Genomic DNA, 55,007 nt, shown 5'->3' with positions numbered 1-55,007 from the left:
GATGTTGAGCGACCCCTGGACGAGCAGCGGGGCCGCGCAGTTGGGCAGCACCTCGCTGAAGACGATGCGGGTGTCGGACTCGCCGCGCGCGACGGCGGCCTCGACGTACGCCTCGTTGCGCTCGGTCAGCGCCGCGCTCCGGGCGACCCTGGCGATGTACGGGGTGTAGACGAACGCCAGCGCCAGGATGACGTTCCGGAGTTCCGGGCCGAGTACCACCATCAGCGTCAGCGCCAGTAACACCGGCGGGAACGCCATGGCGGCGTCCATCACTCGCATCAGGACCTCGTCGGTCAACCCGCCGAAGTAGCCCGCGACCACCCCGATGAGCGTCCCGACTGCGAGCGCCGCGGCGATGGAACCGAAGCCCACGTACAGCGAGATGCGACTCCCCATCACCACCCGACTGAAGATGTCGCGGCCGAGTTCGTCGGTCCCGAACGGGTGTTCGAGCGACGGCGCCTCGGTCCGCTCGCTGATGTCGGTCTCCGAGATGGAGTAGGGCGCGATTATCGGGGCGAAGACGGCGACCACGATCAGCGCCACGACGATGACGAGGCCGACCATCGCCTTGGTGTTGTTGCGGAACTTCCGGACGAACGTCGAGGCCCGCTCGCGCTGGGCGTCCGACATGGACAGTCGGGCGCGGAGCGTGTCGCCGGGTTCGGCCGACATCACTCCTCACCCCCGTAGCGGATGCGCGGGTCGAAGTAGGCGTACAGCAGGTCGGCGGCGAAGTTCGAGGCCATGTATATCAGCGCGACGACGATGATGCAGCCCTGTATCAGGGGGATGTCGCGGCTCTGGATTGCGGTCAGCGTCAACTGGCCGATGCCCGGCCAGTAGAACACCTTCTCGAGGACGACGACCCCCCCGAAGGCGTAGCTGAACTGGAACGCGACGACCGTGATGACCGGGATGATGGCGTTGCGGAGGGCGTGACGCAGCACGACGACCCGCTGGGTCATCCCCTTCGCGCGGGCCAGTTTGACGTACTCCTCGCTGAGTACTTCGAGCATCGACGACCGGGTCATCCGCATGATGTACGCCGTCAGCGCGAACCCCATCGACGCCGCCGGCAGCGCGAGGTGCTTCAGCGCGCCGACGGGCGACTTCATCGGCGAGACGTAGCCGCCGGTCGGCAGGACGTCGAGCCAGACGGCGAACACCAGAATCGACAGTAGTCCCCAGAGGAAGATGGGGAGCGAGATGCCGACGAACGCGAACAGCGAGGTGGCCACGTCCGAGGGTTCGTTCTGGTGGACCGCCGAGTAGACCCCGAGCGGAATCGACAGCGAGACCGCGACGAACGTCGCGGCGAACGCCAGCAGGAGCGACCGGGGGAGCTTCTCCATGATGAGCGAGACGACCGGCTTCTCGTACCGCAGCGACGTTCCCATGTCGCCCTGGAGGAGTCCGAGGACCCAGTCGACGTACTGGAGATAGAGCGGTTGGTTGAGACCCATCTGTGCTTTCAGCGCCTGTATCGACTCGGGGGAGGCGTTCGGTCCCAGGATGAGCAGCGCGACGTTCCCGGGCAGGATGTTGGTGACGCCGAACGCGATGAGCGTCACCAGGAACAGCGTCACCGCCATGAACGCCACCCGCCGAGCCACGTAGTTGTACATCGACATTGGTAGGAGAGAGACCGCCGACTGTCAGTTCTCGAGCCAGTTGTCCTGGAAGCGGAGCGTCGACCCGTCGGGCGCGCCGATGTCGCCCTTGTACTGGTTCTTCGCGCCGTAGAGGTTCCCCTGCCACCAGAGGAAGAGGTGACCGGCCCGCTCGCGGTGGAGGATTTCGGTCGCCTTGTGGTACTTCTCGGCGCGCTTCTGCTGGTCGTACATGTGACGGGCCTCCTCGACCAGCTTGTTGTACTCCTCGTTCTTCCAGCCCGTGAAGAAGAACGCGCCGTCGGGGTGGAGGAACTTGTAGAACGAGACGTCGGGGTACCACAGCGCGAGGTACGAACTCGTCGTCGCTTGGAAGTTCTGCTTGGAGTAGACGTCCGAGAGCCAGCTGTTCCAGGTTATCTTCTGGATGTCGAGTTCGATGCCCACCTCGCTGGCCTGGTCGGAAATGACCTTCGCGGCCTGGACCTGTGCCGGGTACGACTGGGGAATCTTGAACGACGCCGAGTAACCGTCGGCCATGCCCGCCTGCTCCAAGTGCTTCTTGGCCTTCTGCTTGTCACGGGGGCGCGGCTTGACGTCCTTGTTGACCCACGGGCTCCCGGGCGTCGCGGGGGTCGCAGTCGTCTTGCCCGTGCCGTAGAGCGCGGCCTCGGCTATCTTCTGCTTGTCGAGCGCGAAGTCGAGCGCCAGACGGGCGTGCTTGTCGTCGAACGGCTTCTGGTTGCAGTTCATGCCGAGGTAGACCAGCGACTTCGGGAACTGCTTCTCGAAGCGGGTCTGAGGCATGTTCTTGACCGTTTCGACGTCCTTGGGCGCGACACCGTTGATGAAGTCGTACTCGCCCGCTTGGAACGACTGGAGGCGGACGCTCGGGTCGGTAATCTCGCTCTTGACGATTTTGTCCATGTACGGGCCGCCGCTCTTGCTGTCCCAGTAGTCGTCGAACTTCGTCATCGTGAACGACGACTCGATTTCGCGGCTCTCGAACTGGTAGGGGCCCGTACCGACGGGATTTCCGATCTTCTTTTTCTGAGCCTCCTTCTTGGGCATGATGGCGAGTTCGGCGGTCGCCATCTTCGCGATGAACGGCGCGAACGGCTCCTTCAGTTTGATCTGGAACTTGTACTTGCTCGGAGCCTTCATGTTCTCGACGAAGTCGAAGAAGCCGCTGGCGAGGTAGTCGCCGTTGGCGACCCGCTGGTAACTCGCCAGCACGTCCTCGGAAGTCATCTCCGTACCGTCGTGGAACTTGACCCCCTGCTGGAGGTCCATCGACAGGAGCGTGTTGTTCTCCTGCTTCTTCAGGTTCTTCGCCAGATGTGGCTTCAGCGAGTAGTCGGACTGGAGTTGGACGAGTTCCTCGTAGATGTTCTCGAGAACCCGCTTGGACGCGGCCGAACTGTCGAGGTGCGGGTCGAGGCCCTGCACCGGGACCGCGCCGCCCCACTGAAGCGTTCCGCCGGACTTGGGCGACCCGCCGCTGCCGCCGCTCGTCTGAGACGTGCCGCCGCTACCGGTCGTGGTCGCGTCCTGTCCCCCTTCGGATTCGCCGCCGCTCGTACACCCAGCGAGCACCAGCGGAACCGACGTCCCGACCGCGCCGACGAACTGCCGCCGGTCGAGCGAGACGCCCGAGTCGCTCCCGTCACTCTCATTGCTATCGCTTGGCATAGGCCGTGATTCAGGGTTATACGCCATAAAACTTCTGGAGTTTAACTTATCTTCGGTCTAATCAATCGTCTTTTTCCAAAACTCTATGGTAAGTAAACGTTTGTCGAAATGTGAACGGGAGGGCGCCCTTCCGACCCCTGTATTCGGGGACGACCTTACTCCGCCATAAGAACTACGCTTCTCCACGCGCCACGCGTGCCGAATTCGGCCGTCTCGGGCGTTCGTCGAGAATGGAAATACCGTTTGTGAGAAACAATCAAGTAGCGGTCGGTGAAACGAGGCGTACCGACCATGGACGTACGGACATCGCGGCTCCGGGACGACATCGAGGCCAACGCCGAGTTCGGGGCTGTGCCGGTCGAGGAGGGTAGGGGACGGACTGTACTGACCGGAACGACTGCCGACCGTAAGGCCCGCGAGTACCTCGTCGCGCGACTCCGCGACGCGGGCCTCGACGTGCGCGTCGACGCGGTGGGCAACGTCGCGGGCCGGTGGACGCCGGACAGCGCCGACCCCGACGCGGACCCGGTTGCGGCCGGGAGCCACCTCGACTCGGTTCCCGAGGGCGGCATCTTCGACGGTCCGCTCGGCGTCTACGCGGCCCTCGAAGCGGTCCGGGCGATGCGAGACGCCGACCTCGACCCCGCCCGGCCGGTCGAGGTGGTCTCGTTCACCGAGGAGGAGGGTCAGCGGTTCGACGGTGGCCTCGTCGGGTCGAGCGTTGCGGCCGGCGACATCCCCGTCGAGGAGGCGCTGGCCTTCGAGGACGACGGCGTCACGCTGGCGGCCGCGCTCGACGACATCGGCGCTCGGGGTGAGGGCCTGCTCGACGCGAGCGACTGGCACGCGTGGTTCGAACTCCACATCGAACAGGCCGAGCGACTCGAACGGGCGGGGGTCCCGGCGGGCGTCGTGACGACCATCACCGGCATCTCGCGGTGCGACGTCGAGATTCGGGGCGAGGCCAACCACGCCGGGTCGACCGGGATGGACGAGCGCTGCGACCCGCTGGCGGCCGCCAGCGAGTTCGTGCTCGACGTGGAGTCGGCCGCGAACGACGTCGTCGCCGACGAGAGCGACACCGCGGTCGCTACGGTCGGCAAACTCGACGTCCGGCCGAACGCGCCCAACGTCATCGCCGACGCGGTCGAATTGACCGTCGACGTCCGGGACGTCCGCCACGACTCGGTCCACCGCATCGTCGACGAGGCCCGCGCCAGCCTCGACCGCCTCGAAGCCGAGCGCGGCGTCGAGACGAGTCTCGACCGACCGTGGGACCGCGCGCCGGTCCCCATGAGCGAGCGCTGCCGCGACGCGCTCCACGAAGCGGGAGCGAGCGCGGGCATCGAGACGCTCGACCTCCATTCGGGGGCGGCCCACGACACGATGCACGTGGCGAACGCGACCGACGCAGCGTTGCTGTTCGCGCCCTCCGAGGACGGCATCTCGCACAACCCCCGGGAGTGGACCGACTGGGAGGACTGCGCGGCCGCGACCCGGGTGCTCGCCGGCGCGATGGCGCGACTGGCCGCGGAGTAGCCCCGACGGTCCGGTCCGACTGGCCGCGAAGGAGGCCCGATTCGTGGCGCGACCGTCGGTTCACGAAATGGAAACACGGCCGGTTTCTCGCGGGAACACTGGCGTATTTTCAGAAAATCGGCTATAAGAAGGGGTATAGACGCCGATCTACCGCGGAAAATTCGAGCGGTGTTCTCTCGCAGTAGTGAGTCTCTCGGCCGCATGCGGTCATCCACCGGGCTCAGACTGCCGTTCGGTGCGTTCACGATACGAGAACACCTATGAACCTCCAGCGGATACAGACAGTCATGACCGAGGAGAACTCGGGGGAGTCGCCGCGGATTCTGCAGACGGTTTCGCGCGCACTCCAAGTCGTCCGCGCGCTGGAGGAACTCGACGGGGCCACCGTCACCGAGGTGGCCGACCACCTCGATATCTCCAAGAGCGCAGCGTACAACTATCTCATGACCCTCGAGGACCAGCGACTCGTGGTCAAGGAGGGCAACACCTACACGCTGTCGCTGCAGTTCCTGATGCTCGGCGAGTACGTCCGCAACCAGAACACCCTCTACGAGACCGGCAAGGACGAGATAGAGCGACTCGCCGAGGAGACCGGCGAGTACGCCCACCTCGCGACCGTCCAGCACGGCCTCAGCGTCAACCTCTACAAGGTGAAAGGCGAGAAGGCTGTCGGGAGCAACTACCAGACCAGCAAGCTCCAGAAGCCCGACTACCTCCACTTCTCCGCGACCGGGAAGTCGATGCTCGCGCACATGCCCCGCGAACGCGTCGAGGAAATCGTCGACCGCTACGGACTCGCCCGGAAGACCGAGAACACCATCACCGACCGCGAAGAACTGTTCGCGGAACTGGAGGAGGTCCGCGACCGGGGCTACGCCTACAACGACGAGGAGGAGATAGAGGGCCTGCAGGCCATCGGCGCGCCCATCCGCGACCGCGGGGGCGACGTCCTCGGGGCGCTCAGCGTCTCCGGCCCGCTCCGGCGGATGAACGACCCGGACTACCACGACACCATCGTCGAGAAGGTGACCAACGCCGCCAACGTCATCGAGGTCAACATCAACATGGCCGAGACCGACGACGACCTCCCGGACTTCGCGTGAGTGCCCCGACTCAGACCCCGACGCGCGGTGCGTCTTCGTCTGCGTCGAGCGAGTCGGCGAGTTCCTCGCGTGCGAGGACGTTCGCTTCGGGTGCGCCGACCGCATCGTAATTTCGGGGGACGGACGCGATTCGGAGAGTTCGAGCGCCGGTAGGCGTGACGTTCGGCCGCTACCAACGCCCTTTTCGCCGCGACTCGTCTACGACTCGCCGATGACTGCCGCTATCGAAGTCGAGGACCTTCGCAAGCAGTACGAGGGCGTGCAGGCGCTCGACGGCGTCTCGCTGTCGGTGCCCGAGGGGAGCTTCTTCGGTCTGCTCGGCCCCAACGGCGCGGGCAAGACCACCTTCATCAACATCCTCGTGGGACTCGTCCGGCGGTCGGGCGGCCGCGCCGAGGTGTTCGGCCACGACGTGGAGGACGACTACCGCGAGGCCCGCGACGCCATCGGCCTCGCGCCTCAAGAGTTCAACGTGGACCACTTCTTCCCGGTTCGTGAGGTTCTGGAGCACAAGGCGGGATACCACGGTATTCCGGCCGACGAGGCCCGCGAGCGCGCCGACGAGGTGCTGAAGCAGGTCGGCATCTACGACAAGCGCGACACCCGGTTCAACTGGCTCTCGGGCGGGATGAAGCGCCGGTTCATGCTGGCGCGGGCGCTCATCACCGACCCCGACTTGCTGATTCTGGACGAACCGACCGCGGGCGTGGACGTGCAGTTGCGCCACGACCTCTGGGACCTCATCACCGAACTCAACGAGTCGGGCACCACGATTCTGCTCACCACCCACTACATCGAGGAGGCCGAACGGCTCTGCGACGAGGTGGCGATTCTGGACTCGGGCAACCTGCTGACCGTGGCGACGCCGGAGGAACTGATGGACCGCGGCCCGGACAAGATTCGGGTCACGCTCCGGAACGCGCCGGCGAGCGCGCCCGACCTGCCGGCGCTCGCGGCGGGCGAGCGAGAGGGCCGCGTCGAGAGCGTCGAACTCGACGGCGACCAGTTGGTCGTCACGGCGACGCAGGGCGGACTGGTCGCGCCCGACCTCGTGCGGGCGCTCGACCGCGCCGGCCTCGAAATCGTGGACTTCGGCATCTCCCGGACCTCGCTCGAAGAGGTGTTCGTGGACATGACCCGCGAGGGCGGGAGCGACCAGCAGTCGGCCGAGACCGTCGCGGCGGACGGCGGCCGCGGTGGGACCGTCGGCGACGACGGGGGTGTCTCGGAATGAACCTCTCGGGGTTCACGGGGTTCAAGACCCTCGCGCGCCGCGAAATCCTCCGGTTCCTCCGGCGGCCCCGCAACACCTTCGTCCCGCCGTTCATCACCAACGTCCTCTACTTCTCGGTGTTCGGAGTCATCCTCGGGGACCGCGTTGGCAGAATCGCGCTGGACGGCGGCGACCCGATTCCGTACATCCTGTTCATCCTGCCCGGACTCGTGGTCCTCGGGGCCATCTCGAACGCCTTCGAGAACGCCTCGTTCTCCATCTTCCACGGACGCTGGAACGACTACATCGAGGAGACGCTCACGTCGCCGATGTCCTACTCGCGGATGGTCGTCGCCTACATCGTCGCGGGCGCGACCCGCGGCCTGCTCGTCGGGTCGCTCATCGCGGTCATCGGCGCGTTCTTCACCTCGGTCGGGGTCGCCAAGCCGTTCTACCTCGCGGCGTTCGGACTGGTCGTCAGCCTGCTGTTCGCCAGTTTCGGCGTCGTGGTCGGTCTCTGGGCCGACGACTGGGACAACCTCACCATGATGAACCAGTTCATCGTCCGACCGCTCGTCTTCTTCGGCGGCGTGTTCTACGCGATTCGGGAACTCCCCTCGCCGTATCAGGAACTCTCGATGCTCAACCCGATGGTGTACATGGTCAACGGCGTCCGGTACGGCTTCCTCGGCGTCTCGGAAGTGGACCCCAATTGGTCGCTGGCGGTCCTCTCGGCGCTTACCGCGGCAGTCCTCGCGCTCGACATTGCGCTGTTCAAGCGCGGGTACGGACTGACCGACTGAGAGATACTCTAAGAAACCGGCGAGACGACGACTTTCGGCCTACTCCTCCCACGGTTCGCCGCCCTGCTGGTCGCCGAACAGTTCCCGCATCAGGGTCACGATGCTCTCGGGCGGGAACTGGCCGCGTTCGGTCACGATGGCGTCCACGTAGCGCGGCGGGGTCACGTCGAACGCGGGGTTCTCGACCGCGAAGCCCTCGCCGTCGGCGTCGCCGTTGATTTCGGCCTCCTCGTCTTCGGTCAGCACCTCGCGCTCGTCGCGCATCTCGATTTCTACCGTGTGGCCCGTCATCGTGTCGGGGTGGAGTTTGAGCGTCTGTGCCGCGACCATGATGGGGACGCCCCGCTCGCGGGCGTTCACGGCGAGACCGGAGGTCCCGACCTTGTTGATGACCGACCCGTCGGCCGCGATGGAGTCCGCGCCGACGAGGACGTGGTCGACTTCGTCCAGATACCGGCGTGCGGCGTTGTCCACGACGAGGGTGACCGGCACGTCCCACTCCCGGAGTTGGCGGGCGGTGATGTGGCCCTGCTTGCGCGGCCGGGTCTCCTTGACGATGGCGCTGATGTCCTTGCCCTGTTCGAGGGCCTTCTCGACGCACGAGAGCGCGTCGGTCGAGTGGCAGTGGGTCATCACGGTGTCGCCGTCCCGGAGGCGGTTCGCGCCGATACGCCCCAGATTCTCCTGCGCTTGGTCGAGTTCGCGCCGGAACTCGCGGGCGCTCTCGACGACGGACTCCCGGAGTTCGGGCACCGTCTCGCCGTCCATCCCGCGGAGGACGTACCGCAGCGAGTTCGGCAGACTGACCGCGGTCGGTCTGGTCTCGCGGAGTCTCCGGGCCGCCGCGCGCATCTCCGCACGGAACTCGTCGGGGTCGTCGGCGTCGCTGTCCTCGGCCTGCGCCGCGAGCGCCTCGGCCGCGGCGTCGGCGATGGTCGCCGCGCCTCGGATTTCCATGCTGGCGATGTCGGCGGCGGCCCCCTCCACGCTCTCGTGCAGTTCGGGGTCGGTTCGGCTCATGCCCGCGGGTACGGGCCAAGGAGGGAAAAACGACGGGGTCGGCGAAGAAACCCGAGGCGCGACTCGCTCGTCACCGCGCCTGCTCGGGCAACTCGATTTCGTCGGGCGCCGGCATCCAGAAGATTTCGAGCGACACCGCCAGCGCGAACGGAATCGCCCAGACCAGCATCAGCGCGGTGGTCCTGTCCTCCACGCCGCTCCCGCCGAATCCGACGAATCCCGAGAGCAGGATGGTCGTGACGACGTACAGTAGCGGGACGAAGACGACGGTGTACACCACCGCGCCCCACTGGGTGGAGAGGCGGAGGCGGAAAAACCGGATGGCGACCGCCGCGAGGACGGTGTTGACGACCATGATGAGCAGGAACCCGATGGCTGTGGCGGCCGAGACCATTGCTACGTCCGTCTTGGGACCGCTCGCTTTTGTGGCTACCGGATGCGTGACGGTCGGAGTCCCGTCGCGCTACCGGCCGAGGTCCTCGTGGGCGCTCGACAGGTGGCGTGAGGCGAGCGCCGCGAGCAGCGAGAGTTCCCCGGCGAGCGCGCCCACGGCGATGATTTCGGCGAGCGCGTCGGCGTTGCTTCCGGCGGGGTCACCCCCGCCACGGAGGCCGAGTACGTCCAGCGCCTCCGACTGAGTCTGGAGTTTCGTGCCGCCGCCGACGGTGCCGACCTCCAGACTGGCGAGGCTCACGCTGGCGTAGAGCGCGTCATCACGGGCCTCGACGGTCGTGATGGCGTTGGCCCCTTCTACGACCTGCGCGGCGTCCTGTCCGGTGGCGAGGAACGCCGCGGCGACCACGTTCGCGGCGTGGGCGTTGAACCCGAGGCTCCCGGCCTTCGCGGACCCGACGAGGTTCTTCCGGGTGTTGGCCTCCTCGATGGCCTCCGGCGTGGTGTGGAGGCGGTCCTCGACCGTCTCGCGCGGGATTTCCACGTCCGCGGTGACGCTCCGGCCCCGGCCCTCGACGGCGTTGATGGCGGCGGGTTTCTTGTCGGAGCAGAGGTTGCCCGAGAGCGCGACCAGCGAGGCGGGTGTCTCGTCCTCGACTACTTCGGCGGCCTCGCGCGTGGCGATGGTCGCCATGTTCATCCCCATCGCGTCCTTGGTGTCGTAGACGAACCGCAGGTAGACCGAGTCGCCGACGACGTAGGTGTCCACGTCGAGGAGTTCGCCGTGGCTGGTGGTCGATTCGGCGGCCTCGCGCAGGCGCTCTGCGTTCTCGCCGACCCACGAGACGACTTCCTCGGCCTCGGCGACGCCGGACACCCGGAAGACCGGCGCGCGGGTCATCCCCGACTTGGTGACGCGGGCGTCCGCGCCGCCGGCGGTGGCGATGGTCGAGCAACCCCGGTTGACGCTGGCGACCAGCGCCCCTTCGGTCGTCGCCAGCGGCAGGTAGTACTCGCCGTCGGCCGCGCCGCCCGCGACCTGCACCGGGCCGACGACGCCCATCGGAATCTGGGCCGCGCCGACCATGTTCTCGACGTTCGCGTCGGCGGCCTGCTCGGCGTCGAGCGCGTAGTCGCCGACGGCGTCGAGGTCGGCGTCGGTCTCGGCCTCCAGCAGGCGTCGCCGGGCCGCCGCGGCGGTCTCGGCGTCGGTGCGGTCGTCGAGTTCGTGGAGTCGCAGTTCGCCCTCCCGGACTCGCTCGGCCAGCGCGTCCGGGTCGTCCGCGGCAGAGTCGTCGGTCATGTCCGGGCGATGGCGGGCGCGGCCCCTAACAGTTCTCATTCGGGTCGGGTCGCTCCGGGCCGAGTCGCTCCGGGCCAAGCTACTCCGGACCGAGTCATTCCGGGCCGGACCGCCTCGCCGCCCGGCCCGCGACCACTTTTACTTTCACTCCGCGCGTGGCTGAGGTTTATGGCCGTCTCGCCCGTAGCGTCGAGTGGTCCCCGGAGTGGCCGACCGGAGCGAGTCCACGCACGCAGCGGCCCGGCGGGGCGCGGACCCAGCAAGTTCGATTCGGTCTCCACCGACTCCTGTCATCCCCTACCCCCATCGCACCGCGCCCCGTCCGCCACCGCGGGACCGTCGTCACGACCGCGCTTCTCTCGACGGACTTCCCTCAGAGCAACCGATACCGACCGCGACTCTCGCTGACCTCGCCGCGTCGGACCAGTTTCTCCAGCGCGTCGCGGGCGTAGTCGGCCGGAACGCCTTCCTCGTCCGCGAACGCGACCACCTCGTCCTCGGTCGGCCGGTCGAGTTCCCGCAGAGCCGCCAGCACGGTGTCCTTCCGAGAGGTCCCGCGCGTGCTGGCCGACCGGTTCTCGACGCGTTCGGCGGCCGCTTCGACCTCGTCGGTGTCGATGCCCGAGGCTTCGAGGTACTCCTCGTCGGAGACGCCCGCGTTCTCGACTTGCGACTCCATCTCGGTGAACGAGTCGAGTTCCGCGAACGCCTCGCCCTCGCCCTGCCGGTTGGCGAGCATCGACGACCGGACCTCGCGGGCGTGGTCCTCGTCGTCGGTCTCCACGAACTTCTTCAACCTCTCGAACTTCCGGCGCTTGCCGCAGCGCGGACACTGGGTGGTCTCGGGCCGCCCCTCCACGATTTTGAGCGCCTGACACTCGCTACACCCCACGACGGCGTACATACTCACCGGTCGGGCTCTTTCCTACGTGAATGTTCGGTCTCGGGCCGGTGTCGGCGTCTTTCAGGTGCCTATTCCTATCTCTAAGAACCATCAATATGTCTTTGGCAACGCTGTAGTTATCCCACGACCAGCGTCACGGTCCGCTACCCTGTCCGACGACGGTGAGGCGGCCGAGTTCGCCCTCCACCCAGACGACGACGCCGATAACGCTGAAACGGCGTCGCGGTTCGAAGACGTACTCGTCGGTCGTTCCGTCCGGCAGGGCCGCCTCGATTCGGTACCGACCGAGTTCCGTAATCGCGTCGTCCAGCGCGACGGTGGTACCCGCCTCGACTCGGACCCGGTCGGTGAACACGGGCGTCTCGTCCGTCGCGTCGAAGACCGTTACCTCGACGCAGTGGGGCGAACCGCCGTCGTTCTCGACGCGGACGGGGAGCGAGTGCGACACCGACAGGACGCGCCAGACCGGGAGATACGCGGCGAGTCCTCGGCCGACGAGCGCCAGAAAGACCGCTCCGACCGCCAGATTCCGGAGCGCGACGACCGGCGGTGGCCCGCCGCTCGCGACCACCAGCGACCCGTACTCCGCGCCGCCGAGGAGCAGGAGTACCGGGACGTATATGACCCAGAGGAGCAACGCCGGCGGCCCCTGCACGTCGCCGACGAAGGGGTCAGCGACGAACACCAGGTAGTCGAACGCGAGGACGGCCAGCGGGAGAATCGCGCCGAATCGAACGAACAGCGCCGCCGCGACCGTTCCGACGAACCAGAGGCCGCCGAACGCGTACGCGAGACCCCGGAGGTCGCCGAGCGAGGACAGCCACTGCTCTCGAACGGAGAACGACGGGTACACCGCCCGCATCGTCCCGACGACGAGCGAGAGGTACGCCGCGCCGGCGAGCGCCCCGAGACCGACCGCTCGAACGGTCGCCTGCGAGACGAGTGGGAGAGGGCCGGTAGCCATCACCGGGCCTTCGAATGTCAGGCTCAAAACTGTTCGCTCCCGGCGTCTCGCTCACCGGTCGGTCGCTTCGGGGGCGACGACCTCCACCTTGATTCGCTCGGGGTCCTCGACGTAGACGGCGTAGTGGTCCGGCCCGCCCGCGTGCGGATGGTCGTCCTCGTAGAGAATCGTCGCGCCCCGCTCCCGGAGTTTCCGCGTCAGTTCGTCCACCTGCGAACGCGACGCGGCGTGAAACGCCAGGTGGTTCAGGCCCGGACGGCGACGGTGGTACGCCTCGTCGGCGTAGTCCTCCGGCGCGCGCACGAGGACGATATACGTCGGGCCGCGCTTCCACGACCGGCCGTCGGGCCACCGCTGGTACTCCTCGTAGCCGAGTTCCCCGAGGAACCACTCCCAGAACGAGACCGACGCCTCGAAGTCCGAGGCGTACAGTTCGACGTGGTGGAGCAGTCCCGCGGCACCGTCGTCCGGCACCGGCGGCGACTGGGCGTCCGCGATTCGGTCGGGCGTCTCGGCGGGCGTCCCCTCGCCCGCGTTCGTCGGCGCCTCGTCGTCCATACGCCGGAATCGAAAGCCGCGGCCAAAAGCGTTCTCCGGACCGACGCCGGTAAGACCGTCCGCCGGTCGAACCTTTAGGTGCCCGGCCGTCCTCGATACGGCCGACCATGGAAGTCGTACCCAAAGACGCGGAGGAGTCCACCGAGGCCGTCGAGGGCGTCCACCTCTCGCTGCTCGCCGGCGCCGAGGAGATGAACGTCCAGCACTTCTTCATCGAACCCGGCGCGGAGGTGCCCGAACACAGCCACGACAACGAGCAGACCGGGTACATCACGCAGGGGACGCTGACGTTCCTCGTGGACGGCGAGGAACTCGACGTGAGCGAGGGCGACTCCTACGCCATCCCCGGCGACGAACCCCACGCCGCCGAGAACCGCGGCGACGTGCCGGTCGAGGGCGTTGACATCTTCAGTCCGCCGCGTGAGAACCCGGACTGGAAGGACTGAGGACCGGTTCTCCTGCGGCAATCGGCTCAACGTTGGTCGTGGTGGTAATCGAGTCGAAGGCAGTGACCCGAGTAGAAATCGAGTCGGAGCTAGCTACTGCCGACGCCTATCAGACCGCACCGCACAGCGCCGCACCAGCCTCTACCTCCCCAACCGCCTGCGTTGCTCACTTCGCTGCGCTACTCGTCCCTCGCGCGCTTGAGCGCGCCACGACGGCGCGCTCGCACGCGCCGGGTGGATTATCCGGAACGCGTCGAACTCGAGGAACCCGGACCTTGCGCTCGCGCCGTTTCAGTCCAACCGTTCGAGGAACTGTCCGAACACCTCGCCCTCCACGTCCCGGAGTTCAGCGCCCTCGTTCGGTCCGACGCCGGTCTTCAGGTCCGCCGGGTCGGCGTCCGTCTCGCAGTCGCGGAGGCGCTCGAACAGCGCGGTCGCAGGTTCGGAGAGTTTCTCGCGGTGGTCCGCCACGAAGTCGAGAGTCGCTTCGCGGTCCACACTGCGGCCCGTCAGTTCCGCGTGAGCGACCCGGCCGACGCCCGCCGCGAGGACGACCCGGAACTGGCCGACCTGCTCGCGCACCACGTCGCGGCGCTCCCACGCGGCGTCCAGCAGGTCTGCACCGGTCGCGTCCTCGCTCGCCAGCAGGCGCGTGAGCGCGAACCCGTAGAGGCGTCCGGCGCTGTCCTCGCTGTGAATCCGGTCGGCGTAGCGTCGAATCAGTTCGTCGCGGCGCGCGGCCGGAATCTCGCCGGGGTCGGCCCTCCCGAGAATCGCCAGCGCGTGACCCCACCACCGGGAGCGTTCGTCCTCCGCGCCCGCCGCCTCCAGAACGTCGAGTATCGGTTCGAGCGCGTCGAGCGCCTCGCGGGCGTTCTCCCGGCGGGCGTGGAGTTCGACCACGCGCTCGTAGTGGGTTCGGGCCGTAGCGTGGTCGTCCCGTTCGCGGGCGAGGTCGGCCAGTCGCAGGCCGAGGTCGATGGCTCGCTCGGAGTCGCCGAGGCGACCCCGGACGCCGATGGCCTCGTCGTAGTGGTCGCGGGCGGTCTCGTAGTCGCCCGCGAGTTCGGCGCGCTTCTCGTGGTAGAGCGCCTCGGCGCGGCGCTTCCACGGGAGCAACTGCGCGAGGTTCTGCTCCAACCACCTGTCGAGACGGCCGCGAGTTCTCGGGACCTCCTACGTACTCATGCGGGAGTCTCTCTCGCGAAATTTTATAAATCTCTCCCCGGAGAATTTACGAATATATCGAGGCAACGAAACCGCCGAATCGTTACCGGAGTTCCGGCGCGAAAAAGAGGCCGAATCGAAACGCGGCTCTACGCGAGGTCTTCGATCTTGTCGCAGATGGCCTCGGCGTACTCGGTGGTGCCGACCTTCTCGGCGTCCTCGCGCTGGCGGGCGAGGTCGTACGTGACCGTGCCCGAGGAGATGGTCTCCTCGACGGCGTCGCGGATGAGTTCGCCGGTGTCGTCCCAGCCGAGGTACTCGAACAGGAGGCGACCCGAGAGGATGAGCGCGGTCGGGTTGGCCATGTCCTGTCCGGCGCGCTTGGGCGCCGACCCGTGGACCGGTTCGGCGAGACAGCGGTTGTCACCGAAGTTCGCGCCGGGCGCGATGCCGAGGCCGCCGATCTGGGCGCCCGCGGCGTCGCTGAGGTAGTCGCCGTTGAGGTTCGGCATGGCGAGCACGTCGAACTCGTCGGTGCGAAGCTGCATCCACTGGAGCATCGCGTCGGCGAGGCGCTCCTCGACCATGACGGCGTCCTCCGGGATGTCCACTTCGTCCTGCTCCTCCCAGAGCGAGTCGGGCGCGGCGAAGACCTCGTCGTCGGGGTACTCCTCGTCGGCGACCTCCATGCCCCAGTCGCCGAACTGGCCCTCGGTGAACTTCATGATGTTGCCCTTGTGGACCAGCGTGACCTTGTCGCGGTCGTTCTCGATGGCGTAGTCGATGGCCTCGCGGACGAGGCGCTTGCTGCCCTTCTCGGAGATGGGCTTGAGACCGAGACCGATCGGTCCCTCGTGCATGACGTCGTCGAAGTCCATCTCGTCCTCGACGAAGTCTCGGACCTTCTCGGCCTCGTCGGTACCGGCTTCCCACTCGATGCCGGCGTACACGTCCTCGGTGTTCTCCCGGAACGTGACCATGTCCATCTCCTCGGGCGCTTTCATCGGGGAGGGAACACCGTCGAGATAGTAGGTCGGTCGGACGTTCGCGTAGAGGTCGAGCGTCTGGCGGAGCGCGACGTTCAGCGACCGGAAACCGGCGCCGACCGGGGTCGTGAGCGGCCCCTTGATGGCGACGCGGTGTTCGCGGATGGCGTCGACTGTCTCGTCGGGCAGGTTCTCGTCGTACTTCTCTCGGGCGCTCTCACCGGCGTAGAGGCGCATCCAGTTGACATCGCGGCCCGTCTCCTCTGCGGCCTTGCTGAGGACCTTCTGGGCGGCCGGACCGACGTCCTGTCCGATGCCGTCCCCGTGAATGATGGGGATAATCGGATTATCGGGTACTTCGAGTCCGTCCTCGCCTTCCTCCGCGACGGTAATCTTCTCCCCGCTCTCGGGGACTTCCACCTTGTCGTAGCTCATGACACTCGAATCTGCGGGAGAGAGGGATAAAAGGGCTACCGTTTAGTCCCGCGGGTGCCATATACGTCCTTAAATTCCTAGTTTGAGGACGTGACTCATTCCCCGAATCGGGTCGCCCTTCGACTCCGCTCGGTTGCGAGTGGCCCGATTTTAAGGCGGATGGCGAACCACCCCATCGCATGAAGGTCATCGTTCACGGCGGGGCCGGAAGCGCCCCGGACGAACCCGAACCCAGACAGGCAGTGTTGGACGAGGCGGCCGAGACCGGCGCGGCCGAATCCTCGGTCGTAGACGCGGTCGAATCCGCGGTCCACGTCCTCGAATCGTCGCCCCGGTTCAACGCGGGCGTCGGCGGCGCGGTCCAGAGCGACGGCGCGATTCGGACCGACGCCGGCCTGATGACCAGCGACCGCGAGGCGGGAGCGGCCTGCTCGATGCCCGGCGTCGAACACGCCGTGAGCGCCGCCAGAGTCGTCATGGAGGAGACGCCCCACGTCCTCGTCTCGGGCGACCACGCGGTCGACCTCGCCGCGGACTTCGGGGTCGAGACCGGCGCGGACCTCTGGTCCGAGGAGACCCGCGAGAAGTGGGCCGACCTAGACGACGTGCCGGACGGCACCCCCAGCGAACACCTCGACTGGCTCGCCGAGAAGTTCGGCGGGAGTCCGGAGAGCGCCGACGACGGCGAGGAGGCGGACCGGAACCCGAAGGACCACGACACCGTGGGCGCAGTCGCGTACGACGGCGAGACCGACGAGTTCGCGGCGGCGACTTCGACCGGCGGCCGGTGGCTCGCGCTCGCGGGCCGAGTCGGCGACGTACCCCAGATAGGGAGCGGCTTCTTCGCGGCCCCCGCGGGCGGGGCCAGCGCGACCGGTGCGGGCGAAGACATCGCTAAAGCCACGCTGACCCGCCGGGCGGTCCGCCACCTCGAATCGGGCTACGAGGCGCAGGCCGCGGCCGACCGCGCCGTCGAAGAGTTCGCCGAACTCACCGGGTCGTCGGCGGGCGTCATCGTCCTCGACGGCGACGGGAACGCCGGGAGCGCGTTCAACTCCGAGGCGATGCAGACCGCGGTCAGCGACCGCTCCGCGACCGAGTGAGTCCGGAAAAAGAATCGAGACCGGTAGACGGCGTTAGACTTCCGCGGTGGTCGTCTGCTCGCCGGCTTCAGTCGTCGCCTGCTCGTCTTCGGTCGTCGTCTGTTCGCCGGCCTCGGTCGTCGTCTGCTGGCCGCCTTCGGTCGTGGTCTCCTGATCGACGTTTATCTGACCGCCGTCGGTTTCGTTACTTTCGGTGACGTCCAACTGCGCGGTCGAACGCGCCGTGTCGGTGTAGACGCCGTGGGTGTAGGTCCCGGCCGGGAACGCGCCGATGGTGGCGTTGAACGTCACGGTCGCGGACCCGCCGGCGGGCACCTGCACGAGTTCGGACTCGATGACGTTGCCCGCGATGCGGTACGAGACCTGTTTCGCGATCATGTCGTTACCGACGTTGACCAGCACCGCTTCGACGGTGTACGACTCGCCCTGCTGGACCGAACTGGGCGCGTTCAGGTTCTGGATGGAGATGAGCGCGATCTGTCCGCTCCCGAGGTCGACCGAGCTAGCCGCGACCGACCCGACGACCGCTCGCTGGACGCTCACGCTCTCGGCCGAGACGCTGCTGATGGTCGTGCCACCCGCTTGGTCGGCCGTACCGGCGGCTTCCTCGGTCGTGGTCTCCGCTGCGGCTTCGTCCGCTGCGGTGGTCTCTTCCCCTTCAGTCGTGGTTTCCTCCTCGACGGAGGTCTCCTGACCCGCCGCCGTGGTGGTCTCCTCTTGGAGCGCCGCTTCTTGGGTGGTCGTCTCCTCGCCGGCCATGGTCGTCTCTTCGCCCGCCGCGGTGGTCTCTGCTTCGGTGGTCGTCTCCTCGGCCGCCGCGGTCGTGGTTTCTTCCGCCGCCGTCGTCGTCTCTTGCGTCGTTACCTGCGCGGCTTGGGCGCCGATGTCCATGAGGACCAGCGTCTGGATGGTCATCTGGTCCACTTGGAGGTTCTCGATGGTCGCGCTATCGACCGTGACGTTTCCGAGTTGGCTCTGGCCCTCCGCGGCGGTCGTGGTCTGCTGACCCGCCGCCGTGGTGGTCTCCTCCTGTTCGGCGGTGGTCTCGGCCTCCTCCTCGGTGGTGGTGGTCTCCTCTTGGAGCGCGGCCTCCTCGGTGGTGGTCTCGCCGCCCTGCGTCGCCGCGCCGCTCTGCTGGCCGCTCTCGACGCGGACGTTCTGGACGATTAACTGCGAGAGGTTCATCTGCTCGATGGTCAGGTCCTGCACCGTGACCGACTGGACCGAGGTGTTACCGCTCAGCGCCTGTGCGAGAGTCTGGTCTTGGGTCTGGAGGTTCTGGACCGAGACGTTCTGGACCGCCAGACTCCGTAGCCTGACGTTCTGGAGCGTCGCGTTATCGAGTGTCTTGTTCTGCCCGACGACTTCGACCGTGTCTACCTGCAGGGTCTGAATCGTCGCGTTTTCGACTGTGACGTTCGCTAACTGTAACTGTTCGACTGTGACGTTCTGCAGGGTGACGTTCTCCGATTGCGCGGCAGGCGACGACGACGTCCCTCCGAGAGCCGCCAGCGGGACGCTGGCGAGAACGAGGGCCGTCACCATCAGCACTGCGCCTGTTTCTCGTTGCATATGCAGGCAATCATATCGCCAGAGTCGCCAATAAACGGGGCCAACCGTTCCGAACCGTTTGGCGTTTTGACGGGCTATTACTGCCGTTACCGCCGAGTTATCCCGCTGGTACGACGGCCCTAACGGCTTCGGACGTGCAGGCCGACGAATCCCGGTCTGTCACCGCTGGAAAACGTCCGACCTCCCTCTCGTCTGGGCTGGCCTCGCCTCCGACCGGGGCGGCGCGACCTTCGGTTCGCCGTCGCGCGAGACGGAAACTCTTTCCGGGGCTCAGAACAACGTCAAGGCATGAGCGAAACCGAGGTGGACCTCGAAGCCGAGAAGTACGAGAAGCACCGCGAGGCCGGCGAAATCCTCGCACAGGTCCGCGAGGAGGCCGCCGACCGCGTCGCGGTCGGAACGACCCAGTTGGAGGTCGCCGAGTACGCCGAGGAGCGCATCCGCGAACTCGGCGGCGAACCCGCGTTCCCGGTCAACATCAGCGTGGACGAGGAAGCCGCCCACGCGACGCCGAGCGCGGACGACGACACCGAGTTCGGCGAGGAGATGGTCAACCTCGACATCGGCGTCCACATCGACGGCTGGATAGCCGACACCGCGATTACGGTGGACCTGTCCGGCAATCCCGAACTCGAAGAGGCCAGCGAGGAGGCCCTCGACGCGGCGCTCGACATGGTCGAACCCGGCGTCGAGACCGGCGACATCGGCGCGGAAATCGAGTCGGTCATCGACGGCTACGGCTACAACCCGGTGGTCAACCTCACCGGCCACGGTCTCGACCAGTACCAGCAGCACGTCTCGCCGAACATCCCCAATCGAGCGGTCTCGCAGGGCGTGGAACTGGAGGTCGGCGACGTGGTCGCCATCGAACCGTTCGCCACCGACGGCACCGGCAAAGTGACCGAGGGCAACGACGAGGAGATATTCGCGCTCGAACGCGAGGGGTCGGTCCGCGACCGACAGGCCCGGAAGGCGCTCGAACAGATAACCGAGGAGTTCCGGACGCTCCCGTTCGCCCAGCGGTGGCTCGACGCGCCCCGCGCCGAGATGGCGCTGCGCCGCCTCAAGATGAACGACATCGTCCACGGCTATCCGGTTCTCAAGGAGGACGACGGCAAGCTAGTCAGCCAGAAGGAACACACCATCATCGTCACCGAAGACGGGTGTGAGGTCACGACCGAGTAGCGCCGTCGGAAAGTCGGCGGGCCGACGAACTCCCGGCCGAAGTTTCACTTCTGTTGACATCATTGGCGACGACGATACCTTTCGCTACGAGGTGTTTTAATTTCCGAGACGTATCCCGTGCTAGTGTGACCGACTACTCGCTCGTCCTGTCGCTCTACCACCGGCGGGACCGCTCGAAACGAGAAGGGACGTCGCAGCGTCGGGGACGGACGGCAAAATACCCACCACACGTACGGCAGGGAGAGCGGCGGCGTTACGCGTTGTTCATCCGCTGACTCGACTCTTCGCCGCAGATTTCGCACTCGGTGACGCGGTAGGGTTCCCGGGAGAACTCGGCGTTCTCGCGCTTCTGGCTCTCGGTCCGAATTTGCACGGAGACCTCGTGTGGGGTCTCGCGCTCGCACTGGTCGCACGATTCCGTTATCGCCTGGAAGTTGTGATTTTGTGTAGCCATCGTGACCTTCCTCTCGGTCTCTTCTTGCGCTGATAAGAGCATAAAAACCCCCATCCGTTGGGGGGCGTTCGAACCGTTTATTCCGCTTCCGTCTTGCGATTTACCCGTAATATCGAACGAGAGCGCCTCAAACAGTTTATAACCTCGTTAGAGAGAGTAATGAAACAAAAACTCCGTGCAACGACCGAAGCCTTTAAATACAGAGATTAGGGGTCGAGACCGTAGAGAGCGGACCGCAGGAACACCAGCACGGGGATAATTTCGAGTCGACCGATCCACATGTTAAGCAGGAACATCCCCTCGGCGAGCGCGGGCATCTCGGGCCCGGTGATGCCGGCCGAGAGTCCGACGTTGCCCTGCGCGCTGGCGACCTCGAAGAGAGCGTCCGCGTAGGTGAACGACTGGCCGACGACGTTGATCATGACGAGGCTACTCGCGAGGAGAATGAGTAGCCAGAGCATGCTCACGATGGCCGCCTCGCTGAACTCCCGCTCCATCCCCTCGCGGTCGAGCAGTCGGTCGCCGATTTCGACGTTCACGACGGCCGACGAGGGGAGGAACACGCGGGAGAACTGCCATCGGATTCCCTTGCCGATGGTGTAGCCCCGGATTATCTTGATGCCGCCGACGGTCGACCCGGCCGCGCCACCCAGCGTCATGGCGAAACTCACGATGAGTTTCCCGCCCGCGCTCCACCTGCCGATGGGGGCCGACTGGAACCCCGTGCAGGTCAGCGCGCTGACGAACTGGAACACCGAGTCCCGGAGGACGTCGCCCTCGTCCGCGAACGCCCGTGCGAACTCGGGAGTCAGCAGATTCTGGACGGTCAGCGCGACGACGCCGACCGCGAACAGGACGAACAGCCACTTCGTCTGTACGTCCTCGAAGAGCGCGCGCGGGTCCCGGTTGGTCAGCACCATGTAGTGGATGGGGAACGCGATGGCTCCGAGGGTCATGATGGGCAGTAGAACCGTCTCGACCAGCGTCGAGTCGTAGGTGGCGATGGAGTTGTCGGTCACGCTGAACCCGCCGGTCGAGAGTCCGGTCATGGCGTGATTGAGCGCCTGCCAGAGCGCCGTGCCCGGCGATAGCGGTTCGCTCAGGGAGATGGCGGCGAACAGCGCGACGATGGCGAGGACGGTGTAGCCCGCGAAAATCTTCCAGACGGTCTGGACCGTGTGTATGATGCTCGGGTGGATGCGCTCCTCGCGGGTCTCGGCCTGATAGAGCGTGTAACTCCCGCTTCCGGGACGGGCGAGGATGGCGGTCGTGAGGACGATGACGCCGACGCCTCCGACCCACTGGATGAGCGAGCGCCACCACTGGATGGCGTGGGGGAGCGACGGTTCGTGGACCGCCATCGTCAGCCCGCTTCCGGTCCACCCCGACATGCTCTCGAAGAAGGCGTGGAGCGGATTCTGGAAGTACGCGAGACTCGACAGCGTCGTGGTCGAACCGACGCGAATCGGCTCCCACGAGGAGGTGTCCGCGCCCGCAGGGACGAACGTCGCCATCAGCTCCGGCGGGACGAAGTGGGCCGCGAACAGGAACGGGAGCGACCCGAACGTCGCCGTGGCGAACCAGCCCCCGGCGGCGATGACCATCCCGTGTTTCATCTGGGGGTCGGGTGCGTCCGCGAACCACTTGCGGGCGACGCCGCCGAACAGCGCGGTGACGCCGCCGGCGAGCAGGAACGCCAGCGCGACGTACCACTCGCGGAACGCCGCGGCGACGCCGACGCTGAGCGTCATCAGTCCGGCCTGCATCAACACGAGCGCACCCACGTCCCGGAGGATGGTGGCGAGGTCCGCGGGCACACCTCGGACGGTGCGCCTTCGCGTCATGTAGCGTGGTCCTCGTAGTGGCCGAAGATATCGGTCGTCTCGGGCGTGACGCCCGACTCCGAGAAGACCGTCACGAGGTCGCCCGGCCGGATTCGGGTGTCGCCCCGCGGCGTGATGATGTCGCCGTCGCGCTCGATGGCGACCACGAGGATGCCCTCCCGGAACATGCCCTCGTCGGCGGCCTGCGACAGGGTCATGCCGGAGACGTCGGCGTCCTGCTGGACGGTTATCTCGAACACCTCGGCTCGGTCGCCGACGCGCATGTAGTCCTTGATGGAGGGGCGCTTGACCGCCCGGTAGAGGTAGTCTGCGATGAGCCGTTGGGGGTTCTCCATGACGTTGACCCCGATTTGGCGAAAGAGGTTCATGTGTTCGGGGTTGTGGACGACCGAGACGATGGAGGGAATCTCCAGTTCCTTGCCGAGCAGGCTCACCATCACGTTCGTCGCGTCGTGTTGCGTCGTGGCGATGAGCGCGTCGGCCCTGTCGCCGCCCGCCTCCTCCAAGGTGTCCATGATGGTCGCGTCGTCGTTCAACACCAGCGCGTCGAACTGCGAGGCGGCGGCTTCGGCTCTCGCGGGGTCCTTCTCGACGACGACCACGTCGTTGTCGTTCTGCGTCGCTATCTCGATGAGTTGCGAGCCGATGTCGCCCGCTCCGACGATGACGAGATACATTCGTGTCCCCCATAAAAAGGGCGACACTTGAAAAGATACCTTTCTCCGGTCGAGGCTCCCGGACCGCCGCGAACTCGACGGGCCAACTCACAGAACCGAAACGCCGCTTCCGAACCGCGGAAACCTAAACCCTCCTCGCCCTTCGAAGCCGTATGGAACAGGTCTTCGCACCGTGGCGCATCGAGTGGGTCGAGCGAGACGACGCCGACGACGACATCGAGGGCTGTGTCTTCTGCGCGTTCGCCGAGCGAGACGACGACCGCGAGAACCTCGTCGTCGCGCGGAGCGACCACGCCTTCGTCGTCTTCAACAACTACCCCTACAATCCGGGCCACGCGATGGTGATTCCCCGTGAACACACCGGCGACTACCGGGACCTCTCCGAGGAGGTCCTGCTGGACCACGCCCGACTCAAGCAGCGGACCTTCGACGCGCTCGACGACGCGCTCTCGCCGACCGGCTTCAACGCGGGCCTCAACCTCGGGCAGGGCGCGGGCGGGTCCATCGACGACCACCTCCACACCCACGTCGTTCCGCGCTGGGAGGGAGACACCAACTTCATGCCGGTCGTCTCTGACACGAAGGTCATCGTGGAAGCGATAGACGAGACCTACGACCGCGTGCGCGAGGCGTTCGCCGAGCAGGAGGGCGCGGAGGTTCCGAACGACGACGAGCGAGCGGTCCGGTTCTGACCGCCGCGTCCGCGAGAACGATACTCCCTTCTTTCGGGAGTTCCAACCCCTTCTCGATGAGCGAGCGGAGCATGCGCCGCGTGGGGGCGGTCGTCTTGGCCGTCAACGTCCTGTTGGTCGCCGCCAAGGGACTGGTCTGGTGGTCGACCGGAAGCCTCGCGGTCGGTTCCGAGGCGGTCAACAGCCTCGCGGACTCGGGCTACAGCCTCGTCATCCTCGCGGGCCTCTACCTGACGACTCAACCGCCCGACTTCAGCCACCCTCACGGCCACGAGCGCATCGAACCGTTCGTCTCGCTGTTCATCGCGCTCGGGGTCTTCGCGGCCGGCATCGGCGTCCTCTGGCAGGCGGTCACCTCTGTCCTCTCGGGAGACGTCGGGGCGGCCGTGACCTCTCCGGCCGCGGTCGGCGTATTGGTCGCCACCGCCGCCGTGAAGTTCGGTCTCTACCGCTACTGCCTCCGCGTCGCCGAGGAGACCCGCTCCCCGGCGCTGACCGCCACCGCGCTCGACAACCGCAACGACATCCTGACCGCGGGCGCGGCGCTGGTCGGGGTGCTGGGCGGGACCGTCGGACTGCCGGTTTTGGACCCCATCGCAGCGGGCGTCGTCTCGGTCGGCATCCTCTACACGGGGTACGAAATCGTACGCGACAACGTGGACTACCTCGTCGGGAGCGCGCCGCCCGAGGACCTCCGGGCCGAAATCATCCGCCGGACGCTGGACCACCCCGACGTGGAGGGCGCTCACGACGTCATCGCCCACTACGTCGGCCCGGAAATCGACGTGAGCCTCCACATCGAAGTCGAGGGCGACCGGACGCTGTTCGAGGCCCACGCCATCGAGACCGACATCGTGCAGTCCATCCGTGACTTGGAGGAGGTAGACGACGTGTTCGTCCACGTGGACCCGAAGGAACTCGGCGAGTGGAAGGACGACGAGTCGATAGACGAGTTGGTCGAAGACGAGATGTCGAAGCCGTGAGGTCGGGCGAACGAGATGCCGAAGCCGTGAGGCCGGGCGAACGAGATGCCGAAGCCGTGAGGCCGGGCGAACGAGATGTCGAAGCCGTGAGGTCGGGCGGGCGAGAGAAAGCGCCCCGTCACGAAGAAACCGCTACCTTGCTCAAGCGTGTCTGTGTATTGCTGTATCGGGGTCGAGTCCGTCAGACCGGTTCGCCGAAGGCGTACACCGTGCTGTGGCCCGTAATCTCCACGTCCACGAAGTCGCCGACCTCGACGCCGTGGTCGTCGGCGTTCTGGACGATGACCTGTCGATACGCTTCGTCGTAGCACTTCACGGAGTCGCCGGTCCCCTCCTCGACGACCAGCACCTCGTGCGTCTCGCCGACCATGTCGTCGTACGCCTCGGCGACCACGTCCATCTTCAGGTCGGTCATCGCCTTCGAGCGGTCCTTCTTGACCTGTCCGCCCAGTCCCTTCATGTCCGCGGCGTCCGTACCGGGCCGCTTCGAGAAGCGCGTGACGTTTATCTTCTCCGGGCGGGTCTCGCGCAGCAGCGCCATGCTCTGGGCGTGGTCCTCCTCCTCCTCGGTCGGGAAGCCGACGATGAAGTCGGTCGAGAGCGTCCAGTAGTCCAGATACTCGTCGAACGTCTCGACGATTTCGACGTACTCGCTGACCTGATGCTGGCGGCGCATGTCGCCCAGCACGTCGTCGGACCCCGACTGGACCGGCGCGTGGATGAAGTTGTACAACTTCTCGTTCTCGGCGAACACCTCGGCGAGTTCCTCGCGGATGCCGTGGACGCCCTTCGGGTTCGCCATCCCGACGCGGACTCGGAAGTCGCCCTCGATGTCGCAGATTCGGTCGAGCAGTTCGTGCAACTTGCGCTCGCCGTCGTCCCACCCGTAGACCCCGGTGTCCTGTCCGGTGATTCGGAGTTCCTTCGCGCCCGCGTGGACCAGCGCGCGGGCTTTCTCGACGTTCTCCTCAACCGGCGGCGAGTCGATTTTGCCGGTCGCCTTCTTCGTGATGCAGTACGAGCAGTCGGACATACAGCCGCGAGCGATGGGGAGGATGCCGATGACGCCGTCGAGAATCGGCTCGGCGTCGGGCGTCGTCGTCGGACACTCGCCGTTCGTGACCGCCTCGGGAACCTCGTCCCAGTGGATAACGTCGGCGTCCACGTCGGCGTCGCGGAACTCCTCGCCCTGCGCGAGCGCCATGCAACCCGTGACGATGAGGTCCGCGGTCTCGTCGCCCAACTCCTCGGCCCGCCGGAGCATGTTTCGCTCGGTCTTCTCGACGACCGTGCAGGTGTTGAGGATGGCCACGTCGGCCTCCTCGGCACCCTCGACGCGGTGATGGCCCGCGTCGCGGAGCCGCCGCTCTATCTGGCGGCTCTCGCCCCGGTTCGACGTACAACCGTAGGTTTCGATGTGATACCGGGCCATTCGCTTGTGCGTGCCTTTCGGCTACGCGGGCAAAAGCGCGACGGATTAGCCTGCTGACCACCCGCCGTAGCAGTTCGCTTCACGGTTGTGACCGGTCAGCTACGCCTCGTCCGAGTGCAACGCAAGCACCGCCACCAGACAGGGGAGGACGGTCGCGACCAGCCACGCCTGCGATTCGACCGGTTCGCCGGCGAGCACGCTCCCGCCGGCGTATCCGACGGTGAGGAACGCGAGCGCGAGAGCGACCAGCGAGATGCCGGGTACGTCGTCCAACTCTCGTACCGCGTCAACCACACCGCTGACCGAACTACTGAACATATCAGACAAATGTCTCAATACGGAGTTAACGTTTTTGGTCGCACTCGTCGCCGGACGGACCCCCAACCGACCCGTCCGCCGGCGTTTCCGCTTCCGTCGTGTCTCTCGGTCCCTCGCTCGTCGTCGCCGTCGTCTCGACCGCCGCCATCAGAAGGGGAAGCGTCTGGCTCGAAGACGCCGCGTTCGTCTGCTGGCTCCTGCTGGAAACCGCGAGCGTGACGAGTCTCGCACGGTAGCTCCCGCCAGAGCGATGGAATCGCTCACCTGTCGTCGGTAGAAAACGTTCGTTTCACCTCCCACGTGCGGGACACGTTCCCCGGCGGTCCGCCGGCGCCTCGGCGCGGCCAGCGCGTCCCGAATAGCACCCGGAAATCCGAGAAGTCGGTCGGCGACGCGGACGAGCGTCGGCGCTCTCCCCGCCGTCCGATTCTCCGAGTAGCGAAACCCCTCTGTCCGGTTTATTCCGTCGTCGTGTCGTCCTCGCGTTAGTTCCGTCTCGTTTCAGTACCGTTCACGCTCGCTCGGGCGAACGGACACGTTCCCGACACGACCGAACTCTCCCGGCGTTCGAGTTCCGAAAACCGGCGCGACACCGCCGAAATCCGCGACTCGGTATGCGGCCAAGAACAAACTACGACAATCGCGAAGTTCCTGTTGCCGGAGTTCATCCGGCGAGAACCTATGAACGTACCAAACGTGCTGCTTCAGGCGGACGGTGGAGAACTGTTCGGAAACCTTCCGGGTTGGCTCGGCAACGCCCTCTCGGAGATAATCGCGGCGCTCCCGCGACTCATCGGCGCTATCGTCATCCTGCTCATCGGATGGATAGTCGGCAAAGTACTCGGCGGCGTCATCTCGACAGTCGCCGACAAGGCCGGACTCGACAGGAGTGCGAAGGGCACGCCCCTCGGCCGGATGATGGGCGACTCGCCCGACGCGCTGTCGAACTTCCTCGGGTCGGTGACGGCGTGGTTCGTCTACGCGCTGGCCATCCTCGCGGCGGCGAACACGCTCGCCATCCCGATTCTGTCCGAGTGGATCGCGACCGCAGTGTCGTACTTGCCGGCGTTCATCGCCGGACTGCTGGTCATCATCGGCGGGTTCATCGTCTCGGACTTCATCGGCGACGCCATCACTCGGACCCGGGCAGCGACCCAGTCGGCGTACACCCGGTACTTCGCGACGGGCGTCCGGATGTTCCTGTACTTCACCGCGGTCGTCATCGGACTCGACACGATGGGCATCGACGTGCAGTTGCTCTACATCTTCGCGCAGGCGATGGCGTGGGGACTCGCAGCGGGTCTCGCGCTCGCCATCGGCGTCGGCTTCGGATGGGGGAGCAAGGACTACATCGCCAACAACATGAACCGCTGGGCGGGCACCGCTCGGAGCAGCGCATCGAGCATGTCCTCCGAACAGAGTCAGGGGTCGCCCTCGGGCGACGACGACTGAGACTCTTTTCGTTCGTGTGACGACCGGCCGTGCGAGTTTTTTGGCCGACGCCCGGAGTTCGACCATGGGGAGGATTGCGCGGGGACGGACCGTCGCGAAGCGGGTGTACGAGGACTTCTCGGAGAAGAACGTGACCTTCATGGCGGCGGGTATCGCGTACAACGCCTTCGTCTCGCTCGCGCCGATGCTCCTGTTACTCCTACTGGTCGTCTCGGTGTTCGGCGGCGGCCTCGAAGCGCGAATCGTCGCCGTCGCCGGAAACTGGCTCCCCGGCCCGATAGCGGACGTGGTCCGCCAGATATTCCGGGGCGAGTCGTCGGTCGCCGGGGCGTCGTTCGTCGGTCTCGTCGTCCTCGTCTGGGGGACGCTCAAGATATTCCGGGGCCTCGACACCGCGTTCTCCGAGATTTACGAGACCGAGAGCCGAAACTCCCCGCTCGACCAGTTGAAGGACGGCGTCGTCGTCTTCGTCGCGCTGCTCGTCGCCGTCGTCTCGACCATCGGTCTCACGACCGCGTTCGCTCGCTTCTCGGACACGATTCCGTACGTCGGAGTCCTGACGCCGCTCGTGCTCGCCGCGGGACTCGTCGTCGCCTTCCTCCCGATGTACTACCGGTTCCCCGACACCGAGGTCGGACTCGACGACGTGCTGCCGGGCGTCGTGGTCGCCGCGGTCGGATGGGCGGCGCTACAGGGCGTGTTTCAGGTGTACCTCGCGTTCAAGGACCCCGGTTCGGGGGGCTTCTTCGGGAGCGTCGTCCTCGTGGTGACGTACCTCTACTTCTCCGGACTGGTCCTCTTGCTCGGCGCGGTCATCAACGCCGTGGTCGGCGACCACTCCTCGGGGAAACCCGGCGGCGTGGGACGCGGAGCGACCAGCCACGAGACCCGGCGCGAGGAGACGCTGGACCGCGACGAACTCGCCGACTACCTCGCGGACCTCCGGAACGAACTCGCCGGTCGCCACGACGGGATGCGCCCGGCCACCGGCGACGGCGGGCGGCGACGACCGCGCCCGGACGGCGACGTGGAACTGGTCGAGTACCGGACCGCCGACGGCGACGAGCGCCGCTGGACGGTCACGCTCCAGTGGGACACGGCGGAACCTGCGGGCGGGGAACGGTCCGCCGACCGAGAGGACTCCGTCGAGGACGAACGCCCCGCGGACGACTGAATGGGTAGCTCACGTCGGCGGCGACCGGTAAGACATTTGTAACGACGGTCTGAACACCGAGCCATGCCCTCCAGACGACGCTATCTCGCCGGCGTCGCGTCGGCCGGAACCGTCGCGATAGTCGGCTGTACCGGCGAGAGCGACTACGACGACGCCGCCGACGCCGCGGGCGACGCGACCGACTGGCCGACGCTCGCTCACGACGGCGCGAACACCGGCTACAACCCGAAGGGTCGCGGTCCCGAGTCGGGCGTCCGCGAGCGCTGGACCGCCGATATCTCCTCGGCGGCGGCCCCGCCCGTCGTCGCCGACGACCGAGTGTACGTCGCCTCGGGCGACGACCTGCTCTGTCTGGCCGCCGCCGACGGGAGCGAGGTCTGGTCCCACACGTTCGACGACGGGAAGACGATGGCGCTGTGGTCGGCCCCGACGGTCCGCGACGGTCGGGTTTACGTCTCCGGCGGCAACGCCGAGACGCTCCGGATTCTGGACGCCGCGACCGGCGAGAAGCGACGCGAGTTCCCGACCCGCGGTGAGGTCTCGGGCGCGCCCCGTCTCGGCCGCGACGGTCGCCGGGCCTTCGTCTCGACCACCGAGGGGTGGATTCACTGCTTCGACCTCGAAGCGGGGACCGAGTACTGGCGCACGGAACTGTTCGGCCACGTGGTCGCGCCGCTCGCGGTTCCGAAAAACAGCTCCCTCCTCTACGTGGCGACCGAGGGTGGGGAGGTGTACGCCCTCTCGAAGGACGACGGCGGGGGCGCGTGGCGACAGAAAGTTCCCGGCATGCTCGAGGTCGCTCCGGCGGTCGTGGGCCGGAGCGTCTACGTTCTGCCGTTCGGCGGTAGAGTCCACAAACTCTCGACGGAGGACGCTGGCGCGGTCGAGTGGACGAGCGAGAGTCGCGCGTTCAGCGACCACCACCTCGCGGTCGCCGACGGTCGAGTGTTCGCCACCGACGGCGACAGTCTGCTGGCCATCGACGCCGACTCCGGCGAGACCGACTGGACGGTCTCGACGCCGGACAACGCCAACTGCGCTCCGGCGGTCGCCGACGACACGGTCTACGTCGGCGACGAGTCGGGCCGAGTTCACGCCGTGAAGACCGGCGGCGGGAACAGCGTCGGCGGCGTGCGGTGGGGCGCTCGCCGCTGGAAGACCGACCTCGGCGGTCGCGTCCGAGAAGGCGTGACGGTCGCCGACGGACGACTCTACGCCTACACCGCGCCGTCGGAGAAGCAGAACCGACTGCACGCGCTCGAAGAACCGTAGTTCGACGGGAGCGAGTCTGCCGCGTCAGTAGTTTCGCCGGAAGTCCTCGACGATTTCGACGCCCGAACTCGCGCCGATGCGTTCGGCCCCGGCGTCGAACATCGCTTTCGCCTGCTCGTAGTTCCCGACGCCGCCGCTGGCTTTCACCGGAAGGTACTCGCTCATCAGTTCCACGTCCGGGACCTCCGCGCCGCCGTCGGCGAACCCGGTCGATGTCTTGACGAACGCGGCGTCCGCGCGCTCGGCGGCCTCGCAGGCGGCGCGCTTCTCGTCGTCGGTCAGCAGCGCGGTTTCGATGATGACCTTGACCGGAATCGGCACCGCGGCGACGACCTCTTCGATGTCCGCTCGGACGGTCTCGGTGTCTCCGGCCTTCAGTCGGCCGATGTTGGCGACCATGTCTATCTCGTCCGCGCCGTCCTCGTAGGCGATGACGGCCTCCTCGCGCTTGGCCGAGGTGGCGTTCTGGCCGTGCGGGAAGCCGATTACCGTGGCGAGGGTGGTCTCCGGGGCGTACTCGTCGGCCTCGGCGACGTAGCACGGCGGGATGCAGGCGTTCATGCCGTACTCGGCGGCCGCGTCGAGGACTTCCTCCACGTCGGCGAGGGTGGTCTCCGGTCCGAGGACGGTGTGGTCTATCTTGGCGGCGAGTTCCGCGTCGTTCATACGTGGAGGTGAGACGTCGCGGCGGTAAAAAGGCGATTGTCCGCGGGGGAACGTCCCAGTGGAGAAGCCGCCTACTGCGAGGGGAGGAGTCGCGCGAGAACTAACGCGGTCAGCGTGGGCGCGACCGAGAGCCACCCCAGTCCGCCCAGAATCGCGACCAGTTCCCACGCGTAGAGCAGTCCCGGACCCCCGACGAGCACCGCGGCGGCGAGGACGCCGACCGCCGCCCGCGCCCACGCGAGCGTCTCGGGGCCGGCCGCGAGGACCGCGGCGGCGTCGAGCGCGTCCGCGAGAACGACCGCGAGCAGGACCCACGTGACCTCGATTCGGGCCGGCCGGGAGACCTTCTCCGGCGGGTCCGGAACCGGAAACACGAGGCGGATGCGCTCGGGGAGTTTCATATCCGGGAGCACCATCGGCGGGAGCGAGAACCGGAAGCCGGGTTCCTCGTCGCGTTCGCGCCGACTCTCGCGGGGACCGGTCCGACCGGCGTCCTCGTCTGCCATGGCCCGACTTACGTCACCGAGTGACAAAGGCTATTCGTCGCGGTCGGCGAGCAGGCGCTCGACCACGTCCACCGCCGAGTCGATGACCTCCTCGGGCGAGCGCGAGGCGTCGATGCGGACGAACCGCTCGGGTTCGGCGCTGCGGAGTCGCTCGTAGTTCGACTGGACCTGACTCAGGAACGCGGCCTGCTCGAACTTGTTCGTCGCACCGCTCCGGGCCGCGCCCGTCTCGGGGTCCACGTCGAAGTAGAGCGTCGCGTCCGGCGGCCGGGTCCACGGCTGGTGGACGCCCCGGATGTACTCCAGCGGGCGCTTGACCTGCCCCTCGATGCTGACCGCCTGATAGGCGTACCGCGAGTCGGAGTAGCGGTCGGAGACGACCACCTTCCCGTCTTCGAGCGCGGGTCGGACCGTCTCCGAGAGGTGGGCGGCGTGGTCTGCGGTGTAGAGGAAGAGTTCGGCCAGCGAGTCGGCGTCGTCGTCCGAAATCGAGCGGTTCACCGCGTCGCCGTACCACGAGTCGGTCGGTTCGCGGGTGAAGACGAACTCGGGGAACTCCTCGCTCAGGACCTCCCAGACGGTCGTCTTGCCGCTCCCGTCGAGACCCTCCAGCGTGATGAGCATACTCGGAGGTGGTCTCGGCTCGGTATAAAGACCTGCGGGTCGGTCCTGTCAACGCCGCGCCGCCGACGCTCCGCGGGAGTCCCGAGACGGAGTTCGCGAGAGTTCGGGGCGCAGTCTACAAGAGTTCCGAGACGCGGCCTGCGGCAGTTAGTTTTACTTTCCGACGGTACTTATCTCGGACATGAACATTCTCGTAGCGGGCGGAACCGGGTTCATCGGAACGAATCTCGTGCGCGAACTGGACGACGACCACGACGTGACCGTGTTGGCGCGCGACCCCGACGAGGCCGACCTTCCGGCGAGCGTCGAACGCGTCCGCGGCGACGTGACGGCCTACGACTCTATCGAGGGCGCGTTCGAGGGACAGGACGCGGTCGTCAACCTCGTCGCGCTCTCGCCGCTGTTCAAACCCTCCGGGGGAACTTCTCACATGAAAGTCCACCTCGGAGGTACGCAGAACGTCGTAGAGGCGGCCGAGGACCACGACGTTCGGAAAATCGTCCAGATGAGCGCGCTCGACGCCGACCCGACCGCACCGACCGAGTACCTGCGCTCGAAGGGACAGGCCGAGCAAGTCGTCGAGGACGCCGCGTTGGCGACCACTATCGTCCGGCCGTCGGTCGTCTTCGGCGAGGGCGGGGAGTTCGTCTCGTTCACGAAGGTCCTGACGACGCCGTACGTCACGGCACTGCCCGGCGGCGGCCGCACGCGCTTTCAGCCGATTTGGGTCGGTGACATCGCGCCGATGCTCGCCGCGTGCGTCGAGGAGACCCACGACGGCGAGACCTACGAAATCGGCGGCCCGGAGGTGCTGACGCTGGCCGACGTGACTCGCCTCGCCTACCGTGCGGAGGGGAAGTCGGTCACGGTCCTCCCGCTTCCGATGTCGCTCGCGCGCATCGGCCTGACCGCGGCCGACTCGATTCCGTTCGTCCCGTTCGGGAGCGACCAGTATCGCTCCCTGAAGTTCGACAACACGGTCTCGGACAACGACATCGACGCGTTCGGCGTCGAGACCGGCGATTTGACGACGCTCGGGGCCTATCTCGGCGTCTCGAATCGGTAGCCTCGCCGGGCGCTCACGCGAATCGCCGTCTGACGCCAGTCAGACGCCAGTCAGACGCGTTTCGACCGTCCAGTTATCAAATACGTCTGCTCGGCAATAAACTTAAAAGGACATGTCCGCCAGCTGGTGGTGGTCCTTCACACCCGGAAATGTCCGGTTATCGTCGGGTGATTAGGCGTAATACGCCATTTCCGGTGGTCGTGGAACGGACCAAAAGGATTATCACCCCTTCGTGGCTGTGTTTCTCCCAACGGAGTACGGTCCGGAAAATGAAGCTTGCAATGATTGGTTTCGGGCAGGCCGGTGGGAAAATCGTGGACAAGTTCCTGGAATACGACCAGCGAACTGGAAGCGACATCGTCCGGTCGGCAGTCGCGGTTAATTCCGCGAAGGCCGACCTGATGGGACTCAACGAGGTTCCCCAGGACAATCGTGTCCTGATTGGTCAATCCCGAGTGAAAGGTCACGGCGTCGGAGCAGACAACGAACTTGGCGCGGAAATCGCCGAGGAGGACATCGACGAAGTTCAGGGGGCTATCGACAACATCCCCGTCCACGAAGTCGACGCGTTCCTCATCGTCGCGGGGATGGGTGGTGGCACCGGTTCCGGGGGCGCCCCGGTGCTGGCCAAGCACCTCAAGCGCATCTACACCGAACCGGTGTACGGTCTCGGTATCCTGCCCGGCGGCGACGAAGGGGGCATCTACACGCTCAACGCCGCGCGGTCGTTCCAGACGTTCGTCCGCGAAGTGGACAACCTGATGGTGTTCGACAACGACGCGTGGCGACAGTCCGGCGAGTCCATCGAGGGCGGTTACGCCGAGATAAACGAGGAGATCGTGCGGCGGTTCGGCATCCTGTTCGGTGCCGGTGAGGTCAGCGGCGACGACGAAGTCGCCGAGAGCGTCGTGGACTCCAGCGAGATTATCAACACGCTCGCCGGCGGCGGCGTCTCGACCATCGGCTACGCGGCCGAGGAAGTCGAGAACGAGCAGTCGTCGAGCGGACTGCTCTCGCGGTTCACGGGCGGCGAGGAGAACAACCAGACCGACACCGCCAACACCACCAACCGCATCACCAGTCTCGTCCGGAAAGCGGCGCTCGGGCGACTCACCCTCCCGTGCGAAATCGAGGGCACCGAGCGCGCGCTGCTCGTCCTGAGCGGCCCGCCTCAGCACCTCAACCGGAAGGGAATAGAGCGCGGTCGGAAGTGGCTCGAAGAGCAGACCGGGTCGATGGAGGTCCGGGGCGGCGACTACCCCGTCGCCGACTCCCAGTACGTCGCCAGCGTCGTCCTCCTGTCGGGCGTGAACAACGTCCCGCGAATCAAGGAGCTACAGGAGGTCGCCATCGAGGCCCAGGACAACATCGACGAGATTCAGGAGGAGAGCGAAGAGAACTTGGAAGAACTCGTGGAGGACGACGACGATGAACTCGAACCACTGTTCTAAACTACTCACGCTGTTGCTCGCCACGACGCTGGTCGTCTCGGCGGTCGGTCCCGCCGCGGCGATGTCGGCGTCCGCCAGCGGCGCGCCCGACGAGAAGCAGGTCGGCGAAGACGTACAGTCGACGTTCACCATCACGAAGCCGTTCAGCGAGTACGACACGTGGACGCTGAACGGAAAGACCGAACTGACCGACGTGACGTGGACCGTCCAACTGTTCGACCAGGGCGGGTCGAAAATCGACCAGAAGTCCTACGACGGTCAGTCGTTCAACCACTCGCTGAAGAAGAGCGACGCCTTCGAGGTGAAGGTCGTCGTTAAGGGGACCGTTCCCGAAGTCGAGAACTACAGCTACGACCCCGCTCAGAAACTGACGCTGGCCGAACTGAACCAGTTCCGCGAGGGCGGCAGTAGCGACTCCATCGACAAGTGGACGTTCCGACCGTACACCGAGGAGAGCCAAGAGGCCCGCGACGCCATCGACTCGGCCCAGAGCGCCATCGACTCGGCCAAGAACTCCGGCGCGAGCGTCTCCGGCGCGGAGGACACGCTCGACAACGCCGTCTCGGCGTTCGACGCCGAGAACTTCGGCAACGCGGTGGACCTCGCCAGCGAGGCCAAGAAGAAGGCCAAGAACTCCCAGCAGTCGAGCCAGCAGACCCAGATGCTGCTCTACGGCGGCGCGGGACTGCTCGCGCTGGTCGTCGTGGTGGGCGGCGCGCTGTGGTACCGCTCGAACCAGCAGGACGACTACGACAAACTTCGCTGACGCGGCTTCGCTTTCGGACCGTTTTCGCGTTCGCGCGACGGGGTGAAGGGGAATCGTCGGTGACGGACGACCGTCACCGGAACCATTTACGCGTTTCTCGAAGAAACGTGTGTATTTCTTTCAGAAATATGGAGATTGCCGAGCGGCGGCTCTTCCGCCGCTCGGCCGACAGCGACGCTTTCCCACCGACGACGCTCGGCCGCCACCGACCCCGACCACCGCCATTCCGTAGCCTCTTAAGGCAGGACGCGCGAGTTGGAAAGCGAGCATGCGAGTCGTGGTCCCGTACGCCGCCGAGGAGCCCAAGACCCGGTTAGCCGACACGCTGTCGTCCGACGAGCGGACGGCGTTCGCCGAGGCGATGCTGGCCGACGTGCTGGCGGCGGTCCGCGCGATCGGCCGCGACCCCGAGATTCTCGCCACAGCGCCCGTCGAGGCGGACGCGCCCGTCACCGTGGACCCGCGGCCGCTGACCGAGGCGGTCAACGCCGTCCTCGCCGAGACCGACGAACCGGTCACGGTGGTGATGGCCGACCTCGCGCTGGCGACGCCCGGCGCGCTCGCGGCCCTGTTCGACACCGACGGCGACGTGGTCCTCGCGCCGGGTCGCGGCGGCGGGACCAACGCCGTCGTCGCGCGCCACCCGGAGTTCCGGGCGGACTACCACGGCACCTCGTATCTGGACCACCTCGACGCGGCGCGGGCGGTCGGCGCCGGCGTCGAGGCCGTGGACTCGCACCGACTGGCGACCGACGTGGACGAGCGCGCTGATTTGGCGGAGGTGCTGATTCACGGCGGGAGCGCGCCCCGCGGCGGCCGAGACAGTTCTTCCGGTGCTGACCCTCGCGAGGCGAGTCGCGCCCGGTCGTGGCTCCGACGCGCCGGGTTCGGCCTCGCGGACGACGCGGGCCGGACGACGGTCGAGCGCGACGCCGGTTTTGCTTCTCGGTCGTGAGGGCTGACGCCCGACCGCTCGCGCACGCCGCGGACGGCCGTCGACGCGCCCGGCGGGACGACGTTACCGAGAGAACAAGCGTTTTCCCGGCGAAGCGAGAATCCATACCGATGGCTGGTGCCGAGATTCCGGGGGCCGACGAGTACGACGTCGACATCACCTTCGACGAGACCGAAGTCCGGCGACTGCTCGACGTCGGTCCCGACGACGTCGAACCCGCGGACGAACTCACCTTCGCCAAGAACGTCTTCGTCCCGCTCACGACCGCGTGCCGGTACACCTGCACCTACTGCACCTACTTCGACCCGCCGGGCGAGGCCTCCCTGCTCTCGCCCGAGGAAGTCCGGGACATCGTCCGGACCGGGGCCGACGCCGGATGCACGGAGGCGCTGTTCACCTTCGGCGACGACCCCGACGACCGCTACGACCGGATTCACGCCCAACTCGACGAGTGGGGCCACGACTCGATTCACGCCTACCTGCGCGAGGTCTGCGAAATCGCGCTGGAGGAGGGTCTCCTGCCTCACAGCAACCCCGGCGACCAGACCCGCGAGCAGATGGAGACGGTCGCGGACGTGAACGCCTCGATGGGCGTGATGCTCGAAACCACCGCCGACGTGGGCGCCCACGCCGGACCCCGCGTGAAGAACCCCGGCCAGCGCCTCAACACCATCCGGACCGCCGGCGAGTTGGGGGTTCCGTTCACGACGGGCCTGCTCGTCGGCATCGGCGAGGAGTGGCGCGACCGGGCCGAGAGCCTACTGGCCGTCCGCGAACTCCACGAGCGGTACGGCCACGTCCAAGAGGTCATCGTCCAGAACGTCGTCCCGAACGAGCGGTCGAACTACGAACGCCCCTCCGTCGAGACGATGCGCCGGGTCGTGGCGATGGCCCGCGACTGCCTCCCCGACGAGGTGTCGGTGCAGGTCCCGCCCAACCTCTCGCCGACCCGCGACCTGCTGGACTGCGGCGTCGACGACCTCGGCGGCGTCTCGCCGGTCACCGACGACCACATCAATCCCGAGTACGAGTGGCCCGCGCTGCGGGAGTTGGAGGACATCGCCGACGAGGCCGGGGTGCCCCTGCACGAGCGCCTGCCGGTCTACCGGCGTTACCTTCCCGAGGAGTTCGGCGGCGAGGCCGACGGCAACGAGTGGGTCTCGGAGACGATTCAGCGAGCGATGGCGGCCGACGACGAGGCGGGCGAGCGATACCGCGAAACCCTGTTCAGTTAAGCTTACTGGCCTTGTGCAGTGCATACTCTGACTACGCGTGAAACGGTTCGAAATAGTACACTCGTAGTGTCGCGGCGCAGAACGGTTACCTGCGCTCTTTTTCAGAAATAGTCAGCGCTTAGAAACCGGTAGAACCACCCTAACGAACGCACTCGGCGGTAAAGCTCAGGCGCATTACTCGGAACGGCTAGCGGTAAACCGTCTAATTCCCGAAACGTAGTAATCGGGAGAGCTTTCGGTGTTTATCCCCGTAGGCGATGCGGACTTCGAGGTGAGGTTCTCCCCATGACGTGCGTGTCGGGCGCGAAATCGGTATCAATACCGGACGGGAGGGAGACCTCGCGATGGAATCTATGACAGACGAAAACGAACCAAACACCACGAACCGACGGAGAGTTCTCAAAACAATTGGCGCGACAGGCCTTGCGGCGTCCGGGCTGGCGGCGGTTTCCGGGTCTGCTGCAGCCCAACAGTCGGGGAACAAGAACCCGATTACGTACAATCCGAACGAGTACACCCTCGACGGTGGTGAGGGAGTTGGGGCGCTCAAGGTATCGCTCGATAGCGTAGACGAGGAAGCGGGGACCGCGAGCGGGACCGTCTCCGGAAAGTACCGAGGCGAAAAAGGCGTCGAGAAGTTCGAGGAATCCTTCTCGGGAGTGCCTATCTCCGTCGAACCGGTGAACTCGGGTGCCGCATTCGGGGGCGGCGGAGCCGCTGCGATGCAGCAACAGACGCTTATCTTCCTCGACCTCGGCCCGATAACGCTCAACGTCCTCGGTCTCATTGTCGAGACTAACCGAATCCAAGTGCGAGTGTCGTGTGACCCGTCGAAGGGTCTGCTGGGCCAGTTGCTGTGTGGCCTCCTACGATAACTACCGCTGCCTTCAGTTTTGATGAAGTAGCCGACTCACCGCAGAAACCGCGTCTCTAGCTCCGGCAACTGCTTGCGGACCGCGACGTACACCACCGCCACGACCAGTCCGACGACCGTGAGGGCGCGAACTGCGCCGTCGAACAGCAGCAGGCCCGGCAGCGAGAACACCGCCGTCAACACGAGGTCCTCGGGCGCACCGTCGTAGCGAATCCAGCGCCGCGGGGCGACCCACCGATTCGCGGGGTGGACGTAGACGCCCCGGTCGTCGGTGGCCTCCCACGGCCGGAGTTCGAGACCGCCGCCGGCGGCGTCGGTCACGCAGTGGAGCGCGGCCGAGAGCAGGAAGAACGCGACCGCGACCGTCCCGACGGTCGGGGCGACGAGTGCCGCCGCGCCGGAGACGAGCGCCGCCGCCGAGTAGTAGACCGGGAAGTGGAGCGTCTGGCGGTGCTGACCGGAGAGCAGGTCGAGGTCCGGAAAGACGCCGCCCGCGACTCCGGCCAGCGCGGCCGCGGGCGCGAGTTCTGGCGCGACGACCGCGAGCGGGGCCGCCAGCGTGACCCCCATCGCGGTGTGGGTGGTGTTCATCATGCGTCGTGTGCCTCGCTCGACCCGCTCAGTCGTCGGCGACCGTCTCGGCCGCGGCGCTCCGCTCGGACTCGGGGACCAGCGGCGTCCCGTCGGCGGCCGGACCCAGTTCCGGCCCGAACGGCGGGTCCGCGGGGTCTATCTCCCGCGTCTGGCGGTAGTCGGTCGAGCGCTCGACGGGCGTCCGGCCGATGGCGGTTATCATCTCGACGTACGTCTCGAACGACCGGAACTCGCCGAACGTCCCGCCCGCGCGCTTCGTGATTTCCTCGCTGAGGATGGTGCCCATGAAGTCGTTCGCGCCGCACGAGAGCATCTTCAGGCCCTGCTCGTCGCCGTACTTGACCCACGACGACTGGATGTTCTCGATATTGTCGAGGAAGAGTCTGGAGACCGCTATCATCAGTTCGTCCTCGTGGGTCGTCGCGCCCGACTCGACCATCCCGCGCTCCGCGAGCGGCGTGTTCGGGTGGACGAAGGACAGGGGAACGAACTCCGTGATGTTGTCCGTCCGGTCCTGCAGGTCCCGGATTCGCTTCAGGTGCATCACGCGGTGGGCCTCGTTCTCGACGTGGCCGTACATGATGGTCGCGGTCGTGTCGAGACCGACCGCGGCGGCGGCCTCCATCGCCTCGACCCACTCGTCGCTCCCGATTTTGCCGGGGCAGATGACGCCCCGGACCTCGTCCACCAGAATCTCGGCCGCGGTGCCGGGCACGCTGTCGAGTCCGGCCTCTTTGAGACGACCGTACACCTCCTCGTAGGACCAGTCGGTGCCCCGCCGGGCGTGGTAAGCTTCCTCGGGCGTCATCGAGTGGAGGTGAACGTCGCCGACGTTCATGGCCTCCATCTGCTCGACGTAGGTGCCGGGGTCGGTCTCGTAGGCCGCCGGGGGCTTGTAGTTCAGGTCGCCGCGGTCGCTCGCGTCGAGTATCTCTAAGTGTTCGTCGTCCAGCGCGAGACCGGGATGGAGGCCGCTGACAGACGTGACCTCGTAGATTCCCGTCTCGAGCGCCGACTCGACCACCTCTCGGGACTCGGCGGGCGTCTTGGTGAACCCGCCGTGGTCCGCCTCGCTGTCGGCCTCGAAGTTCTGGGCGGTGTTCTTGAAGTTGCAGAACAGACATCCGGTGTTGCACGCGGTCGTGACGTTGTTGTTCAGGTTGGCCACGAAGGTGACTTCGTCGCCGACCACCTCGGCCCGGCGGCGGTCGGCGGCCTCCAGCACGCGCTCTTTGCGCGCGAGGTCGATGCCTTCGCGGTCGGTCCCCGTGGTCATGAGTTCGACGCCGTCGGCGACCGTCAGGCGCTCGCCGTCGCGGGCCTTCGCCAGCGCCGTCTCGAACGACCGGTCGGTCTCGGGCACGCACTCGAAGTCGAACTCTCCTCGCGGGACGTTCGTCCGGGCCGCGTCTTCCATCACCCGCTACGACGGTTGGGAGCGGTAAAAACTGACGGGTTACGGCAGAGTGTCGGCGTCGGCCCGGATTACGGAGCGACGAACGACGCCGCCGGGACGAAGACCGTCTCGAAATCGCACTGGCCTGCGAAGCCACCGCGACGCGCTCGTCTCGTCAATGCGCGAAGGTGCACATTTCGGGCAGACAACCGTCGGAAAGTGCGCACGGGAATGGAAACGCCTTAGTCCGACGGCGGCGACCCCTCGCACATGACCGACAGCGACGGGGCGTACGCGGGCGTCGGCACGGTATCGAGGTGGTTACGGTGACGAGCGTCAAGGAGTTCCGCGTCGAGCGAGAACCGACCGCGACCACGCTCGGGCGCGGGTCGTTCGTCTTCACCGACGACTACTCGGTGTTCGACTGGGGGAAGATGCCCGACGAGATTCCCGACAAGGGCGCGAGTCTCTGCTCGATGGGCGCGTTCAACTTCGAGACGCTCGAAGACGAGGGCGTGCCGACTCACTACCGGGGCGTGGTGGACCCCGACACCGGCGAAGTCGTTCCGCTCGCCGAGGCCGACGACCCGCCGACCGAGATGGCCATCGACCTGACGCAGGTGCCCGACCTGCCCCACGAGGGCCGGGACTACGACTACGACGCCTACCACGAGGCCGCGGGCGGCAACTTCCTGATTCCGCTCGAAGTCGTCTTCCGGAACAGCGTCCCCGTGGGGTCGAGTCTCCGGCGGCGAACCGACCCCGCCGACCACGGTCTGGACTTCGCGGAGTGGCCCGAGGGCGTCGTCCAACTGGAGGAACCCATCGTGGAGTTCTCCACGAAGTACGAGGAGGGCGACCGCTACCTCTCGCGGCGCGAGGCCGACCGCATCGCCGGACTCGCCGACGTGGCGGAACTCGAGTCCGTCGCCCGCGAAGTGAATCGGGTCGTGACCGAACGAGCCGCCGAGGCCGAGTTAGTCCACGAGGACGGCAAAATCGAGTGCTGCTACTTCGACGGCGAGGTCCGGGTCGCCGACGTGGTCGGCACCTTCGACGAGAACCGCTTCGCGTTCCACGGCCAGCAGGTCAGCAAGGAGTTCGTCCGCCAGTACCACAAGCGCACCCAGTCCGAGTGGGTCGAGGCGGTCGAGGCGGCCAAGCGCGAGGCGAAAGAGCGGGGCGTCGCCGACTGGAAGTCGCTCTGCGAGGAGTCTCCCGAACCGCTCGACGCCGACGTCGTGGAGGCGGCCCGCGACCTCTACGCCGCGGGCACGAACGCCTACGTCGGCCGGGAACTGTTCGACGCGCCCTCGCTCGAAGACGCGGTCTCGGTCGTTCGGAACCTCTGAAAGCGCCAGTTCGTCTCGGCTTTCGCCTCGCGCGTGCGAAGACTCGAAAACAGGACTCGCGCCCGACTACTCCCGCCGGGAAATCGACACCGGGTTGTGGACCGACGCGCGCCACGACGACCAGTAGGCCTCACAGACCACCCAGACCAGCAGCGTCAGCACCAGCGCCGCGAGCGCCAGCACCTCCGGGCCGCCCATCCAGATGGGCGTGACGTACATCAGGCCGTTGGCGGTCCGTCCGGGGAGCAAGTCTCTGACGACCGCCCACGCCCGCTCCAGCGGACCCGGTTGGTCCCTGTCGGACGTGACCTGCCCGTCCGCTCCGCCTTCGCCCGCACCGCCGCCCGACTCCGACCCGAGGTTCGCCTTCGTCGCCGAGGGACCGCCGGTGCTCTCGTCGCCGGTGTTCAGGCGCTCGGACTCGTAGGGGAACGCCACGTCCACGCTCCAGACGACCTCTCCCTGCTGGTTCAACTCGAAGACGCGGTTGCCGTTCGAGTCGGTGACGAGCGTGTGGCCGTTCGGCAGGCGGTCGGCGTCGCGGGGCCACTGCATCCGGGCGTCCTGCCACGTCCACGACCGGGTCCACTCGCCGTTTTTCCGCTGGTATTCCACGACGCGGTTGTTCTCCGAGTCGCCGATGAGAACCGCGGGACCGCCGTTCGAGGCGTTGATGTAGTCGGGATTGTGCTGTTCGTAGATGATGCCGTGTTTGTCCTCGCCCCCGAGCGTCCGATTCTCGATGAGACCGGTCTGGCGGTCGAGGAACACCACTTGGTCCTGATTCCGGAGGCTGGCCATGATGGTGCCGTCGGCCAGCACCTCCACGTCGTTGAGGTGCGTCCAGTCCTCGGGGTACGGCCCGCCGCTCGACAGCGCGTAGTTCTGCTGGGCGTCCCACGACCACTCCACGAGACCGCTCGTCGTGTTGACGACGTAGACCCGGTCCTGCGCGATGTCGGCGATGACCAGACTGTCCTCGTCGAGTCGGTCGGCGTCGTGCCACCGCGTCGAGTGCTTGCCCGGCGTGATTCGCCCGTAGATTCGGGTCGTCTCGCCGGTCGTGAGGTTGACGCGCTCGACCACGTTCCGCGTGCAGGCCGTCGTCGCGTGACACTCCGAGGCGTTGAGGTGGTCGGCCGCGACGTACTCGACGGTCGTCTCCTCGCCTTTCACGGGGTCCACGTCCCAGTACCGGGTGTGCGTGTCGTTGTAGTACATCACGCTCCCGTTGGGCGCGAACGCGACGAGTTCGGCCCGCGCTCGCGGCCCGTCGCCGGCCTTGCCCATCCACGTGTTCGAGTCGGTGGCGACCACGGTGATTCCGTCGCGAGGGGCCGCGTCGAACGTCGGCCGTCCGGCCGCGGACGACGACGAGGCTTCCGCAGAGAGGTAGCCCGAGGCGACCACGAACGCCGACGCGACGACGATACCGACGAACAACACCCTAACGGCGTCCCGAAAACGCATTGACTCGCGGTTAGTGGTAGACCGTCTTTGTTATCCGGCGACTAAACTCGGGCCATCGCGGCGTTACCGGCCGTCGAATCGAAAGAGGTAATCGTGTCGAACGGATTTCGGTCCGGCTTTCGGCCCGCGTTCTGCCGCCAGCCTTCCCTCGCCGCGCTCTCGGTCTGTCCTCAGTCGTCGCCGGTCTTCGGGGGTGCGACGAGTCGCTCGTCGGTGGGTTCGTCCGGGGTCGCGCGGTCGAGTTCGGGGGGCATCCCGAGTTGGTAGGCCGCGCCGCTCGCCGCCTCCCCGGTCGCCTCAGTCGCGTCCGCCTCGCCGAGTTCGCCCGTCGCCACTTCGCGGGCGTCGTCCCGGAGTTCGGTACGGCCGCGGTGGACCGTCACGTCGTCGGCGAGGTGGAGTCGGACCGCCTCCAGCAGAACGTCGGCTTCGAGGGGTTGGCCACGCTCCTTGAGCGTGTCGACGCTCGCGCCGTCCGGGACGTTGAACGCCCGCTGGGCGACGATGGGGCCTTGGTCGAGGTCGGTCGTCACGTAGTGGGCGGTCACACCTGCGATGCGGACGCCCGCCTCCTTTGCCTGCCGGTAGGCCTTCGCGCCGGGGAACGCGGGCAGGAGGCTGGGGTGGACGTTGATGATGCGGCCCTCGTACCGGAAGACGACGTTCGGCCCGAGGATGCGCATGTAGCGGGCCAGCACCACGAGGTCGATGTCGTACTCTCCCAGCAAGTCGAGCAGTCGGTCCTCGTCGGCGTTCCCCTCCGCGTCGCCGATGTCGTGGAACGGGATGCCGTACTCGGTGGCGACCGGTTGGAGGTCGGGGTGGTTGCCGATGACGACCGAAATCTCGGCGTCGAGTTCGTCCTCGGCCGCGACTTCGCAGAGTCGTTCGAGGCAGTGGCTCTCCTTCGTGACCAGCACCGCCATGCGCTTGGTCTCGCGGTCGTCGGGGAACCGGACCCGCACGTCCACGCCGAGGTCGTCGCTGAGGTCGTCGAGGTCCGCGCGGAGGCCCTCGCGGGTCCCCTCCATGCCGGTGGCATCGACGTGCATCGTCATGCGGAAGAGGTCGTCGCGGACCGCCTGATCGAGGTCCTCGATGTTGATTCCGCGCTCGAACAGCAGGGTCGTGACGCGGGCGACGAGTCCGGTATCGTCGTCGCCGACGACGGTGATTTCGGTCAGTTCGCTCCGGGTCATCGTACCACCTGCTCGGGGGACATAGATGCAGGTATTGACGGGACTTAACCGTAAAAAGGGGACGCTTCGGCGCAAGATTCCCGCATGTATGCACGTTCGTGAAACGACCGTGGATTCCGAAAGGGCTTTTGAGCATGAACGACCATCTCGACCCGATGACTGCCTACACCGCCACGGTCACGGTCCGCCTGAAGGAGGGCGTCCTCGACCCCGAGGCAGAGACGACCAAGCGGGCGCTGGAACGACTAGGCTTCGAGTTGGACCACTTGCGGTCGGCCGACCGGTTCGAACTCGACTTGGACGCCGAGTCGCCGGACTCGGCCGCCGAGCGCGCCGACGAGATGGCCGAGCGACTGCTGGCGAACCCGACCATCCACGACTACGAGGTCGAGGTCGAACCCCGAGCATGACCGTCGCTATCTCGACGACACCGACCGTCTGCGAACGCCGCGAGAGGTGGTCCGCGTGACCGTCGCTATCGTCCAATTCGGCGGCAGCAACTGCGACAGGGACGCCCGGCGCGCGCTCTCGCACCTCGACATCGACGCCGAACTCGTCTGGCACGAGGACGGCCTGCCCGAGGACCCCTCCGGCGTCATGCTCCCCGGCGGGTTCTCCTACGGCGACTACCTCCGGGCGGGCGCAATCGCGGCCAACAGCCCAATCATGGCCGAGGTTCGGGAGGCGGCCGCCTCCGGCACGCCGGTCCTCGGCGTCTGCAACGGCGCCCAAATCGGCTCGGAGTCGCGGCTCACCCCCGGCGCGTTCACGACCAACGCCTCCGCGCGGTTCCAGTGCGAGCGCGTCCACGTCCGGGTCGAGAACGCCGACACGCCGTGGACCGCCCGGTACGACGAGGGCGAAGTCGTGGAGTTACCCATCGCCCACGGCGAGGGCCGCTTCGAGGTGCCCGACGACCACCTCGCGGAACTGAACGACGAGAACCGCGTCCTCTTCCGGTACTGCGACGAGGCGGGCGACGTCACCGACGAGGCCAACCCGAACGGGTCGAAGGGGAACGTCGCCGGCGTCCTCGGCGAGTCCGAGAACGTGGCGGTGCTGATGCCCCACCCCGAGCGCATCTCGCTCCCCGACATCGGCGGCACCGACGGACAGGGCATCCTGCGCGGTTTCGAGGCCTGAGAAACGAATCGCGAATCGCGGCCGCGGACCGCTCAGGGCCGCGGGGTCTGGCGCTTCCCTCGGCCGTAAGCGAAGAACAGCAACCAGACGAGAACCACCACGACGAGCCAGCCGACGACGGCCGCGACCGACCACGCCGAGACCGGTCCCGCGGCGACCGCCAGCGGGTCGATTCCGGCCGCGACCGGACCAGTTCCGACCGTCATCGTTCGATGGACACCGGCGTATCGCTGGCTATCCACTGGTCGTGGGTCTCGTCGCTGTTCCGAATCTCGATCCAGCCGTTCGAACAGAAGATAGTTTCGTAGTCGCCCCATCCCTCGGACATGTGTCCGACACACCGGACGACGACTCCGGCGAACTCCCCGGTCGCCGGGCGTCGCCCCAGTGTGCCACCCCCACGACCACGCAAGGCGAGCGAGGACTTTGTTATCCGGCGAGTATCCGGCGAGTAGGGTCGGCTTAGACGCTCGCAACCGCGATTGAACCGGCCGTTTCCGGCCGCCCGCTGGCGGTTCCGGAGTTTCTCGGTCGACCTGTCCGCGACCGGGCGCTCGTCGGGTCCGGCGGCCGCACGGCCCGAAGGCGACGCAGAAGACACTTGTCGGGCGACGACCATCTCCCGGCCATGCCCTCCAGACGCGCGCTGCTGCGGACCTTCGCGGCCGGGACATCCCTCGGCGTCGCCGGGTGTCTCGGCTCCGGCGGCAAGTCGTCCGGCGGGACGACTCCCGGGCCCGAGACCGGGACGACCGCCGAGACGGAACCGCCGAACGGAACCGGGACGACCGACTCTGCTCCGCCGACCGTCGAGGCGGTCGAACCGGCCGCGGTCGCCGACCGGGGCGTTCCGCGCTCGCCGACCATCGAGTCCGACACCTACGAACCGTTTCGGGCGTTCGTCGTCGGAGAGCGACCTGACTCGCCGGGCAACCACTACGAGACGCCCCACGTCTGGGTATGGAACCTGACCGGGGACCCCGCCACCGTCGAGGTCACGGTCGCGACCGGGGGTACGGAACTCTACCGCGTCGAGACCGAGTTCCCCGCCGGGGCACCGCTCGCGGTCGTCTTCCGCGAGCGGCGCACCTACGACGTGACCGTCCGCGAGGGCGACTACGAAAAGACCGTCACCGTCGAACCCGACCGGTTCCGGTGCAACGCCACCGGGACCGACGTGCAGGTGCGACTCGACGGCATCGAGGCCGGGACGGTCTCGACCTCGATGGCCTGCACGACCACGCCCGGAGGGACGTAGCGATGGGTCGGGACCTTAGGTCGAGTCTCACCAGACGCCGCCTCCTCGCGTTCGGCGGGTCGGCGCTCGCCGCGTCGGTCTCGGGATGCCTCTCGTCGGTGCCGTTCGCGGGTGGACCCCCGGACGTGCGCGAGGAGTCCGACCCGCCCGACAGGGGCGTTCCGGCGGCCATCACCGACCTCTCGGCCGACGCGACGGTCGCGACGCTCGCGGTCGGGCGAGGGAGCGACCACCATCAGGTCTGGGTCTGGAACGCGACCGAGCGGAGTCGGGAGGTGACGGTCGGCATCGCCGGCGGGGCCGACGCCGAGCCGTGGTTCTCGAAGCGCTACGCCCTCGATGCCGGCGCGAATCTCGCTATCGACCTGCGCGAGAGCGGCGACTACGCGATTACGGTCGGCCTCGGGGACCGAGAGAAAATCGTCGAGGTTCCGGAGTCCCGGTTCGACTGCAACGAGTCGGCCACGGACGTGGCGATTCGCGCGGACCGAATCGAGTCGGCGAGCATCAGCACTAGCGAGGGTTGCGGCGGTCGCTGATAGCTATCGGTGTCGTTCGAAACGCCGGGAGGGGTCGCGGAGAAGTAGTCGAGACGGAACCGAGTGACCGACTTACCGCGCGAGCGGCAGGCTGAAGCTCTTCTCGCGCTCCACGACCGCTTCCCACGTCGCCTCGCACTCGCAGGACACTTCCTCGAAGACGCTCGGGTCCTGCCGGATGTCGAAGTCCTTGATGGCCTTCTGGACTCGGTCGTCGCACTCCCCGCAGTTGTGCGGGCCGCGGTCCGACCCGTGGCCGACGGGGTCCGAGACCACGATGGCGTCGGCGTCCGCGGTGTCCTCCAGCACCTCGGCGACCGACCAGAGCCACGGCGGCCGGTAGCCGTCCCGGAAGTACAACTGGTCGACCATGGTGTATCGCTGGACGTTGGTCGGGTTCATGGAGACGGTGTGGGCGTACTCGGCGCACCGGCGCACGGAGGACTTCATGTCCTCGATGGCCTCGGACTCCGAGAGGAACGGCGGCTTCATCAGGAGGTAGGCCTTGATTCCGGCCCCGGCGGCCTCGGCCTCCTCGCTGGCCTCGATGTAGTTCTCGAAGTCGAAGTACTTGTTCACGCAGTCGTGGCGCACGCGGTCGGTCGCGGTCTCCAGTCCGATGGCGACGTCGGTGTTCAGCCCCTGCTCGGTAAAGTCCTCGATTTTCTCCTGCTCCACGAAGTCGGGCAGGCTCTCGACCACGATGCGCTCGCGGTCCGAAAACGTCTCGGCGATGGCTCGGCGGGTCTCCGCGCCGACTTCACGCTCGTCGAGGAACGACCCGGAGGTGTAGATTTTGATGAGGCCCGACTCGCCGTCGGCCTCATCCGCCTCGATTTGCTCCCGCTCGTGGTCGAGACAGACCTGAATCTGGTCCATCAGCGCCTCGTGGGCGACCGACCCGCCCTCGACGGACTCGGCGACGTAGCCGCACATCGTACACCCGCCGGCGCGCGCCCACCGACACCCGCCGGTGTTGAGGATGATGGTGAGGCTCTGGTAGACGCCGCCGGGCGTGCGGTCCTCGTCTATCCAGACCCGCGTGGGTTCGTGGGGGTCGTAGGTCTCGTCCTTCTCGGCGCGAATCTCGCGCATCACCTTGTTGTGGGCGTCCATTCCCCGCCCCTGCTCGTACACGTCGGGCGTCGGCTTACTCATTGGGCGTGGGTAGCGTTCGGGCGCGTAAATCGGCTTCGGGTCCGAAATCCGAGTTCAGTGAGTAGTTCGTCGGTCCCGGCACGCCCCGGCGCGACTCTCGTGTCGCGCCGATGCGCGTGAGGGACGAGTAGCGCAGGCCGCAGGCCGAGCAACGCAGGAGGCTGGGGAGGTCCGAGGCTGTCGTGGTGCTGTGCGGTTGCGGTGCAGTTGCTCATCGGAGTCGGGAGTAGCGACTCTTGACTACGAGAGCAACCAGAAACTGGTTACTTTCGTCTCGCGCGCGTTGCTCGCGCACGTCGGAACAAGCACAAACCGAGAATCCAAGCCGAACCGAGAATCAAACGACCGAGAATCGCCGGGAGAACGGACAGCTACACCTCTCGTTCTTCCGCCCTCTCCGAAGACCTCCGACCCACGAACCCGACGCAGAGCCGCCAGGCGAGGACCGCGACGAACGCCCCGGCCCCGTCGGCGACCATGTCCGCGACCGAGAAGTGTCGCTGCGCGAGCGGTGCCTGCACGAACTCGATGCCGACGCCGTACCCGACCGAGAGCAGGGCTGCGAGCGCGGCCACGACCGCGGGCGTGCGGCCGGGAGCGAGCGCGGCCGCGAGCGCCCCGGCGAGCGCCGCGTAGGCGAACGCGTGGAGCCACTTGTCGATGCCGAACACGCCGAGCGGACCGAGCGACGGGAGTCCCGACGACGGCGAGTCGAGGACCGAGGCGTAGAAGATGCCGCCAGCCACGACTGCGACCGCGAGCCAGCGGAGCCAGCGCGGCGGACGGAGCGCGTCCAGTTCCATCGGCGGAGAGTTGCGACGTATCGCGCTAAAAACCACCGGTCGGCGAGTCGTTGCGTACCGGTTCGGACTCCGACCCCGTGACCGACATCGCCGCTTAAATTCCCACTCGTCGTACCTACACCACGTGCTCGGTGCAATACTCGAAATTGTCCTCTCGCTCGTCGAGACGGTTCTCGAACTGTACCGGCGTCTGCGCTCGGACGACGAGTCCGACGAGCCGTCGGGGCGGCTTTCGTAACCATATTTGGTTACGTCCCCGAGGCAATCACTAACACGCTTGCGGCCTAATACAATGATAGACCGTTACTATGACTGACCTCGGCGGATACCAAGACCACGTCGCCCGAATCGACCTGAGCGACGAAGCGGTAGACTACGAGGGCATCGACGACGAGGATGCCCGGAAGTACATCGGCGCGCGCGGACTCGGCGCGAAGTACGTCTTCGACCAAGGGCCGGACGTGGACCCACTCGGTCCCGACAACCTGCTGGCGTTCATGAACGGCCCGCTGACGGGGACTCAGACCGTGATGAGCGGGCGCATCGCGGTGTGCACCAAGTCGCCGCTCACGAACACCGTCACCGACTCCCACCACGGCGGATGGTCGGGCGCGCGACTCAAGTGGGCCGGGTTCGACGGCCTGCTGTTCGAGGGCGAGGCCGAAGACCCGGTCTACGCCGTCGTGGAGGACGGCGAGGTCGAGTTGCGTGACGCCTCCCACGTCTGGGGTTGGGGCGTCCACGACACCATCGAGGAACTCGGCGACGAGGTCGACGGCGAGGTCGGCAAGAACCTCTCGGTGATGGCCATCGGCCCCGGCGGCGAGAACCAGGTCCGGTACGCCTGCATCATGAACGAGGACGACAGGGCCTCGGGACGGGGCGGCACCGGCGCAGTGATGGGGTCAAAGAACCTCAAGGCCGTCGTCGTCAAGTCCTCGACCAAGATGCCCAAGCCCGCAGACAAGGAGACCTTCCAGGAGGGCCACAAGCAGGCGATGCAGGTGATTCAGGAGTCGGACGTGACCGCGCCGAACGAGGGCGGTCTCTCGATGTACGGCACCAACGTCCTGATGAACCTGACAGAGGAGATGGACGGCCTGCCGACTCGCAACGCCCAGCACACCAGCACCCACAGCGAGGCGGAGGCCGACGACTCGGAACCCAACATCGACGCCGAGAACGTCTCCGGCGAGAACGTCCGGGAGAACATCCTCGTGGACGAACCGACCTGCCACTCCTGCCCGGTCGCGTGCAAGAAGGAGGTCGAGGTGCAGGTCCACCACAAGGGCGAGGACCACAACGTCCGGATGGAGTCCTACGAGTACGAGTCGGCGTGGGCGCTCGGCCCGAACTCGATGAACGACGACCGCGACAAGGTCGCGATGATGATAGACCGGTGCAACGACCTCGGGGTGGACACCATCGACATGGGCAACACGATGGCGATGGCGATGGAGGCCAGCGAGGAGGGCCACCTCGACGAGGGCCTCGACTGGGGCGACGCCGACACAATGATAGAGATGATAGAGCGCGTCGCCAACCGCGAAGACGACCTCGCGGACCTGCTGGCGGAGGGCGCGATGCGCGCCGCCGAGGAACTCGGCGACCCCGACATGTCGCTGGACGTGAAGGGCCAGACGATGGCGGCCTACGACCCGCGGGCGATGAAGGGGATGGCCATCGGCTACGCCACCTCGAACCGCGGGGCCTGCCACCTCCGGGGGTACACGCCCTCGGCCGAGATTCTGGGCATCCCGACCAAGGTCGACCCGAGCGAACCCGAGGGGAAGGGCGAACTCTGCGCCACCTTCCAAGACCTCCACGCCATCAGCGACTCGTTCGACATCTGCAAGTTCAACGCCTTCGCGGAGGGAATCGAGGAGTACGTCCTCCAGTTCAACGGCATGACGGGACTGGACTTCTCCGAGGAGGAACTCATGGAGGCCGGCGAGCGCATCTACAACCTCGAACGCTACTACAACAACCTCGTCGGCTTCGACGGGAGCGACGACGACCTGCCCGCCCGCTTCGTCGAGGGCGACCCCAAGGCGATTCCGGGAGAGGGCGGTTCCGAGGGCCAACTCGTGGAACTCGACCAACTCAAAGACGAGTACTACGAGGTCCGCGGATGGGAGGACGGCGTCGTGCCCGACGAGAAACTCGACGAACTCGGCATCGACGTCGGTCCGGGAACCGGCGTGAGCGGCGGCGGTGCGGCGGTCTCGGGCGACGACTGAACGCCCTCTCTCCTGTCGCACGGCTTTCCTCTTCTCGTTCAGCCACGACGGCCGGTGAACCCGACCGTCACGGCTAACCGCGTTCTGCGCTAACACCGACCATGGAAATTCGAGAGGCCACCGAGAACGACATCCCGACTATCCGGTCGGTCGCCCGCGAATCGTGGCGGAGCGCGTACGCCGACGCGGTGCCCGAATCCGTCGTGGAGGACGCCGTCGCGGCGTGGTACGCCGACGAGACGATGACCCGAATCGTCGGCGACGACGAGCAGGTGTGTCTGGTGGCGACCGACGAGAGCGAGGCCCAGAGCGCCTCGGAAGACGCCAGCGGAGAGCGGAGCGAACCGCGAGTCGGCGAAATCGTCGGGTTCGCGCACGGAGCGACCGACGACGGCGAGGGCGACATCCTGCGACTCTACGTCCACCCCGACCGCTGGCACGAGGGCATCGGGACCGCCCTGTTGGAGGCCATGGAGGACCGACTCACCGAGATGGGCGCAGAGCGGGTGCAGGCGATGGTGCTGGCCGACAACGAGATGGGCAACGCCTTCTACGAGTCCCACGGTTTCGAGAAGACCGACGAGGCAGAGACCCAACTCGACGGGACCACCCGCACCGAGAACGTATACGCGAAGGCGCACTGACCGACTCCGTCGCGGGCGCTGCGTCACTCCGGCGCGCGCCGACGCGAACGCGCACCGTCGCGCCGCGGCCGGAATCCGTTCCGTCCGGTCTTGCACGCCGATGAAATTTCCGCCGCGAGCGCAGCAATTTCTGCCGGTATTCGCACCGGTTATTTTTCGTGTAGATACATTCTTTCGGCGCATTATACGGTCGAAGCAATGATGTGGCTCTGCGTCGGAGGTCCGATAGTTGTGTATGTCCTCCGAAAAATCGACTGAGGCCGACGACAGGCGGTTCGAGACGCTCTCGGTGACCTACGGCGAGGAACCCGACCTCTCGGGCGGGATGGGCGACGTGACCTCGCCGATTCACCTCGCTTCGACCTACGCGGTCGAGGGCATCGACATGGACACCGCGCTCGAAGATTTGGACCCCGACGCCGACGAGTTCCTCTACACCCGCCTCTCGAATCCGACTCGCCACGCCGTCGAGAAGCGGGTCGCGGCGCTGGAGGGCGGCGACCACGCGATGGCGTTCGCGTCGGGCACCAGCGCCATCGTCTCGACCGTAATGGCCGTTGTCGAACCCGGCGACCACGTCGTCGCCTTCGAGGACCTCTACGGCGGGACCAACACGATGCTGAAGGAACTGTTCCGCGACAAGTTGAACGTCGCCGTCGATTTCGTGGACGCGACCGACCCCGAGGCGGTCCGGGCCGCCGCGACCGACGAGACCGCCCTGCTCTGGATGGAGACGCCGACGAACCCGCTTCTCAGGCTCTGTGACATCGAGGAGATGGCCGAAATTGCGGACGAGTGCGACGCGCTGCTCGGGGTGGACAACACCTTCATGGGACCGTACTTCCAGCGTCCGCTGGAACTCGGCGCGGACGTGGTGGTCCACAGCACCACGAAGTACATCAACGGCCACAGCGACTCTCTGGGCGGCGTGGCCGTCCTCTCGAACGACGAGTACGCTCGGGAAATCGGCTTCCTCCAGCAGGTCGGAATGGGCAACGTGATGGCGCCGTTCGACGCCTACATGGTCCTGCGCGGCCTGAAGACCCTCCCGCTCCGCATGCGCCAGCACGAAACCAACGCCGCGGAGGTCGCGGCCTACCTCGACGCCCACGAGGCGGTCTCGGCGGTCCACTACCCCGGTCTGGAGAGCCACCCCCAGCACGACCTCGCCGACGACCAGATGGACGGCCACGGCGGCGTCCTCTCCTTCCAGATAGACGGCGAGTTGGCGGACGTAGAGCGGTTCGTCGCGGCGCTGGAGGAGTTCACCCTCGCCGTGAGTCTGGGCGGGGTCGAGAGTCTGATAGAACACCCGGCGAGCATGACCCACTCGCCGCTCCCGGCCGACGAGCGCGCGGACCTCGGCATCACCGACACGCTGCTCCGGGTCTCGGTGGGCGTCGAACACCCGAAGGACCTCGTCGCGGACTTGGAACGCGGATTCGAGGCGATAGCGGACGCCGACGACGCCGACGAATCGGAGAGCGCCGACGCCGAGACGCCCGAGAGCGACGACGCGGCCGGGACCGAGGACGCGGCGGAAACTCCGGTCGGCGACTGAGCGCGACCCTCGCGAGCGGCGTCGATAGCGCGCCGCGCCGTTCGCTCGGGCGCCCCGCGTCAGTCGCCCCCGTCGTCTCCCGACTCGCCTTCGGTATTACTGATGACGACCGCCTCGCGCACCTCTAAAGCGGTCTCGAACTCCTCGCGGCGGTCCTCGCGCTTGCCGACCCGGAGGAGTTGCTCGGCGTGAGCGCGCGCGACCGCCTCGGCGGCCCGGCGCGACCACCCGCGCTCGTCGCCCACCTCGTCCCAGAACCCGTCGGGCGCGAGGAAAATCTGGCGCACGTCGTCGGCGTGGACCCGTTCGTACCGGCGGCGGAGTTCGTCGGCCCGGGGTTCGACCGCCCGGCGGGCCTCGGCGACGAGGTCGGGCACGCGCTCGCCGCCCACGCTGGCCTTCGCGGCCGTGAGGACCAACACCTGCCCTTCGATGGGATTGTCGGCTGTCATGGTCGCGGTCGGTCGCCGGACCCGTCTTCCGCCGGGGTCATCCGCCCGCCCGCATCGCCTTCTGGGAGAACTTCTCGACGAGTCCGTCGAGCGCGTCTTCGTCGCCCTCGAAGACGACCGTGACCTCGGTCAGCGTCACGGACGGACCGACGCTCACCTTCTCCGAGGAGACGCTGGCCCGCCACTCGTCGGCGAACACGTCGCCGTCGCCCTCCGGGTCGCCGCCGGCTATCTCGCCGCCGAGGTTCGAGAGGTACCGCCGAGCGAGTCGCTCGGAGATGCCCCGATAGGACTTCTCGACGCGCATCTATCGTCCTGCGTCCGGCGTGCGGTTTCGGCCGCGGTCCGCGTCCGGCGCGCGCCCTGACTCGCCCGCACCGCCCGCGACCGGCGGGAAGACGCTCAGCGTGTCGCCGTCGGCGAGCGGCGTGTCCGCGCCGTCGATGTGGACCACGTCCGTGCCGTTCTTCATGATGGACAACTGGGGCCGGAGGTCGCCGTCCTCGAACACGTCGAGACCGTACTCGTCTGTCAGGTCCGCGAGAACCTCGCCGACGGTGGTGCCGTCGGGGTACTCGCGCTCGACGGTCTTCTGACCGACCGCCTCCCGGAAGTTGGCGAAGAAGCGAAGTTCGAGAGTCACGTCACCGTCTTGGGACCCCGCGAGCATAAATACTCATGCGTCGCGCCTCCCGCGACCGCTCTCGCCCGGGTCGCCCCCGCGAGGGGTCGCGCGGTCGCGCTTCCGACGCCGACCG

General features: G+C 66.9%; 58 protein-coding genes and 1 pseudogene (2 of these 59 only partly in view). 27 read left to right on the top strand and 32 right to left on the bottom strand.

The window, feature by feature from the left end:
• The 3 genes in view from M0R89_RS03765 to M0R89_RS03755 are tightly spaced (at most 24 nt apart) and all read right to left on the bottom strand, a layout consistent with a single transcriptional unit that may run on beyond the window.
• Positions 1–675, bottom strand: partial view of an ABC transporter permease gene (locus M0R89_RS03765; protein ID WP_248651236.1) — the 5' portion only. Its footprint begins 231 nt before the window's first position; only the first 675 of its 906 coding nucleotides appear in the window; the start codon lies at positions 673–675; the stop codon falls past the left edge of the window.
• Entirely contained in the window at positions 675–1,634 is a 960-nt protein-coding gene (locus M0R89_RS03760; protein ID WP_248651235.1) for an ABC transporter permease, read from the bottom strand. The genes M0R89_RS03765 and M0R89_RS03760 overlap by 1 nt, the downstream gene beginning before the upstream one ends.
• A gap of 24 nt (positions 1,635–1,658) precedes the next feature.
• A complete protein-coding gene (locus M0R89_RS03755; RefSeq protein WP_248651234.1) occupies positions 1,659–3,305 on the bottom strand; it encodes an ABC transporter substrate-binding protein in 1,647 nt (548 codons plus the stop codon).
• 291 nt (positions 3,306–3,596) lie between these two features.
• Between M0R89_RS03755 and M0R89_RS03750 the strand changes: the two genes are divergently transcribed.
• The 4 genes from M0R89_RS03750 to M0R89_RS03735 all read left to right on the top strand — a co-directional run bounded on the left by M0R89_RS03750 (position 3,597) and on the right by M0R89_RS03735 (position 7,963).
• Positions 3,597–4,844, top strand: coding sequence for a Zn-dependent hydrolase (locus M0R89_RS03750; protein WP_248651233.1), 1,248 nt, complete (start codon positions 3,597–3,599; stop codon positions 4,842–4,844).
• Positions 4,845–5,131: 287 nt separating this feature from the next.
• Complete coding sequence (locus tag M0R89_RS03745; RefSeq protein ID WP_248651232.1) at positions 5,132–5,947, top strand: IclR family transcriptional regulator; 816 nt, start codon at positions 5,132–5,134, stop codon at positions 5,945–5,947.
• Positions 5,948–6,158: 211 nt separating this feature from the next.
• Positions 6,159–7,181 carry an ABC transporter ATP-binding protein gene (locus M0R89_RS03740; RefSeq protein WP_248651231.1) on the top strand — a complete coding sequence of 341 codons (1,023 nt, stop codon included), beginning with the start codon at positions 6,159–6,161 and terminating at the stop codon, positions 7,179–7,181.
• Positions 7,178–7,963, top strand: coding sequence for an ABC transporter permease (locus M0R89_RS03735; RefSeq protein WP_248651230.1), 786 nt, complete (start codon positions 7,178–7,180; stop codon positions 7,961–7,963). Before M0R89_RS03740 ends, M0R89_RS03735 begins: the two co-directional genes overlap by 4 nt.
• Positions 7,964–8,002: 39 nt before the next feature.
• On the opposite strand, the gene M0R89_RS03730 is transcribed toward M0R89_RS03735, so the two are convergent.
• From M0R89_RS03730 to M0R89_RS03705, 6 genes are all read right to left on the bottom strand, one after another.
• Positions 8,003–8,983, bottom strand: coding sequence for a ribose 1,5-bisphosphate isomerase (locus M0R89_RS03730; protein WP_248651229.1), 981 nt, complete (start codon positions 8,981–8,983; stop codon positions 8,003–8,005).
• A 70-nt stretch (positions 8,984–9,053) separates the two neighbouring features.
• Complete coding sequence (locus M0R89_RS03725; protein WP_248651228.1) at positions 9,054–9,377, bottom strand: DUF7991 family protein; 324 nt, start codon at positions 9,375–9,377, stop codon at positions 9,054–9,056.
• A 69-nt stretch (positions 9,378–9,446) separates the two neighbouring features.
• Entirely contained in the window at positions 9,447–10,679 is a 1,233-nt protein-coding gene (gene hmgA / locus M0R89_RS03720; RefSeq protein ID WP_248651227.1) for a hydroxymethylglutaryl-CoA reductase (NADPH), read from the bottom strand.
• A 373-nt stretch (positions 10,680–11,052) separates the two neighbouring features.
• Positions 11,053–11,583, bottom strand: a complete 531-nt coding sequence (locus M0R89_RS03715) for a DUF5817 domain-containing protein (protein ID WP_248651226.1) — start codon at positions 11,581–11,583, stop codon at positions 11,053–11,055.
• Between the two features lie 133 nt (positions 11,584–11,716).
• Entirely contained in the window at positions 11,717–12,547 is an 831-nt protein-coding gene (locus tag M0R89_RS03710) for a hypothetical protein (RefSeq protein ID WP_248651225.1), read from the bottom strand.
• Between the two features lie 51 nt (positions 12,548–12,598).
• Entirely contained in the window at positions 12,599–12,997 is a 399-nt protein-coding gene (locus M0R89_RS03705; RefSeq protein WP_438267688.1) for a VOC family protein, read from the bottom strand.
• A 215-nt stretch (positions 12,998–13,212) separates the two neighbouring features.
• Between M0R89_RS03705 and M0R89_RS03700 the strand changes: the two genes are divergently transcribed.
• Positions 13,213–13,551: a cupin domain-containing protein gene (locus M0R89_RS03700; protein WP_248651223.1), complete on the top strand. Its 339-nt coding sequence runs from the start codon at positions 13,213–13,215 to the stop codon at positions 13,549–13,551.
• 291 nt (positions 13,552–13,842) lie between these two features.
• Here M0R89_RS03700 and M0R89_RS03695 read toward each other — a convergent pair whose 3' ends face one another.
• Both M0R89_RS03695 and icd read right to left on the bottom strand, forming a co-directional pair.
• Positions 13,843–14,691: an outer membrane protein assembly factor BamD gene (locus M0R89_RS03695; RefSeq protein WP_248651222.1), complete on the bottom strand. Its 849-nt coding sequence runs from the start codon at positions 14,689–14,691 to the stop codon at positions 13,843–13,845.
• A gap of 176 nt (positions 14,692–14,867) precedes the next feature.
• On the bottom strand, positions 14,868–16,139 hold the full coding sequence (gene icd, locus M0R89_RS03690; protein WP_248651221.1) for an NADP-dependent isocitrate dehydrogenase: 1,272 nt from the start codon (positions 16,137–16,139) through the stop codon (positions 14,868–14,870).
• 179 nt (positions 16,140–16,318) lie between these two features.
• Between icd and M0R89_RS03685 the strand changes: the two genes are divergently transcribed.
• The gene (locus tag M0R89_RS03685; RefSeq protein WP_248651220.1) at positions 16,319–17,242 is read left to right on the top strand and encodes an isoaspartyl peptidase/L-asparaginase; all 924 of its coding nucleotides are present in this window, start codon (positions 16,319–16,321) and stop codon (positions 17,240–17,242) included.
• Between the two features lie 33 nt (positions 17,243–17,275).
• Here the strand turns inward: M0R89_RS03685 and M0R89_RS03680 are convergent, their stop codons facing one another.
• Positions 17,276–18,814, bottom strand: a complete 1,539-nt coding sequence (locus tag M0R89_RS03680; RefSeq protein ID WP_248651219.1) for a hypothetical protein — start codon at positions 18,812–18,814, stop codon at positions 17,276–17,278.
• Positions 18,815–19,102: 288 nt separating this feature from the next.
• Between M0R89_RS03680 and map the strand changes: the two genes are divergently transcribed.
• Complete coding sequence (map, locus tag M0R89_RS03675) at positions 19,103–19,999, top strand: type II methionyl aminopeptidase (RefSeq protein ID WP_248651218.1); 897 nt, start codon at positions 19,103–19,105, stop codon at positions 19,997–19,999.
• Between the two features lie 253 nt (positions 20,000–20,252).
• On the opposite strand, the gene M0R89_RS03670 is transcribed toward map, so the two are convergent.
• The 3 genes from M0R89_RS03670 to M0R89_RS03660 all read right to left on the bottom strand — a co-directional run bounded on the left by M0R89_RS03670 (position 20,253) and on the right by M0R89_RS03660 (position 22,974).
• Positions 20,253–20,453 (bottom strand): DUF7835 family putative zinc beta-ribbon protein, encoded by a 201-nt coding sequence (locus M0R89_RS03670; protein ID WP_248651217.1) that lies wholly within the window; start codon positions 20,451–20,453, stop codon positions 20,253–20,255.
• Between the two features lie 206 nt (positions 20,454–20,659).
• Positions 20,660–22,297: a TrkH family potassium uptake protein gene (locus M0R89_RS03665; RefSeq protein WP_248651216.1), complete on the bottom strand. Its 1,638-nt coding sequence runs from the start codon at positions 22,295–22,297 to the stop codon at positions 20,660–20,662.
• Positions 22,294–22,974: a potassium channel family protein gene (locus M0R89_RS03660; RefSeq protein ID WP_248651215.1), complete on the bottom strand. Its 681-nt coding sequence runs from the start codon at positions 22,972–22,974 to the stop codon at positions 22,294–22,296. The genes M0R89_RS03665 and M0R89_RS03660 overlap by 4 nt, the downstream gene beginning before the upstream one ends.
• A gap of 152 nt (positions 22,975–23,126) precedes the next feature.
• Between M0R89_RS03660 and M0R89_RS03655 the strand changes: the two genes are divergently transcribed.
• Complete coding sequence (locus tag M0R89_RS03655; protein ID WP_248651214.1) at positions 23,127–23,666, top strand: HIT family protein; 540 nt, start codon at positions 23,127–23,129, stop codon at positions 23,664–23,666.
• 56 nt (positions 23,667–23,722) lie between these two features.
• Complete coding sequence (locus tag M0R89_RS03650) at positions 23,723–24,649, top strand: cation diffusion facilitator family transporter (RefSeq protein WP_248651213.1); 927 nt, start codon at positions 23,723–23,725, stop codon at positions 24,647–24,649.
• Between the two features lie 181 nt (positions 24,650–24,830).
• On the opposite strand, the gene M0R89_RS03645 is transcribed toward M0R89_RS03650, so the two are convergent.
• Positions 24,831–26,081, bottom strand: a complete 1,251-nt coding sequence (locus M0R89_RS03645) for a tRNA (N(6)-L-threonylcarbamoyladenosine(37)-C(2))-methylthiotransferase (RefSeq protein WP_248651212.1) — start codon at positions 26,079–26,081, stop codon at positions 24,831–24,833.
• A gap of 99 nt (positions 26,082–26,180) precedes the next feature.
• Complete coding sequence (locus M0R89_RS03640) at positions 26,181–26,399, bottom strand: hypothetical protein (RefSeq protein ID WP_248651211.1); 219 nt, start codon at positions 26,397–26,399, stop codon at positions 26,181–26,183.
• Positions 26,400–26,497: 98 nt separating this feature from the next.
• Here M0R89_RS03640 and M0R89_RS03635 point away from each other — a divergent pair, with 98 nt between their 5' ends.
• The 4 genes from M0R89_RS03635 (at position 26,498) to M0R89_RS03620 (ending at position 30,297) form a co-directional block, all read left to right on the top strand.
• A complete protein-coding gene (locus tag M0R89_RS03635) occupies positions 26,498–26,635 on the top strand; it encodes a hypothetical protein (protein ID WP_248651210.1) in 138 nt (45 codons plus the stop codon).
• 445 nt (positions 26,636–27,080) lie between these two features.
• A complete protein-coding gene (locus M0R89_RS03630) occupies positions 27,081–27,851 on the top strand; it encodes a mechanosensitive ion channel family protein (protein ID WP_248651209.1) in 771 nt (256 codons plus the stop codon).
• Positions 27,852–27,915: 64 nt separating this feature from the next.
• Positions 27,916–29,025 (top strand): YhjD/YihY/BrkB family envelope integrity protein, encoded by a 1,110-nt coding sequence (locus M0R89_RS03625; RefSeq protein WP_248651208.1) that lies wholly within the window; start codon positions 27,916–27,918, stop codon positions 29,023–29,025.
• A 63-nt stretch (positions 29,026–29,088) separates the two neighbouring features.
• Positions 29,089–30,297, top strand: coding sequence for an outer membrane protein assembly factor BamB family protein (locus M0R89_RS03620; RefSeq protein ID WP_248651207.1), 1,209 nt, complete (start codon positions 29,089–29,091; stop codon positions 30,295–30,297).
• A 24-nt stretch (positions 30,298–30,321) separates the two neighbouring features.
• Here M0R89_RS03620 and deoC read toward each other — a convergent pair whose 3' ends face one another.
• The 3 genes from deoC to tmk form a co-directional block, all read right to left on the bottom strand.
• Positions 30,322–30,963, bottom strand: coding sequence for a deoxyribose-phosphate aldolase (deoC, locus tag M0R89_RS03615; RefSeq protein ID WP_248651206.1), 642 nt, complete (start codon positions 30,961–30,963; stop codon positions 30,322–30,324).
• Positions 30,964–31,034: 71 nt separating this feature from the next.
• Positions 31,035–31,469, bottom strand: coding sequence for a hypothetical protein (locus M0R89_RS03610; protein WP_248651205.1), 435 nt, complete (start codon positions 31,467–31,469; stop codon positions 31,035–31,037).
• A 30-nt stretch (positions 31,470–31,499) separates the two neighbouring features.
• Positions 31,500–32,093 (bottom strand): dTMP kinase, encoded by a 594-nt coding sequence (gene tmk, locus M0R89_RS03605; RefSeq protein ID WP_248651204.1) that lies wholly within the window; start codon positions 32,091–32,093, stop codon positions 31,500–31,502.
• Positions 32,094–32,274: 181 nt separating this feature from the next.
• On the opposite strand from tmk, the gene M0R89_RS03600 reads away from it, so the two are divergent.
• The 6 genes from M0R89_RS03600 to M0R89_RS03575 all read left to right on the top strand — a co-directional run bounded on the left by M0R89_RS03600 (position 32,275) and on the right by M0R89_RS03575 (position 38,441).
• Positions 32,275–33,159, top strand: a complete 885-nt coding sequence (locus M0R89_RS03600) for a complex I NDUFA9 subunit family protein (RefSeq protein ID WP_248651203.1) — start codon at positions 32,275–32,277, stop codon at positions 33,157–33,159.
• A 269-nt stretch (positions 33,160–33,428) separates the two neighbouring features.
• Complete coding sequence (locus tag M0R89_RS03595) at positions 33,429–34,610, top strand: tubulin/FtsZ family protein (protein WP_248651202.1); 1,182 nt, start codon at positions 33,429–33,431, stop codon at positions 34,608–34,610.
• Complete coding sequence (locus tag M0R89_RS03590; protein ID WP_248651201.1) at positions 34,588–35,376, top strand: DUF4398 domain-containing protein; 789 nt, start codon at positions 34,588–34,590, stop codon at positions 35,374–35,376. The genes M0R89_RS03595 and M0R89_RS03590 overlap by 23 nt, the downstream gene beginning before the upstream one ends.
• Positions 35,377–35,644: 268 nt before the next feature.
• Positions 35,645–36,331, top strand: a complete 687-nt coding sequence (gene cofC, locus M0R89_RS03585; protein ID WP_248651200.1) for a 2-phospho-L-lactate guanylyltransferase — start codon at positions 35,645–35,647, stop codon at positions 36,329–36,331.
• Between the two features lie 110 nt (positions 36,332–36,441).
• Complete coding sequence (gene cofG, locus M0R89_RS03580) at positions 36,442–37,566, top strand: 7,8-didemethyl-8-hydroxy-5-deazariboflavin synthase subunit CofG (protein WP_248651199.1); 1,125 nt, start codon at positions 36,442–36,444, stop codon at positions 37,564–37,566.
• Positions 37,567–37,919: 353 nt separating this feature from the next.
• On the top strand, positions 37,920–38,441 hold the full coding sequence (locus M0R89_RS03575; protein WP_248651198.1) for a hypothetical protein: 522 nt from the start codon (positions 37,920–37,922) through the stop codon (positions 38,439–38,441).
• Between the two features lie 35 nt (positions 38,442–38,476).
• On the opposite strand, the gene M0R89_RS03570 is transcribed toward M0R89_RS03575, so the two are convergent.
• Positions 38,477–39,034 (bottom strand): metal-dependent hydrolase, encoded by a 558-nt coding sequence (locus tag M0R89_RS03570; protein ID WP_248651197.1) that lies wholly within the window; start codon positions 39,032–39,034, stop codon positions 38,477–38,479.
• 25 nt (positions 39,035–39,059) lie between these two features.
• Complete coding sequence (gene cofH, locus M0R89_RS03565; RefSeq protein ID WP_248651196.1) at positions 39,060–40,451, bottom strand: 7,8-didemethyl-8-hydroxy-5-deazariboflavin synthase subunit CofH; 1,392 nt, start codon at positions 40,449–40,451, stop codon at positions 39,060–39,062.
• A 305-nt stretch (positions 40,452–40,756) separates the two neighbouring features.
• Between cofH and M0R89_RS03560 the strand changes: the two genes are divergently transcribed.
• Positions 40,757–41,782 carry a phosphoribosylaminoimidazolesuccinocarboxamide synthase gene (locus M0R89_RS03560; protein ID WP_248651195.1) on the top strand — a complete coding sequence of 342 codons (1,026 nt, stop codon included), beginning with the start codon at positions 40,757–40,759 and terminating at the stop codon, positions 41,780–41,782.
• 66 nt (positions 41,783–41,848) lie between these two features.
• On the opposite strand, the gene M0R89_RS03555 is transcribed toward M0R89_RS03560, so the two are convergent.
• Together M0R89_RS03555 and M0R89_RS03550 are read right to left on the bottom strand one after the other, a co-directional pair.
• Positions 41,849–43,228, bottom strand: coding sequence for an arylsulfotransferase family protein (locus M0R89_RS03555; protein ID WP_248651194.1), 1,380 nt, complete (start codon positions 43,226–43,228; stop codon positions 41,849–41,851).
• 194 nt (positions 43,229–43,422) lie between these two features.
• Positions 43,423–44,451, bottom strand: coding sequence for a formyltetrahydrofolate deformylase (locus M0R89_RS03550; protein WP_248651193.1), 1,029 nt, complete (start codon positions 44,449–44,451; stop codon positions 43,423–43,425).
• A gap of 155 nt (positions 44,452–44,606) precedes the next feature.
• Here M0R89_RS03550 and purS point away from each other — a divergent pair, with 155 nt between their 5' ends.
• Positions 44,607–44,861 carry a phosphoribosylformylglycinamidine synthase subunit PurS gene (gene purS / locus M0R89_RS03545; RefSeq protein ID WP_248651192.1) on the top strand — a complete coding sequence of 85 codons (255 nt, stop codon included), beginning with the start codon at positions 44,607–44,609 and terminating at the stop codon, positions 44,859–44,861.
• Positions 44,862–44,916: 55 nt separating this feature from the next.
• Entirely contained in the window at positions 44,917–45,594 is a 678-nt protein-coding gene (purQ, locus tag M0R89_RS03540) for a phosphoribosylformylglycinamidine synthase I (protein WP_248651191.1), read from the top strand.
• Positions 45,595–45,626: 32 nt separating this feature from the next.
• On the opposite strand, the gene M0R89_RS03535 is transcribed toward purQ, so the two are convergent.
• Both M0R89_RS03535 and M0R89_RS23285 read right to left on the bottom strand, forming a co-directional pair.
• A complete protein-coding gene (locus tag M0R89_RS03535; protein WP_248651190.1) occupies positions 45,627–45,800 on the bottom strand; it encodes a hypothetical protein in 174 nt (57 codons plus the stop codon).
• Positions 45,797–45,922 (bottom strand): hypothetical protein, encoded by a 126-nt coding sequence (locus M0R89_RS23285; protein WP_256478482.1) that lies wholly within the window; start codon positions 45,920–45,922, stop codon positions 45,797–45,799. The genes M0R89_RS03535 and M0R89_RS23285 overlap by 4 nt, the downstream gene beginning before the upstream one ends.
• Before the next feature lie 300 nt (positions 45,923–46,222).
• On the opposite strand from M0R89_RS23285, the gene M0R89_RS03530 reads away from it, so the two are divergent.
• Positions 46,223–46,852: a hypothetical protein gene (locus tag M0R89_RS03530; RefSeq protein WP_248651189.1), complete on the top strand. Its 630-nt coding sequence runs from the start codon at positions 46,223–46,225 to the stop codon at positions 46,850–46,852.
• Positions 46,853–46,854: 2 nt separating this feature from the next.
• A complete protein-coding gene (locus M0R89_RS03525; RefSeq protein ID WP_248651188.1) occupies positions 46,855–47,391 on the top strand; it encodes an Ig-like domain-containing protein in 537 nt (178 codons plus the stop codon).
• Between the two features lie 72 nt (positions 47,392–47,463).
• Here M0R89_RS03525 and M0R89_RS03520 read toward each other — a convergent pair whose 3' ends face one another.
• A complete protein-coding gene (locus M0R89_RS03520) occupies positions 47,464–48,549 on the bottom strand; it encodes an archaeosine biosynthesis radical SAM protein RaSEA (protein WP_248651187.1) in 1,086 nt (361 codons plus the stop codon).
• A 371-nt stretch (positions 48,550–48,920) separates the two neighbouring features.
• Entirely contained in the window at positions 48,921–49,352 is a 432-nt protein-coding gene (locus M0R89_RS03515) for a VanZ family protein (protein ID WP_248651186.1), read from the bottom strand.
• Between the two features lie 308 nt (positions 49,353–49,660).
• Between M0R89_RS03515 and M0R89_RS03510 the strand changes: the two genes are divergently transcribed.
• The 3 genes from M0R89_RS03510 (at position 49,661) to M0R89_RS03500 (ending at position 53,797) form a co-directional block, all read left to right on the top strand.
• Entirely contained in the window at positions 49,661–51,592 is a 1,932-nt protein-coding gene (locus M0R89_RS03510) for an aldehyde ferredoxin oxidoreductase family protein (RefSeq protein ID WP_248651185.1), read from the top strand.
• Between the two features lie 101 nt (positions 51,593–51,693).
• Positions 51,694–52,236, top strand: a complete 543-nt coding sequence (locus M0R89_RS03505) for a GNAT family N-acetyltransferase (protein WP_248651184.1) — start codon at positions 51,694–51,696, stop codon at positions 52,234–52,236.
• A gap of 235 nt (positions 52,237–52,471) precedes the next feature.
• Positions 52,472–53,797, top strand: coding sequence for a trans-sulfuration enzyme family protein (locus M0R89_RS03500; RefSeq protein WP_248651183.1), 1,326 nt, complete (start codon positions 52,472–52,474; stop codon positions 53,795–53,797).
• Between the two features lie 59 nt (positions 53,798–53,856).
• On the opposite strand, the gene M0R89_RS03495 is transcribed toward M0R89_RS03500, so the two are convergent.
• The 4 genes and pseudogenes from M0R89_RS03495 to M0R89_RS03480 form a co-directional block, all read right to left on the bottom strand.
• A complete protein-coding gene (locus tag M0R89_RS03495) occupies positions 53,857–54,249 on the bottom strand; it encodes a DUF8048 family protein (protein ID WP_248651182.1) in 393 nt (130 codons plus the stop codon).
• 37 nt (positions 54,250–54,286) lie between these two features.
• Positions 54,287–54,556, bottom strand: coding sequence for a MoaD-like domain-containing protein (locus M0R89_RS03490; protein WP_248651181.1), 270 nt, complete (start codon positions 54,554–54,556; stop codon positions 54,287–54,289).
• A 69-nt stretch (positions 54,557–54,625) separates the two neighbouring features.
• Positions 54,626–54,892 (bottom strand): annotated as a pseudogene (locus M0R89_RS03485) (ubiquitin-like small modifier protein 1); the annotation flags it as partial.
• Positions 54,893–54,925: 33 nt separating this feature from the next.
• Positions 54,926–55,007 carry the 3' portion of a hypothetical protein gene (locus tag M0R89_RS03480; protein WP_248651180.1) on the bottom strand. It continues 443 nt past the right edge of the window, so the window shows 82 of its 525 coding nt (coding positions 444–525); its start codon lies beyond the right edge, outside the window; the stop codon is at positions 54,926–54,928.

Origin of the sequence: Halorussus limi (assembly GCF_023238205.1) — an archaeon.
Classification (GTDB): Archaea; Halobacteriota; Halobacteria; order Halobacteriales; family Haladaptataceae; genus Halorussus; species Halorussus limi.
The sequence above is the reverse complement of the archived record's forward strand: the minus strand, read 5'-3'. Positions and strand labels throughout refer to the sequence as shown.

Coding starts and splice junctions, on each gene's coding strand:
- M0R89_RS03575 (WP_248651198.1), top strand. CDS start 37,920: ATGACAGACGAAAACGAACCAAACACCACGAACCGACGGAGAGTTCTC.
- M0R89_RS03500 (WP_248651183.1), top strand. CDS start 52,472: ATGTCCTCCGAAAAATCGACTGAGGCCGACGACAGGCGGTTCGAGACG.
- M0R89_RS03535 (WP_248651190.1), bottom strand. CDS start 45,800: ATGACGGTCGGAACTGGTCCGGTCGCGGCCGGAATCGACCCGCTGGCG.
- icd (WP_248651221.1), bottom strand. CDS start 16,139: ATGAGCTACGACAAGGTGGAAGTCCCCGAGAGCGGGGAGAAGATTACC.
- M0R89_RS03520 (WP_248651187.1), bottom strand. CDS start 48,549: ATGAGTAAGCCGACGCCCGACGTGTACGAGCAGGGGCGGGGAATGGAC.
- M0R89_RS03610 (WP_248651205.1), bottom strand. CDS start 31,469: ATGGCAGACGAGGACGCCGGTCGGACCGGTCCCCGCGAGAGTCGGCGC.
- map (WP_248651218.1), top strand. CDS start 19,103: ATGAGCGAAACCGAGGTGGACCTCGAAGCCGAGAAGTACGAGAAGCAC.
- M0R89_RS03595 (WP_248651202.1), top strand. CDS start 33,429: ATGAAGCTTGCAATGATTGGTTTCGGGCAGGCCGGTGGGAAAATCGTG.
- M0R89_RS03700 (WP_248651223.1), top strand. CDS start 13,213: ATGGAAGTCGTACCCAAAGACGCGGAGGAGTCCACCGAGGCCGTCGAG.
- M0R89_RS03715 (WP_248651226.1), bottom strand. CDS start 11,583: ATGTACGCCGTCGTGGGGTGTAGCGAGTGTCAGGCGCTCAAAATCGTG.
- purS (WP_248651192.1), top strand. CDS start 44,607: ATGACTGCCTACACCGCCACGGTCACGGTCCGCCTGAAGGAGGGCGTC.
- M0R89_RS03570 (WP_248651197.1), bottom strand. CDS start 39,034: ATGATGAACACCACCCACACCGCGATGGGGGTCACGCTGGCGGCCCCG.
- M0R89_RS03755 (WP_248651234.1), bottom strand. CDS start 3,305: ATGCCAAGCGATAGCAATGAGAGTGACGGGAGCGACTCGGGCGTCTCG.
- tmk (WP_248651204.1), bottom strand. CDS start 32,093: ATGCTCATCACGCTGGAGGGTCTCGACGGGAGCGGCAAGACGACCGTC.
- M0R89_RS03680 (WP_248651219.1), bottom strand. CDS start 18,814: ATGCAACGAGAAACAGGCGCAGTGCTGATGGTGACGGCCCTCGTTCTC.
- M0R89_RS03525 (WP_248651188.1), top strand. CDS start 46,855: ATGGGTCGGGACCTTAGGTCGAGTCTCACCAGACGCCGCCTCCTCGCG.
- M0R89_RS03725 (WP_248651228.1), bottom strand. CDS start 9,377: ATGGTCTCGGCCGCCACAGCCATCGGGTTCCTGCTCATCATGGTCGTC.
- M0R89_RS23285 (WP_256478482.1), bottom strand. CDS start 45,922: ATGTCCGAGGGATGGGGCGACTACGAAACTATCTTCTGTTCGAACGGC.
- hmgA (WP_248651227.1), bottom strand. CDS start 10,679: ATGACCGACGACTCTGCCGCGGACGACCCGGACGCGCTGGCCGAGCGA.
- M0R89_RS03745 (WP_248651232.1), top strand. CDS start 5,132: ATGACCGAGGAGAACTCGGGGGAGTCGCCGCGGATTCTGCAGACGGTT.
- M0R89_RS03750 (WP_248651233.1), top strand. CDS start 3,597: ATGGACGTACGGACATCGCGGCTCCGGGACGACATCGAGGCCAACGCC.
- M0R89_RS03620 (WP_248651207.1), top strand. CDS start 29,089: ATGCCCTCCAGACGACGCTATCTCGCCGGCGTCGCGTCGGCCGGAACC.
- M0R89_RS03505 (WP_248651184.1), top strand. CDS start 51,694: ATGGAAATTCGAGAGGCCACCGAGAACGACATCCCGACTATCCGGTCG.
- cofH (WP_248651196.1), bottom strand. CDS start 40,451: ATGGAAGACGCGGCCCGGACGAACGTCCCGCGAGGAGAGTTCGACTTC.
- M0R89_RS03550 (WP_248651193.1), bottom strand. CDS start 44,451: ATGACCCGGAGCGAACTGACCGAAATCACCGTCGTCGGCGACGACGAT.
- M0R89_RS03640 (WP_248651211.1), bottom strand. CDS start 26,399: ATGTTCAGTAGTTCGGTCAGCGGTGTGGTTGACGCGGTACGAGAGTTG.
- M0R89_RS03645 (WP_248651212.1), bottom strand. CDS start 26,081: ATGGCCCGGTATCACATCGAAACCTACGGTTGTACGTCGAACCGGGGC.
- M0R89_RS03515 (WP_248651186.1), bottom strand. CDS start 49,352: ATGGAACTGGACGCGCTCCGTCCGCCGCGCTGGCTCCGCTGGCTCGCG.
- deoC (WP_248651206.1), bottom strand. CDS start 30,963: ATGAACGACGCGGAACTCGCCGCCAAGATAGACCACACCGTCCTCGGA.
- M0R89_RS03600 (WP_248651203.1), top strand. CDS start 32,275: ATGAACATTCTCGTAGCGGGCGGAACCGGGTTCATCGGAACGAATCTC.
- M0R89_RS03735 (WP_248651230.1), top strand. CDS start 7,178: ATGAACCTCTCGGGGTTCACGGGGTTCAAGACCCTCGCGCGCCGCGAA.
- M0R89_RS03630 (WP_248651209.1), top strand. CDS start 27,081: ATGAACGTACCAAACGTGCTGCTTCAGGCGGACGGTGGAGAACTGTTC.
- cofC (WP_248651200.1), top strand. CDS start 35,645: ATGCGAGTCGTGGTCCCGTACGCCGCCGAGGAGCCCAAGACCCGGTTA.
- M0R89_RS03665 (WP_248651216.1), bottom strand. CDS start 22,297: ATGACGCGAAGGCGCACCGTCCGAGGTGTGCCCGCGGACCTCGCCACC.
- M0R89_RS03710 (WP_248651225.1), bottom strand. CDS start 12,547: ATGGCTACCGGCCCTCTCCCACTCGTCTCGCAGGCGACCGTTCGAGCG.
- M0R89_RS03655 (WP_248651214.1), top strand. CDS start 23,127: ATGGAACAGGTCTTCGCACCGTGGCGCATCGAGTGGGTCGAGCGAGAC.
- M0R89_RS03740 (WP_248651231.1), top strand. CDS start 6,159: ATGACTGCCGCTATCGAAGTCGAGGACCTTCGCAAGCAGTACGAGGGC.
- M0R89_RS03530 (WP_248651189.1), top strand. CDS start 46,223: ATGCCCTCCAGACGCGCGCTGCTGCGGACCTTCGCGGCCGGGACATCC.
- M0R89_RS03660 (WP_248651215.1), bottom strand. CDS start 22,974: ATGTATCTCGTCATCGTCGGAGCGGGCGACATCGGCTCGCAACTCATC.
- M0R89_RS03510 (WP_248651185.1), top strand. CDS start 49,661: ATGACTGACCTCGGCGGATACCAAGACCACGTCGCCCGAATCGACCTG.
- M0R89_RS03590 (WP_248651201.1), top strand. CDS start 34,588: ATGAACTCGAACCACTGTTCTAAACTACTCACGCTGTTGCTCGCCACG.
- M0R89_RS03490 (WP_248651181.1), bottom strand. CDS start 54,556: ATGCGCGTCGAGAAGTCCTATCGGGGCATCTCCGAGCGACTCGCTCGG.
- M0R89_RS03670 (WP_248651217.1), bottom strand. CDS start 20,453: ATGGCTACACAAAATCACAACTTCCAGGCGATAACGGAATCGTGCGAC.
- M0R89_RS03650 (WP_248651213.1), top strand. CDS start 23,723: ATGAGCGAGCGGAGCATGCGCCGCGTGGGGGCGGTCGTCTTGGCCGTC.
- M0R89_RS03685 (WP_248651220.1), top strand. CDS start 16,319: ATGAAGGTCATCGTTCACGGCGGGGCCGGAAGCGCCCCGGACGAACCC.
- M0R89_RS03625 (WP_248651208.1), top strand. CDS start 27,916: ATGGGGAGGATTGCGCGGGGACGGACCGTCGCGAAGCGGGTGTACGAG.
- M0R89_RS03495 (WP_248651182.1), bottom strand. CDS start 54,249: ATGACAGCCGACAATCCCATCGAAGGGCAGGTGTTGGTCCTCACGGCC.
- M0R89_RS03760 (WP_248651235.1), bottom strand. CDS start 1,634: ATGTCGATGTACAACTACGTGGCTCGGCGGGTGGCGTTCATGGCGGTG.
- M0R89_RS03730 (WP_248651229.1), bottom strand. CDS start 8,983: ATGAGCCGAACCGACCCCGAACTGCACGAGAGCGTGGAGGGGGCCGCC.
- cofG (WP_248651199.1), top strand. CDS start 36,442: ATGGCTGGTGCCGAGATTCCGGGGGCCGACGAGTACGACGTCGACATC.